The organism is Paraburkholderia sp. BCC1885, from assembly GCF_900996235.1.
Lineage (GTDB): Bacteria > Pseudomonadota > Gammaproteobacteria > Burkholderiales > Burkholderiaceae > Paraburkholderia.
In genome coordinates, this window is sequence record NZ_CAAJGM010000208.1 from 397,963 (window position 1) to 454,489 (window position 56,527).

At 64.2% G+C, this 56,527-nt stretch carries 51 protein-coding genes, 1 pseudogene and 1 riboswitch (2 of these 53 running past the window's edge); of the genes and pseudogenes, 21 read left to right on the forward strand and 31 right to left on the reverse strand.

What is annotated here, in order from left to right:
- Positions 1-140, forward strand: the 3' end of a protein-coding gene (locus FQ755_RS20355) for an NADPH-dependent 2,4-dienoyl-CoA reductase (protein WP_144156590.1). Its footprint begins 1,891 nt before the window's first position; only the last 140 of its 2,031 coding nucleotides appear in the window; its start codon lies beyond the left edge, outside the window; its stop codon occupies positions 138-140.
- Between the two features lie 18 nt (positions 141-158).
- Here the strand turns inward: FQ755_RS20355 and FQ755_RS20360 are convergent, their stop codons facing one another.
- Entirely contained in the window at positions 159-1,094 is a 936-nt protein-coding gene (locus FQ755_RS20360) for an EamA family transporter (RefSeq protein WP_144156591.1), read from the reverse strand.
- 175 nt (positions 1,095-1,269) lie between these two features.
- Complete coding sequence (locus FQ755_RS20365) at positions 1,270-1,458, reverse strand: hypothetical protein (RefSeq protein ID WP_144156592.1); 189 nt, start codon at positions 1,456-1,458, stop codon at positions 1,270-1,272.
- A 75-nt stretch (positions 1,459-1,533) separates the two neighbouring features.
- Positions 1,534-1,652: riboswitch (TPP riboswitch) on the forward strand.
- 85 nt (positions 1,653-1,737) lie between these two features.
- On the opposite strand from FQ755_RS20365, the gene thiC reads away from it, so the two are divergent.
- The 4 genes from thiC (at position 1,738) to FQ755_RS20380 (ending at position 7,778) form a co-directional block, all read left to right on the forward strand.
- A complete protein-coding gene (gene thiC / locus FQ755_RS20370) occupies positions 1,738-3,669 on the forward strand; it encodes a phosphomethylpyrimidine synthase ThiC (protein ID WP_144156593.1) in 1,932 nt (643 codons plus the stop codon).
- 210 nt (positions 3,670-3,879) lie between these two features.
- Entirely contained in the window at positions 3,880-4,431 is a 552-nt protein-coding gene (locus tag FQ755_RS37535; protein WP_186308608.1) for a hypothetical protein, read from the forward strand.
- A 475-nt stretch (positions 4,432-4,906) separates the two neighbouring features.
- Positions 4,907-6,505: an L-lactate permease gene (locus FQ755_RS20375; protein WP_144156594.1), complete on the forward strand. Its 1,599-nt coding sequence runs from the start codon at positions 4,907-4,909 to the stop codon at positions 6,503-6,505.
- 337 nt (positions 6,506-6,842) lie between these two features.
- A complete protein-coding gene (locus FQ755_RS20380) occupies positions 6,843-7,778 on the forward strand; it encodes a DMT family transporter (protein ID WP_144156595.1) in 936 nt (311 codons plus the stop codon).
- Positions 7,779-8,224: 446 nt separating this feature from the next.
- Here FQ755_RS20380 and FQ755_RS37540 read toward each other — a convergent pair whose 3' ends face one another.
- Positions 8,225-8,371, reverse strand: a complete 147-nt coding sequence (locus FQ755_RS37540) for a hypothetical protein (protein ID WP_186308609.1) — start codon at positions 8,369-8,371, stop codon at positions 8,225-8,227.
- A gap of 255 nt (positions 8,372-8,626) precedes the next feature.
- Positions 8,627-9,862: an outer membrane protein assembly factor BamC gene (gene bamC / locus FQ755_RS20385; protein ID WP_144156596.1), complete on the reverse strand. Its 1,236-nt coding sequence runs from the start codon at positions 9,860-9,862 to the stop codon at positions 8,627-8,629.
- A gap of 441 nt (positions 9,863-10,303) precedes the next feature.
- On the opposite strand from bamC, the gene FQ755_RS20390 reads away from it, so the two are divergent.
- Positions 10,304-10,780, forward strand: coding sequence for a DUF2844 domain-containing protein (locus FQ755_RS20390; protein ID WP_144156597.1), 477 nt, complete (start codon positions 10,304-10,306; stop codon positions 10,778-10,780).
- A 12-nt stretch (positions 10,781-10,792) separates the two neighbouring features.
- Positions 10,793-12,067 (forward strand): DUF3443 domain-containing protein, encoded by a 1,275-nt coding sequence (locus FQ755_RS20395; protein ID WP_144156598.1) that lies wholly within the window; start codon positions 10,793-10,795, stop codon positions 12,065-12,067.
- Between the two features lie 306 nt (positions 12,068-12,373).
- Here FQ755_RS20395 and FQ755_RS20400 read toward each other — a convergent pair whose 3' ends face one another.
- Positions 12,374-12,955, reverse strand: a complete 582-nt coding sequence (locus FQ755_RS20400) for a hypothetical protein (RefSeq protein ID WP_144156599.1) — start codon at positions 12,953-12,955, stop codon at positions 12,374-12,376.
- Positions 12,956-13,145: 190 nt separating this feature from the next.
- On the opposite strand from FQ755_RS20400, the gene FQ755_RS20405 reads away from it, so the two are divergent.
- Positions 13,146-13,757: a cadmium resistance transporter gene (locus FQ755_RS20405; protein ID WP_144156600.1), complete on the forward strand. Its 612-nt coding sequence runs from the start codon at positions 13,146-13,148 to the stop codon at positions 13,755-13,757.
- A 101-nt stretch (positions 13,758-13,858) separates the two neighbouring features.
- Here the strand turns inward: FQ755_RS20405 and FQ755_RS20410 are convergent, their stop codons facing one another.
- Entirely contained in the window at positions 13,859-14,176 is a 318-nt protein-coding gene (locus FQ755_RS20410; protein WP_144156601.1) for a hypothetical protein, read from the reverse strand.
- Between the two features lie 317 nt (positions 14,177-14,493).
- The gene (locus FQ755_RS20415) at positions 14,494-15,825 is read right to left on the reverse strand and encodes an LLM class flavin-dependent oxidoreductase (protein ID WP_144156602.1); all 1,332 of its coding nucleotides are present in this window, start codon (positions 15,823-15,825) and stop codon (positions 14,494-14,496) included.
- Between the two features lie 297 nt (positions 15,826-16,122).
- Here FQ755_RS20415 and FQ755_RS20420 point away from each other — a divergent pair, with 297 nt between their 5' ends.
- The 4 genes from FQ755_RS20420 to FQ755_RS20435 all read left to right on the forward strand — a co-directional run bounded on the left by FQ755_RS20420 (position 16,123) and on the right by FQ755_RS20435 (position 19,874).
- Complete coding sequence (locus FQ755_RS20420; RefSeq protein ID WP_144156603.1) at positions 16,123-16,971, forward strand: class I SAM-dependent methyltransferase; 849 nt, start codon at positions 16,123-16,125, stop codon at positions 16,969-16,971.
- Positions 16,972-17,170: 199 nt separating this feature from the next.
- Positions 17,171-18,172 carry an aliphatic sulfonate ABC transporter substrate-binding protein gene (locus tag FQ755_RS20425; RefSeq protein WP_144156604.1) on the forward strand — a complete coding sequence of 334 codons (1,002 nt, stop codon included), beginning with the start codon at positions 17,171-17,173 and terminating at the stop codon, positions 18,170-18,172.
- 8 nt (positions 18,173-18,180) lie between these two features.
- Entirely contained in the window at positions 18,181-19,125 is a 945-nt protein-coding gene (locus tag FQ755_RS20430; protein WP_144156605.1) for an ABC transporter permease, read from the forward strand.
- The gene (locus FQ755_RS20435; RefSeq protein ID WP_144156606.1) at positions 19,122-19,874 is read left to right on the forward strand and encodes an ABC transporter ATP-binding protein; all 753 of its coding nucleotides are present in this window, start codon (positions 19,122-19,124) and stop codon (positions 19,872-19,874) included. The genes FQ755_RS20430 and FQ755_RS20435 overlap by 4 nt, the downstream gene beginning before the upstream one ends.
- A gap of 105 nt (positions 19,875-19,979) precedes the next feature.
- Here FQ755_RS20435 and FQ755_RS20440 read toward each other — a convergent pair whose 3' ends face one another.
- The 9 genes from FQ755_RS20440 to FQ755_RS20480 form a co-directional block, all read right to left on the reverse strand.
- Entirely contained in the window at positions 19,980-20,747 is a 768-nt protein-coding gene (locus tag FQ755_RS20440; RefSeq protein ID WP_144156607.1) for an amino acid ABC transporter ATP-binding protein, read from the reverse strand.
- Positions 20,744-21,424 (reverse strand): amino acid ABC transporter permease, encoded by a 681-nt coding sequence (locus FQ755_RS20445; RefSeq protein WP_144156608.1) that lies wholly within the window; start codon positions 21,422-21,424, stop codon positions 20,744-20,746. Before FQ755_RS20445 ends, FQ755_RS20440 begins: the two co-directional genes overlap by 4 nt.
- 29 nt (positions 21,425-21,453) lie before the next feature.
- Positions 21,454-22,233, reverse strand: coding sequence for an amino acid ABC transporter substrate-binding protein (locus tag FQ755_RS20450; RefSeq protein WP_144156609.1), 780 nt, complete (start codon positions 22,231-22,233; stop codon positions 21,454-21,456).
- Positions 22,234-22,609: 376 nt separating this feature from the next.
- On the reverse strand, positions 22,610-24,004 hold the full coding sequence (locus FQ755_RS20455; RefSeq protein WP_186308610.1) for a dienelactone hydrolase family protein: 1,395 nt from the start codon (positions 24,002-24,004) through the stop codon (positions 22,610-22,612).
- 257 nt (positions 24,005-24,261) lie between these two features.
- Complete coding sequence (hydA, locus tag FQ755_RS20460) at positions 24,262-25,713, reverse strand: dihydropyrimidinase (RefSeq protein ID WP_144156611.1); 1,452 nt, start codon at positions 25,711-25,713, stop codon at positions 24,262-24,264.
- 56 nt (positions 25,714-25,769) lie between these two features.
- Entirely contained in the window at positions 25,770-27,281 is a 1,512-nt protein-coding gene (locus FQ755_RS20465; protein ID WP_144156612.1) for an NCS1 family nucleobase:cation symporter-1, read from the reverse strand.
- Between the two features lie 59 nt (positions 27,282-27,340).
- Positions 27,341-28,645 (reverse strand): NAD-dependent dihydropyrimidine dehydrogenase subunit PreA, encoded by a 1,305-nt coding sequence (gene preA / locus FQ755_RS20470; protein WP_144156613.1) that lies wholly within the window; start codon positions 28,643-28,645, stop codon positions 27,341-27,343.
- 47 nt (positions 28,646-28,692) lie between these two features.
- Positions 28,693-30,039, reverse strand: coding sequence for an NAD(P)-dependent oxidoreductase (locus FQ755_RS20475; RefSeq protein WP_144156614.1), 1,347 nt, complete (start codon positions 30,037-30,039; stop codon positions 28,693-28,695).
- 115 nt (positions 30,040-30,154) lie between these two features.
- Positions 30,155-31,435 carry a Zn-dependent hydrolase gene (locus FQ755_RS20480; protein WP_144156615.1) on the reverse strand — a complete coding sequence of 427 codons (1,281 nt, stop codon included), beginning with the start codon at positions 31,433-31,435 and terminating at the stop codon, positions 30,155-30,157.
- A 318-nt stretch (positions 31,436-31,753) separates the two neighbouring features.
- On the opposite strand from FQ755_RS20480, the pseudogene FQ755_RS20485 reads away from it, so the two are divergent.
- The 3 genes and pseudogenes from FQ755_RS20485 (at position 31,754) to FQ755_RS20495 (ending at position 35,429) form a co-directional block, all read left to right on the forward strand.
- Positions 31,754-32,483, forward strand: a pseudogene (locus tag FQ755_RS20485) (TetR family transcriptional regulator C-terminal domain-containing protein).
- 366 nt (positions 32,484-32,849) lie between these two features.
- A complete protein-coding gene (locus tag FQ755_RS20490; RefSeq protein WP_260858732.1) occupies positions 32,850-33,203 on the forward strand; it encodes a hypothetical protein in 354 nt (117 codons plus the stop codon).
- A gap of 81 nt (positions 33,204-33,284) precedes the next feature.
- On the forward strand, positions 33,285-35,429 hold the full coding sequence (locus FQ755_RS20495; RefSeq protein ID WP_144156617.1) for a phosphocholine-specific phospholipase C: 2,145 nt from the start codon (positions 33,285-33,287) through the stop codon (positions 35,427-35,429).
- Between the two features lie 88 nt (positions 35,430-35,517).
- Here FQ755_RS20495 and FQ755_RS20500 read toward each other — a convergent pair whose 3' ends face one another.
- The 7 genes from FQ755_RS20500 to FQ755_RS20530 are packed head-to-tail and all read right to left on the reverse strand — an operon-like array spanning position 35,518 to position 41,353.
- Positions 35,518-36,819: an MSMEG_0569 family flavin-dependent oxidoreductase gene (locus FQ755_RS20500; protein ID WP_144156618.1), complete on the reverse strand. Its 1,302-nt coding sequence runs from the start codon at positions 36,817-36,819 to the stop codon at positions 35,518-35,520.
- 23 nt (positions 36,820-36,842) lie between these two features.
- The gene (locus FQ755_RS20505; protein WP_144156619.1) at positions 36,843-37,127 is read right to left on the reverse strand and encodes an MSMEG_0570 family nitrogen starvation response protein; all 285 of its coding nucleotides are present in this window, start codon (positions 37,125-37,127) and stop codon (positions 36,843-36,845) included.
- Between the two features lie 33 nt (positions 37,128-37,160).
- Positions 37,161-38,135 (reverse strand): sll0787 family AIR synthase-like protein, encoded by a 975-nt coding sequence (locus FQ755_RS20510; RefSeq protein WP_144156620.1) that lies wholly within the window; start codon positions 38,133-38,135, stop codon positions 37,161-37,163.
- Positions 38,132-38,716, reverse strand: coding sequence for an MSMEG_0567/Sll0786 family nitrogen starvation N-acetyltransferase (locus FQ755_RS20515; RefSeq protein ID WP_144156621.1), 585 nt, complete (start codon positions 38,714-38,716; stop codon positions 38,132-38,134). The genes FQ755_RS20510 and FQ755_RS20515 overlap by 4 nt, the downstream gene beginning before the upstream one ends.
- Before the next feature lie 2 nt (positions 38,717-38,718).
- Positions 38,719-39,789 carry an MSMEG_0568 family radical SAM protein gene (locus tag FQ755_RS20520; protein ID WP_144157079.1) on the reverse strand — a complete coding sequence of 357 codons (1,071 nt, stop codon included), beginning with the start codon at positions 39,787-39,789 and terminating at the stop codon, positions 38,719-38,721.
- Positions 39,782-40,852, reverse strand: a complete 1,071-nt coding sequence (locus FQ755_RS20525; RefSeq protein WP_144156622.1) for a Nit6803 family nitrilase — start codon at positions 40,850-40,852, stop codon at positions 39,782-39,784. Before FQ755_RS20525 ends, FQ755_RS20520 begins: the two co-directional genes overlap by 8 nt.
- 18 nt (positions 40,853-40,870) lie before the next feature.
- Positions 40,871-41,353 carry an MSMEG_0572/Sll0783 family nitrogen starvation response protein gene (locus FQ755_RS20530; protein WP_144156623.1) on the reverse strand — a complete coding sequence of 161 codons (483 nt, stop codon included), beginning with the start codon at positions 41,351-41,353 and terminating at the stop codon, positions 40,871-40,873.
- A gap of 411 nt (positions 41,354-41,764) precedes the next feature.
- On the opposite strand from FQ755_RS20530, the gene FQ755_RS20535 reads away from it, so the two are divergent.
- Positions 41,765-43,156, forward strand: a complete 1,392-nt coding sequence (locus FQ755_RS20535; RefSeq protein WP_144156624.1) for a PLP-dependent aminotransferase family protein — start codon at positions 41,765-41,767, stop codon at positions 43,154-43,156.
- A gap of 459 nt (positions 43,157-43,615) precedes the next feature.
- A complete protein-coding gene (locus FQ755_RS20540; RefSeq protein ID WP_144156625.1) occupies positions 43,616-45,196 on the forward strand; it encodes a methyl-accepting chemotaxis protein in 1,581 nt (526 codons plus the stop codon).
- Between the two features lie 47 nt (positions 45,197-45,243).
- On the opposite strand, the gene FQ755_RS20545 is transcribed toward FQ755_RS20540, so the two are convergent.
- The 4 genes from FQ755_RS20545 to FQ755_RS20560 all read right to left on the reverse strand — a co-directional run bounded on the left by FQ755_RS20545 (position 45,244) and on the right by FQ755_RS20560 (position 48,644).
- Positions 45,244-45,624, reverse strand: coding sequence for a DUF5594 family protein (locus tag FQ755_RS20545; RefSeq protein ID WP_144156626.1), 381 nt, complete (start codon positions 45,622-45,624; stop codon positions 45,244-45,246).
- A gap of 125 nt (positions 45,625-45,749) precedes the next feature.
- On the reverse strand, positions 45,750-46,991 hold the full coding sequence (locus FQ755_RS20550; RefSeq protein WP_144156627.1) for an alpha/beta hydrolase family protein: 1,242 nt from the start codon (positions 46,989-46,991) through the stop codon (positions 45,750-45,752).
- A gap of 111 nt (positions 46,992-47,102) precedes the next feature.
- Positions 47,103-48,272: a porin gene (locus tag FQ755_RS20555; RefSeq protein ID WP_144156628.1), complete on the reverse strand. Its 1,170-nt coding sequence runs from the start codon at positions 48,270-48,272 to the stop codon at positions 47,103-47,105.
- Positions 48,273-48,428: 156 nt separating this feature from the next.
- On the reverse strand, positions 48,429-48,644 hold the full coding sequence (locus FQ755_RS20560) for a hypothetical protein (protein ID WP_144156629.1): 216 nt from the start codon (positions 48,642-48,644) through the stop codon (positions 48,429-48,431).
- On the opposite strand from FQ755_RS20560, the gene FQ755_RS20565 reads away from it, so the two are divergent.
- From FQ755_RS20565 to FQ755_RS20580, 4 genes are read left to right on the forward strand one after another with little or no spacing between them, the layout of a single operon-like run.
- Entirely contained in the window at positions 48,643-50,784 is a 2,142-nt protein-coding gene (locus FQ755_RS20565) for an FUSC family protein (RefSeq protein ID WP_144156630.1), read from the forward strand. The two genes, FQ755_RS20560 and FQ755_RS20565, sit on opposite strands and share 2 nt — an antisense overlap.
- A 34-nt stretch (positions 50,785-50,818) precedes the next feature.
- The gene (locus FQ755_RS20570) at positions 50,819-51,028 is read left to right on the forward strand and encodes a DUF1656 domain-containing protein (RefSeq protein WP_144156631.1); all 210 of its coding nucleotides are present in this window, start codon (positions 50,819-50,821) and stop codon (positions 51,026-51,028) included.
- Complete coding sequence (locus tag FQ755_RS20575; RefSeq protein WP_144156632.1) at positions 51,025-52,110, forward strand: efflux RND transporter periplasmic adaptor subunit; 1,086 nt, start codon at positions 51,025-51,027, stop codon at positions 52,108-52,110. Before FQ755_RS20570 ends, FQ755_RS20575 begins: the two co-directional genes overlap by 4 nt.
- Positions 52,107-53,597, forward strand: coding sequence for an efflux transporter outer membrane subunit (locus FQ755_RS20580; RefSeq protein WP_144156633.1), 1,491 nt, complete (start codon positions 52,107-52,109; stop codon positions 53,595-53,597). Before FQ755_RS20575 ends, FQ755_RS20580 begins: the two co-directional genes overlap by 4 nt.
- On the opposite strand, the gene FQ755_RS20585 is transcribed toward FQ755_RS20580, so the two are convergent.
- From FQ755_RS20585 to FQ755_RS20600, 4 genes are all read right to left on the reverse strand, one after another.
- On the reverse strand, positions 53,591-54,034 hold the full coding sequence (locus tag FQ755_RS20585; RefSeq protein WP_144156634.1) for a PRC-barrel domain-containing protein: 444 nt from the start codon (positions 54,032-54,034) through the stop codon (positions 53,591-53,593). The genes FQ755_RS20580 and FQ755_RS20585 overlap by 7 nt on opposite strands.
- Before the next feature lie 14 nt (positions 54,035-54,048).
- Positions 54,049-54,282, reverse strand: coding sequence for a hypothetical protein (locus tag FQ755_RS38755; RefSeq protein WP_409937531.1), 234 nt, complete (start codon positions 54,280-54,282; stop codon positions 54,049-54,051).
- 153 nt (positions 54,283-54,435) lie between these two features.
- Positions 54,436-56,157, reverse strand: a complete 1,722-nt coding sequence (gene poxB / locus FQ755_RS20595) for a ubiquinone-dependent pyruvate dehydrogenase (RefSeq protein ID WP_144156635.1) — start codon at positions 56,155-56,157, stop codon at positions 54,436-54,438.
- Positions 56,158-56,476: 319 nt separating this feature from the next.
- Positions 56,477-56,527, reverse strand: the 3' portion of a protein-coding gene (locus FQ755_RS20600) for a transglutaminase domain-containing protein (RefSeq protein WP_144156636.1). Its footprint extends 786 nt past the window's final position; only the last 51 of its 837 coding nucleotides appear in the window; the start codon falls outside the window, past its right edge; its stop codon occupies positions 56,477-56,479.

Here is a 56,527-nt window from a genome sequence, read left to right on the forward strand (position 1 = left end):
ATTCGTTGCGCGACCTGCAGCCCGCCGCGCCATCCGCAGACGGTGCGCGTTATCACGTGATCGGCGGCGCGGCGCTCGCCACCGAACTGGATGCGAAGCGCGCGATCCGCGAAGGCGCGGAACTGGCCGCGCGTCTTTAGCGGCGAACGGCGCGGCTCTCAGGCGAGGCCGCGCCGCCGATAGTCGAACCAGAACGACAAGCCGACGCTCGCCAGAATCACGACCGTCGCAATCACCGTCGCGCTCGTCACCGGTTCGCCGAGCAGCAGCGCGCCGAGCGCGACCGCCACCACCGGATTCACGTACATGCAACTGCTGGCGATGATCGGGCTGGTATGGCGGATCAGATAGCCATACGCGACATACGCGGCCATGGTGCCGACCAGCATCAGATAGAGAAACGCCAGCACCGGCAGGACGTGCATCTCAGCCATGCGCTCGCCCGAGACCCAGGCGACCACCGTCGAGATGGCGCCGCCCAGACCAATCTGCAACGCGGTGGAAAGAAACAGGTCCGACGGCAGCTTCAGGCGCCCGGCAAGATGAGCGCCGCCGGCCCAGAACAGCGCGCCGCACAGAATCGCGAGGCTGCCGCCGGCCGAACCGCTCGCCCCGCTGCCGTGGCTCAGAATCACAATCCCGACCAGACCAAGGCCCACCGCGAACCATTCGCCACGCCCGATCTTGCGCCCCGCGACCGCCGCGATCACGGTGGCAAATAGCGGCACGGTGGCCACCATCACGGCGGCGGTGCCGGTGCCGACGGTGCGCATCCCATAGGCCAGCATGCCGCTCGACAAGCCGACCAGCATCGTGCCGACGAGACCCGCGTTGCGGATTTCGGCGGCGCTCGGCCAGACCGGAGCGCGGCGCGCGGCAAATACGAACAGTCCCACGCCGGCAAACAGGTTGCGCAAACCGGACATCAAGAGCGGCGGGAACGAGCCGAGCGCCACGTGCACGGCCAGATAGGTGGAACCCCACACGAGATAGACGACGCCCAGCGCGAGCGCGATCCGGCCATTGCGCGATTGCGGCAGGCGCAGAGGAAAGCTGTCGGGAAAGCGACGAGGGAAGCGGAATGGCGATGACATGCGTTCAGGCCGCCCCTGCCGATCGGGGCGCCGCGCCCCCGCTGCGGACCCTCAGGCCGGAGGGCGGGTGCCGCATCGGGGATGCGGCCTGGCGGGCAAGGCTGAAAGACATGGCGGTAGAACAGGAAGAAAGACGAAGGACGGCAAATTCAAGGCCATCGGGGCGCCCGGGCCGTCACGCCGATGCAGCACCGCGCAAGCCGGCGCCCATGCCGGTGCGCCGACCGTTCAGCGCACCGCGAGCATTATGCAGGAATGCCGCGCGGCGGCCGTGAAAGAATCGTAAATTGTGTATCCGCCTGGCAACCAGACCGGCAATCAGCCCGGCGCCCCGCCCAGCAATCAGGCCAATGGAAATGATCATCGCCCGCGCCGGCTGCGCCTTGCTCTCATTTTGAGACAGGTTGCCAAGCACCGCGTGGCCGGTGTATCGTGTGCGCTGCTAACGCGGGGGTCCTGCGTCGCACGGGGGGTGGAGGTCCGTGCTGCGTGGGTGAGAAATACCCTTTGAACCTGATCTGGATAATGCCAGCGCAGGGAAGCGTACGGAATTCGCCACGCAGCACCGCCTCATCCTCTAGCGAATTCCGACAACTTCCATCTCGTCTTCCGCTTTAGCTTTTCCCCACATTAGGAGAGAAGCATGAACGCCAATCCAAAATTCCTTTCCGCCGACGCTCATGTCGATGCGGCCGCCGTCGCCCCGCTGCCGAATTCCCGCAAGATCTACGTCACCGGCTCGCGCGACGACATCCGCGTGCCGATGCGCGAAATCAGCCAGTCGGATACACCGGACAGCTTCGGCGGCGAAAAGAATCCGCCGGTGTTTGTCTACGATACGTCGGGTCCGTATTCCGATCCCGACGCCACCATCGACATTCGCGCCGGCCTGCCGGCGTTGCGCCAGGCCTGGATCGAAGAGCGCGGCGACACCGAAGCGCTGAGCGGCCTGTCGAGCGACTTCAGCCGCGAACGCGCCGCCGACACGGCCACCGCCGATCTGCGCTTCCAGGGTCTGCATCGCACGCCGCGCCGCGCCAAGGCCGGCGCCAACGTTTCGCAGATGCACTACGCGCGCAAAGGCATCATCACGCCGGAAATGGAGTACATCGCGATCCGCGAAAACCAGCAGCGCGCCGCGTATCTGGAATCGCTCAAGACGAGCGGACCGAACGGCGAAAAGCTCGCCGCGATGATGGGCCGTCAGCATCCGGGCCAGGCATTCGGCGCGAGCGCCTTCGGTCCGAACGGTCTCACCGAAATCACGCCGGAATTCGTGCGCGACGAAGTGGCCCGCGGCCGCGCGATCATCCCGAACAACATCAATCACCCGGAAAGCGAGCCGATGATCATCGGCCGTAACTTCCTCGTGAAGGTGAATGCGAACATCGGCAACTCGGCGGTGACGTCTTCCATTGGCGAAGAAGTCGACAAGATGACGTGGGCGATCCGCTGGGGCGGCGACACGGTGATGGATCTCTCCACCGGCAAGCATATCCACGAAACGCGCGAGTGGATCATCCGCAATTCGCCGGTGCCGATCGGCACGGTGCCGATTTACCAGGCGCTGGAAAAGGTCAACGGCAAGGCCGAAGACCTGACCTGGGAAATTTTCCGCGACACGTTGATCGAGCAGGCCGAACAAGGCGTCGATTACTTCACGATCCACGCGGGCGTGCGTCTGCAATACGTGCCGCTCACGGCCAAGCGCATGACGGGCATCGTCTCGCGCGGCGGCTCGATCATGGCGAAGTGGTGTCTCGCGCATCACAAGGAAAGTTTCCTGTACGAGCACTTCGAGGACATCTGCGAAATCATGAAGGCCTATGACGTGGCCTTCTCGCTTGGCGACGGCCTGCGTCCCGGCTCGATCTACGACGCCAACGACGAAGCGCAGCTCGGCGAACTGAAGACGCTCGGCGAGCTCACGCAAATCGCGTGGAAACACGACGTGCAGACGATGATCGAAGGCCCCGGCCACGTGCCGATGCAACTGATCAAGGAAAACATGGACCTGCAACTGGAATGGTGCGACGAAGCGCCGTTCTACACGCTCGGACCGTTGACCACCGACATCGCCCCCGGCTACGACCACATCACGTCAGGCATTGGCGCGGCGATGATCGGCTGGTTCGGCACGGCGATGCTCTGCTACGTGACGCCGAAGGAACACCTGGGCCTGCCGAACAAGGACGACGTCAAGACCGGCATCATCACCTACAAGCTCGCGGCCCACGCGGCGGATCTGGCGAAGGGCCACCCGGGCGCGCAGGTGCGCGACAACGCGCTGTCGAAAGCACGCTTCGAGTTCCGCTGGGAGGACCAGTTCAACCTCGGTCTCGACCCGGACAAGGCGCGCGAATTCCACGACGAAACGCTGCCGAAGGACTCGGCCAAGGTCGCGCACTTCTGCTCGATGTGCGGCCCGCACTTCTGTTCGATGAAGATCACCCAGGACGTGCGCGAGTTCGCCGCCCAGCAAGGCGTCACCGACGACGAAGCCTTGAAGAAAGGCATGGAAGTAAAGTCGATCGAGTTCATGAAGAAGGGCGCCGAGATCTATCAGCGGCAGTAATCGCCGGGAGGCGGACCGGCAGGCAGACGGCCGGCCTTGCTGAAATACACGGTAACGACTTTGCAACCTGACCCGCGACGGCTCGGCGTAAGCTAGCAAGATCAGCTGGGAAGATGATGCCGTTTTGCGCATGCCGGGGGCGGTTTCGGGCACCCGGCTTGCGCACCATTCACATCAACCGTCGCGGCATCCGGACGTCAGGAGCATGTCATGCGTTTTATTTCGGCTACCAGCCGCCTCGCCGCCGCGGCTGCGGTGCTCGCCCTTGCAGGCTGCTATTACCCTTACGGCTACTATCCGTATGGCGCGAACGGCTACTACCCCACCGGGCAGGGTCCGGCCACGCAAAACGCGGTGCCGGTCACGGCAAGCGGCGAACCGGAGCCGGCGTTGAATGACCACAGCCGGATTCCGGCTCCGCCGCCGCCATCGGTGACGGCTTCGGGGTCTTACGTGGTGCCGTCGGCGTCCGCATCGTATGCGCCCACCCAGCAGAGTTATGCGCCGGCTCCGGCTGCCGCACCGGCTTATTCATCGGCCTATCCGGTCTATCCCGCCACTTATCCGGCTTACTATCCCGCGTACCCTGCGGCCTATCCGGCCTACTACGGCTACGGTTATGGTTACGGCTATCCCGCTTACTACGGCCCGTCGGTCTCGGTCGGCTTTGCCGGGTTCTGGGGCGGCGGTTGCTGCTGGGGCGGTGGTTGGCACGGCGGCTGGGGTGGCGGCTGGCATGGCGGCGGCGGTCACTGGCACTGAGGTTTTCGCAATTAACTTTTTGCTTTAGTACCCGACGATAGATGGCGGCAGGCGGTCTGCGAGTGATCCAGGCCACCCTCCCGACCGCGACGCCGCACCGCCGGAGCGCCGCACCACCATGTCGCCGGCGATCTCCACGGTCGCGCCGCCATCGCCTTGCGCTTCTCCCCATTCCTGCATTAACTCCTGCATTAATAGTCGCCCTGACTGCCGCGCCATGCGCGCGCCACCTGCGCGTCAGCGGACCGTCACCTGGCCGCCATTTGCGTCGCGGTTTGACCTCACTCCCGTAGTTTCCCGTCTTGACTGCGCCAGCGCGGGCTCTATGCTGCAAACGGTATGTGCACTATCTGTTTAAATACGCGATACGGTGCTGTACCCACACGCAGCGACACCGCCATCCGTCCTGATCATCTGACGCGTCACGCAAAACGCAACCGGTCGCGCCGACACGAACAACAAAGAAGGAGACGTGATGTTTCACCAACTGTTGACCCCCATCGGCAATTCGCTATTGCCGTCGTTTCTGGTTGCCGCGCTGCCGATCCTGGTCGTGCTGGTGCTGCTCGGCTGGGCCCGGCGTCCCGCCTGGCAGGCCTCGCTCGCCGGACTGATCGTCGGGCTGCTGGTGGCGATCTTCGGCTGGCAGTTTCCGGTCGGACTCGCCCTGAACACCGTGGTCGCGGGCGCGGTGTTCGCGCTCTGGCCGATCATGTGGATCGTGGTCGCCGCGATCCTGCTGTACAACATCGCGCAGCGCTCGGGGCGCTTCGCGGCGTTCCGCATGTGGATGATCGACAATCTGCCGAACGACCGGCGCATCGTGCTCGTCGTGATCGGCTTTTCGTTCGGCGCACTGCTTGAGGGCATCTCCGGTTTCGGCACGCCGGTCGCCATCACCAGCTCGCTGCTGATCCTGCTCGGCTTCCCGACGCTCGAAGCCCTCACCTTCACGCTGATCTTCGATACCGCGCCGGTCGCCTTCGGCGCGCTCGGCGTGCCGATCACCGTGCTGGCCGCGGTCACGCACCTGCCGGCCGATTCGCTCGCCAAGATGGTCGGCCGCCAGTTGCCGTTCTTCGCCTTCCTGCTGCCGTTCTACGTGATCGCCGTGTACGCGGGCTTTCGCAATATGCTGCGCATCTGGCCGGTGCTGTTCGTCGCCGGCGGCAGCTTCGCGGCCACCCAGTTCGTGGCGTCGAACTACGTCAACTACAGCCTGACCGACGTGCTCTCGTCGCTGGTCTCGCTGATCGTGACGGTGTCGTTCCTGAAGGTCTGGAAACCGGCGCCGGATCCGAAGTTCGCGGTCAACATCGACCGCATCGGCGAAGTGCGCGGCAAGATCAGCGGGGCGCAGGGCTGGTATCCGTGGATCATCGTTTCGGCGGTCGTGATCATCTGGACCGTCGCCAAGGTATTCACCATCGGCGACGTCAAGGTGCCGTGGCCGGGTCTCGACAAGGCCGTCTACATCACGCTCTACCACACGCCTTACGGCGCCATCTGGGACTTCCAGCCGCTCGCCACGGGCACGGCCATTCTGGTCGCGGCCATCATCACCGCCTTTCTCGTGCGCATTTCGCTGCGTGAATTCGGCGCGGCCATCGTCGATACCTGGGTGCAGACGCGCATCGCCATTCTGACGGTGGCCACCATCGTCGGGCTGGCCTATCTGATGAACTACTCGGGCCTGACCTACACGCTGGGTCTCGGTGTGGCGTCGGTGGGAGCCTTCTTCCCGCTGGTATCGGCCTTCCTCGGCTGGATCGCGGTGTTCCTGTCCGGCAGCGACACCTCGGGCAACGCCCTGTTCGGCAACCTGCAGGTGGTGGCGGCCAATCAGCTGACCCTGAATCCGGTTCTGATGGCGGCGACCAACTCGTCGGGCGGCGTGATGGGCAAGATGATCTCGCCGCAGAACATCTCGACGGGCGTCGCCACCACCGAGCTGAAAGGCAAGGAAGGCGTCGTGTTCGCGAAAACCTTCAAGCACTCGCTGGTTCTGACGATCGTGCTCGGGATTCTCGTATGGCTGCAGCAGAACTTCCTGCAATGGATGATTCCGCACTGACGGGGATCTGAAGCCGACCCGGCGACCGCCTGCCTGCTTGCTTGCGGTCGTTTAGGTCAAAAAAAGGAGCACGCCTGCGGGCGTGCTTTTTTTCGCCTTCTTGGCTTGCCCGGCCTTTGCCTTATCGGTTGGCCCGTACCCGCGTCTCTGTCAATTTTTCTCACATAGCCGTGAGAATTGATCGTTTTACGGCAGTCGCCGCGCGCCCTACGCTTGAGCCGGAAGAATCTGCCCTAGCAAGGCGATCTTGCTGTTTCATTCCATCCTGAAATATTCGCGACATCCCGCTGCTACCATTTCCTGGCGTCTCGACTCAACCGCGCGCGGCGTGCTCTTCATGAATTCCAAAAACATCTTTCAGCTTCTCGTGCTTGCCGCCCTATGGGGCGCATCGTTCCTGTTTATCCGCATCGGCGTGACCGACTTCGGAGTCGCGCCGTTGATGGCGCTGCGCGTCGGCATCGGCGCGCTGTTTCTCGCAATCGTGCTGTTCGCGCGGCGCCCGGTACGCCAATCGCTCGCGATCCTGCGCAGCCGTGCGCTGCCGCTGCTGGTGGTCGGCATCCTGAACTCGGCGGCGCCGTTCTGCCTGTTTGCCTACGCGGAATTGACGCTGTCGGCGGGGGTCACCTCGGTGATCAACGCGAGCGCGCCGCTGTGGGGCGCGCTGGTCGCCTACCTGTGGCTCAAGGATCGCCTGAGCGCGCTGCGCAGCGCGGGCCTCGTGATCGGCTTCCTCGGCGTCTCGCTGCTCGTCTGGGATCAGATCGCCGCGCCCCATGCCGGCAGCGCCACGCCCCTGAGCGCCGCGCTGGCCGCCGTCGCCGCGCTCGGCGCGACGCTGCTCTACGGCGTGGCCGCCAACTACACGAAGCGGCACCTGACCGGCGTCGATGCGCTTACTGTCGCCACCGGCACCATGCTCGGCGCCACGCTCGTCCTGATCGTGCCGGCGGTGATCTACTGGCCCGCCACGCCTATTTCGCTGCATGCGTGGGGCGCGTTGCTCGCGCTGGGCGTCGCCTGCACGGGCATCGCCTACATGCTGTACTTCCATCTGATCGCCACCATCGGCCCGGCGCGCGCCATCACGGTGACGTTCGTGATCCCCATCTTCGGCATTTTGTGGGGCGCGCTGTTCCTCGGCGAAAGCGTCTCGCCGGGCATGCTCGAAGGCTGCGTGGTGATCCTGATCGGCACCGCGCTCGCGGTTGGGGTGGTCAAACGGATTCCGTGGTCCGGCCCACGGCGGCCGACCCGCGCCGACACCTGAAGCGCCGCGCGCCGGATCCTTGCGTTGACGGCCATGCGCCCAAAAAAATAGCCCGCGCTCCATTGGAGCGCGGGCGAAACCGTCGCCCTACGAGGATAGGCGACGGGGCCACTGGGGCCGCGCGTCACGCGCGCAGGCCGTCATCGGGCAAAGCACCGGTTCGTTGCTGCGCCGGCGCTTGAAATCATCGTGTTGCGGGACGGGCCTGCCGTGTGTGTGTCGCAGCCTTACCAGCCGGCTGCGACGCGGGCATCGGTCCCCATGAGGTAATAAAAGCAGCTTGCGTGCCAACCTGAAACCCGTCTGTCACACAGATATAAGTCTTTGATTTTTATATTTATTTCTCAGACTTCAGGTTGAATGACAAGGTGGGAGGCGATGCGTTACGCCGTAACGTCACGTTACGCGCGGCCCCCACACAGGGGACAGGGGCCGCGCCCGGCTCATCAGCGCAACCAGCGGCGACGCGGCGCCGGATGGCGCGCACGCAGGGGCGCGCGTCCTGAGTCCTGCGACGACAGCGCCGCGCCGCACACGAGCGCGAGAACGAGCAGGCTCGCTGCCCACATCCAGTAGGGAATGACGTCGAACATGGCTGGTCTCCTTGGTCATGGTTTGCCCAGACAAGCAAACTCCATGCGAAGCGCATTGCCATCGACGGTGACGACGCTCAGGCCTGCTTCGTAGGTGACGCTGGCCCGGGTCCGAAGCCCCATCTCAAGGACTAGGACTTCCTACAGCGAGCCTGCGGCCGTTTGCAGCCCCTCCGGCGCCCCTCTTTTCGCCGGGCATAAAAAAACCCGCCTGAAAACATCCCAGGCGGGTTTTTACAAGAACCGGACAGCGGATCAGCGCAACTGATCGACCACGAGGCTCATGATTTCCTTGGCGGGCGCCGAGGTGTCGACATTGCCCTTTTCGTCCACCACCGCGACGCGGGTCTGATCCGGCGTCACCGCCCGCACGTTGACGAGATACTTCTTGGCGACCTTTTCGGTCTTACCGTGGATCACCTGGCTCCAGAAGCCCTGCTCAGCCGAAGTCATGTCTTTCGGATCCACGTAGCGGATCGCGTACAGGCCGAGCGTGCGGTCGCGGCCGTCGACCGTGAAGTTGCTGCGGTCGAGCGCGAGGCCCACGCGCAGCCAGGCGCGGTCATACGGCTCGCCGAGCGTGAGTTCCGTGGCCGTGTACTGCGCCGTGGTGGTCGACGTCGCGGCTGCCGCCCCCTGCTGATCCGGCGTGGCCGGCTGGGTCGACATGGCGACGTTTTCAGCCGCTGCCCTCGCGGCGGCGGAATTCGCCCCCGCGCCCGGCGCCGACTGCGTGCCGGCCGGCGACAGTGCCGTGCTCTGCGTGCTGGTGGCGGCGGCACGCGAATCGGCCGCGGCCAGCGATGCCATCAGGCGCTTCAGGTATTCCGTCTCGAGGCCCGGATCATTCGGCTTGGGCTGCCAGGTGCTGGAGTCGTTGTTGGTGCCGGTGAGGGCTTCGCGCATGCCCTTCTGGCTGATGAACACGTAGGTGCCGCCGTTCGGCGCCGCTTCGAGGCGGGTGCGGTACTTGTTGCGTTCCGACGCCACGTAGGAATTGCCCATCGCCTTCGACAGCGTGTCGCGGATCAGGCCGTCGTTGATCGACGCGTGGGTTTCGTTCCAGTCCGTCTCCATGACGCCCTTGTCGCGCTGGTCCACCACCAGCAGGAAGCCCTGTTCCTGCCAGAAACGGCGAATCTGCGCCCAGGCCTGATCCGGCGTCTTGCCGTCGATCACCAGCCAGCTCTCGGTGCCGTCGCGCTGGATATGCATGCCCTGCACTGCCGGGACCACGGTGAGGTCCGAAACCGGCGCCTGTGCCTGCACCTGCTTGAGGGTGGACAACGAGGTCTCACCGCCCTGGGGCGGAAGCGAACGCTGATCGGCCGTCTCCTCGATCAGGTTCGGCGGCACGGCCAGTGAAACCTGCTTGGATTTGGAGTCGCTCTTGTAGTCAATCTGGGTCGGCGACGAGGTACCGCAGCCGGCGACCAGCCCGCCTGCCATCAGCAATACTGCATACCGCTTGGTAAGACGAAGATCAGTCATGTTCAGGGAATCCTTCCGCTACGCCACGGCAAGTTTCCGTGGATCAACCCGTTATTTTACCGATCCCGGACGCTCATGTGCAAAAAGCCGGTTTGACGGCCACTTTATGAGGTCGCCGGGTCGCGTTTAGCCCTCGGTTTGAAGCCTCGGCACAGGGCTTGAGGACGCGCTGAAACCGTCCCGTTCCTGCAAGAAAACCTGCGTCAAAAACATTCAAGCAGTGCGTGGCGCGGACACGATTTAACATTTCACAACATTCCCCACATCAATGTCAGATCATCCTGACGGGGACACCATGTCATTGTTTTGAAAGGTAATTCCAGACCCAGCTACCGTTCTTTTTGATATTCCAAAAAAGGCCGTTCTACCCCGCCAGCATTGATCAGGAAACCTGAGTGATATCTTGAATTGGTCATCCCGAAAAGAACGAAGAGGTCGGCCATGAAGATTCCGAGGAGCATCCCCCTGTCTGTTTTTGGAGGCGTCGCGTTGTCGGCGACGCTGACCCTGTCACTTCCCGCAACCGACGCCCGCGCGGCGCTCGGCGACACCACCGCCGCCGTGGCGGGGTCCGCCAACGCCGCGCCGGTCGCGCTGCTCAACGGCGCGGTGCAGATGCGCACCCAGGTCGACGCGGGCGGCACGACGATCCACGAATACGCGTCGAGCACCGGCCAGATCTTCGCCTACACCTGGCAGGGGCCGACCATGCCCGACCTGCCGGCATTGCTCGGCGCCTACAACGCCTCCTACCGGACCGGCGCGGCGGCCACCGCCGCGAGCCAGGACCTGCACGAGTCGCGCGTCGCCCAGTCCGACGTGATCGTCGAGTCGGGCGGCCAGATGCGCAGCTACGTGGGCCGCGCCTGGCTGCCGGCCGCGCTGCCCGCCGGCGTCACTTCCGCCGATCTGCCCTGAAGGAGCCCCATCATGCCAACCCGCACGATCTTCCTGCTCCTGCTTTGCAGCTCGCTGGCCAGCTTCCTCGCCGCATGTGGCGGCGGCGGTGGAGGCGGTTCCGGATCCACCGCTTCCATCGGCTCGCCCGCCCCAGCCTCCGCACCGGCGGCGCCCTCCGGCCCGGCTAGCGCGCCGGCCGCCAGCACGCCGGCGACGGTTCCCCAATCCAGCACGCCGAATGTCCAGCCGATCGCCGTCACCACGGCGCCCGGCCAGACCCGCAATATGCTGACCACGAGCGTCACGATCTGCACGCCCGGCACCAGCAACTGCGCGACCATCGACAACATTCAGGTCGACACCGGCTCGCAGGGCCTGCGCGTGCTGGCCTCGGCCGTGCCGGCCAGCCTGCAACTGGCGGCATTACCGTCCGGCAGCGGCACGGCCGGCGAGTGCGCCGTGTTTGGCGGCGGCTATACCTGGGGAGCGGTGCGCAGCGCGGATGTGCGCATGGCTGGCCAGCTTGCCGCGTCGCTGCCCATCCAGTTGATCGCCGACCCCAGCGTCCCCACCGTGCCGACCGACTGCGCCGGTTCGGGCCTCGCCATGCAGACCAACGCGACCTTGCGCAGCAACGGCATCCTCGGCGTCGGCCTGTTCTCGGCGGACTGCGGCGGCGGCTGCGTCAATTCGGCTCTGCCGCGCTGGTACTACAGTTGCACGGCAGGCGGCGCCTGCCAGGGAAGCACGCAGCCGCTCGCCCAGCAGGTGACGAATCCGGTGGGCGCCTTCCCGCTCGACAACAACGGCGTCGTCATCGACCTGCCGGCGATCGCCGCCGGTGGCGCGGCGTCGGTCACGGGGTCGCTGATTTTCGGCATCGGCACCCAGGCCAACAACGTACTGGGCGGCGCCACGGTGCTGCGGGCCAACGCCGCGAGCGGCTACGTGAGCACGGTCAGCGGCGGCCAGACCTACTCGCAAAGCTATCTGGACAGCGGCTCGAATGCGCTGTTCATCGCCAATGCCGGCCTGTCCCAATGCGGCCTGTGGTACTGCCCGGCCACGCCGGTATCGGCCACGGCGAGCATCGCCGGAATCGACGGCACAGCCTCCACCGTCGCCTATTCGGTCGGCAATGCGACGACGCTTCTCGCCACCACGAATAACGCCTTCGACAATCTCGCCGGCGTCACCGGCAGCAGCTTCGGCTGGGGCCTGCCGTTTTTCTACGGCCGGCGCATTTACACCGCAATCGAGGCGCGCCTGACCTCGGCGGGCAACGGTCCGTACTACGCGTTCTGAGCGTCAAGCACTTCGCTTCGCCTTCCGCTCGCTTCGGCGCCGGAAGGCTGAAGCCTGCCCGGTCGCCGCTCGGGCCCGGTCAGATTCCCGAGCGCGATTTCAGCATCGCGTTGTCAGGGCGTTAATCAGTACAAGGATTATCTGGCGCGCGTCGACGGATGGGATGTGTTCCTGAGCCCGTTCGCGTTGGGCGATACTCGAGCGCGCCGGCATCTGCGCCAAGGGCGGCGGGCGTGCCGGGCGCCTGACCATCAGTGATGAACTCCCGCCGCTGGATACCGCGCGTGCCGCTATAAGGCTGCGGCTTTATTCTGCGGTTCCGCTGGCGGCGCTGTCGGTCTGCACGAGTTCCTTGGGCGCGAGCCAGCGGAACGATGCCAGATCCAGGCCAGTGAACGTGCACTCTGCGGCCACGGCCTTCACCAGTTTCTTGGGTTTGATGGGTTTGCCGCTAGCCAGCGTCGCGGAGGCGCCCGATGCGGCAGCCAGCGCCGTGGCGGGTGCGGAAGCTGTGGTCGCGGCGGATGCCGCGCCCGGTGCGGATGCAAGCTGCGTCGCAGATCCTGCCCTGGCTCCCGATGCCGCCGTCACCTTGGCAGCCGCAGGCGCTCCCGCCACCTTCGGCGCCGAAGCCGCCGCTTCCGCGGCGGTCTGCATCCGCGAGAGTGAAGCCTCGACCACGACCCGCGTGCCGTCGATGCCCGTGCCGCGGTGGTCGATGGAGAGCTTGCCGGCGGTTGCGTCGATCAACTGCTCGGGCGGCACGTCGGCCAGCTTGCTGCGCATCATCTGTTCGCACGCGTCGGTGTTCTTGTAGACGGCCGTACATCCTGCCAGCAGAACGGCGGCGAGGGTAGCGCATGCGAGAGACAGGGTGCGGATCTTCATTGATATTCCGATTTTCAGGCTGTCGGCATTGTAGCGTAAGGGCCGCGCGGCAGGCGTCGCCGCGCCGGGGCGCGAAAGCGCCGCGCTGCTGGCAGAATGGCGGCTCGCTTCTCTAGAAACGCCGGGCCGCGCCGGATCTTGCCGATGGCCTGCCCGGTCCGCCATTCCGTGCCGTACCCGGACCGTCCGCATGCTCAGTCTCGTCGTCCTTGCCATTGGCGCGTTCGCCGCCACCAATATCGACAACCTGTTTGTCCTGCTGGCGTTCGTCGCCGAAGCGCGCGGCTCGAAACGACGGGTCATCGCCGGTCAGTACGCGGGTTCGCTGGTGCTGATCGCAATCGCGATCGGTCTCGCCGAGATGTTGCGCAGCCTGCCGCCCGGCTATGTCGGCGTGCTGGGGATGCTGCCGATCGGCGTCGGCCTCGTCAAGGCGTGGACGCGCTTTGGATTTGGCTCGCGAGCGGCGGGCGACACGGCGTCGGACGCCTCTGCGGCCACGCCGGCGGGATCGTCATGGCTGACCGTGGCCGGCGTCGCCATCGCCAACGGCTCGGACAATCTCGCCGTGTATGTGCCGCTTTATGCGGGACATACACGCCTCGATTGCGTGGCGATCTCGTGCGTGTTCGTCGTGCTGATCGGCCTATGGTGCCGCGGCGCCATCTGGCTGGTCGGACATCCCTTGCTGGGCGCGCCGATCCGCCGCTACGGCACCGCCTTGCTGCCGTTCATTCTGCTCGTGATCGGCGTCTCGGTGATCGTGCAGAACGATACACTGCGCGTGCTGTTCGGGATCTGAGAGGATCGGGGAGTGTCTGCGAGCCGCCGCCGTTTTGCCCACGCCGGCGTGCTCGAACCAGCGTGTTCAAATTTAGTTGCGCCAGCTAATCGCGTTTCCGCTCAGTTCGCCGGGGCCTGCTGCACCGAGCCATGCACGCCGGCCAACGGCGCGCCGTAACCGCCCGCCTCGGCATTGTTCGGCAAGCCGTTGGCAAGCTGCGCGCGCGGGTCAACCGGGTTGAGATTCATCTCCCCGGCTTGCTGATTGCCATGCGACGGATATTCGCTACCGAGCGGCGCATTCGGCATCAACTGCCGTCCGTTTTGCGGCGCGTTGACGTCGTCCTGCGGCGAGAGACCCTGGGCGCCCGCGTGGGCGGCGACGCCAAATGCGGCCGCGCACAGAACGGCCTGCAAGAGTTTCGATGTTAGCTTCATGATGCCTCCGGAAAAGTCACTGAGTTACTGCCACTGAGTTACTGCGTCACTCAAGAAGGTCGCGCATGATTCGCGCCTGATCGAACGGAATTCAAGGTTCGTTGCAACCCGCTTCGTTCAAGCCTTACTTACCAGCATAGCCGAGCCAAACCGCGCTTGCCGGGTATCAAGGCACCGCTTGTCAAACTTATACGCAGCATCTGCCCGAACGGTTTCAGATAACCTAACCCGACGGACCCATTGCGTTACCAAAGCGGCGCATTTACGTGCGTTTCATGCTCGTTTCAGGGGCGATATCCGAGCACCCACAGCCAACATCAACGCGGGAAAAAGCGGTTCTCCGGCCGCGGCAAACCCAGGTTTTCGCGCAAGGTCGTGCCTTCATATTCGCGGCGGAAAATGCCTCTGCGCTGCAGTTCCGGAATCACCTTGTCGACAAAATCGTCGAGGCCGCCCGGCAGATGCGAGAACATCACGTTAAAGCCGTCTGACCCTTCGCCGACAAGCCACGCCTCCATCTGATCGGCGATCATGCCGGGCGTGCCCACCATCTCCAGTCCCGAATAGCCACCCATGCGCTGCGCCAGTTGACGAATCGTCAGCTTGTCGCGCTCGGCCCACTCCACCACGCGCTGCCGGCTGGTGCGGCTCGCATTGCTTTCGGGGATCTCAGGCAGCGGACCATCGGGATCGAAGCCCGAGACATCGTGCCCAAGCGCGATGGAAAGCGAGGCAATGCCGCTGTCGTAATGCACGAAAGTGTCCAGACGTGCGCGCTTTTCGAGCGCCTCGTCGAGTGTGTCGCCTACCACCACGAAGGCGGCGGGCAGGATCTTCATATGGTCGCGTGGCCGTCCGAGTTTCTCCATGCGGCCTTTCACGTCAGCGTAAAAACGCTGGCCCTGCTCGAGCGTGGTTTGCGCGGTGAACACGGCCTCGGCGGTTTCGGCGGCAATCTGCCGTCCCGCTTCCGACGATCCGGCCTGCACGATCACGGGCCAGCCCTGCACCGGCCGCGCGATGTTGAGCGGTCCGCGCACCGAATAATATTGGCCCTTGTGATCGAGCACATGCAGCTTGTCCGGATCGAAGAAAATGCCGGATTCGACGTCGCGAATTAGCGCGTCATCGGCCCAGCTATCCCAGAGGCCAGTGACGACATCGAAGAATTCTCGGGCGCGGCGATATCGTTCGTCGTGCTCAACATGTTCTTCGAGACCGAAGTTGAGCGCCGCGTCGGGATTCGACGTCGTCACCAGATTCCAGCCGGCACGTCCCCCGCTAATATGATCGAGCGAGGCGAAACGGCGCGCCACGTGATACGGCGCATCGAATGTCGTGGATGCCGTCGCGATCAGGCCCAACCGTTCAGTCACGGCCGCAAGGGCCGGCAGCAAGGTCATCGGTTCGAATGAGGTCACCGTATGGCTGCGCTTTAGCGCCGCGATCGGCATGTTGAGCACGGCGAGATGATCGGCCATGAAGAAGGCGTCGAAGCGGCCGCGTTCGAGCGTCTGCGCAAAACGCTTCATGTGCGCGAAGTTGAAATTGGCATCCGGGTAAGCGCCCGGATAGCGCCAGGCGCCGGTGTGAATCGTCACCGGCCGCATGAAGGCGCCGAGACGCAACTGCCGTGGTTGAGCTGACATAAAAGCGATCTCCGCGTGATTCGATAAGCGCGTATCACCCTACGGGCGATGCGGGATTGTGGGGCTTGCATGACCCGGTGTGCGACGCCGTGCGTGGCATGTACGCAGGGAACTCGCGAAATAACATACGCTGAATCCGCCGCGCCTGCAGACTGCATGCACTGACTAGCGTGTAAAGCCCGCGTGCAAAGCGCGCCGCAAACGCTTATCGTTAGGCCTGTTGCCGTTTTGCCCATACGTTTTGCTCACAACGTTGCCCATAATCATCCCGGCTCACTCGAACCCACATCAGGCGCCATGACTCACCACTCACCTCCGATGCTTCGCACGCTGCGTTTCACACTTGCCGGACTTACCGCCGCCCTGCTTCTCGCGGCCTGCGCCACGCCGCCATCCGGCCCGGACTCGCTCGCCGCCGCGGTCGCCGGCCCGCAGCGCAGCGACGCCGCAAAGGCGCGCGACATCTACCGCCATCCGCAAGGCACACTGCAATTCTTCGAAATCGCGCCGACGCAAACGGTGCTGGAAATCGCCCCGGGCGGCGGCTGGTACACGGATATCCTCGCGCCGTACCTGCACGATCAAGGCTCGCTGTATGAGGCCGAATACGAAAGCCCGTCGCCCGCTGCGGCCGCCGAAGAAAAGGCCGGCGACGCCGCTTTCGCGCGCAAGCTCGCGGCGAGCCCGGCCATTTACGGCAAGGTCGTCGTCGGCACGCTGCAGGCGGGGCAGTTCAACGGCTTCGCGGCCGACGGCAACGTCGATCGCGTCTTCACGTTCCGCAATATCCATAACTGGATCAAGGACGGCCAGCTCGACGCCAACCTGCGCGCGTTCTACCGCGCGCTCAAACCGGGCGGCCTGCTCGGCGTCGAAGAACATCGCGCGGCGCCCGGTACGTCGCTGCAGCAGATGATCGACAGCGGCTATGTGACCGAAGCCTATGTGATCGAGCATGCGCGCGCCGCGGGTTTCCAGCTTGCCGGCAGCAGCGAGATCAACAGCAATCCGCGCGACACCAAGGACTACCCGCATGGCGTGTGGTCGCTGCCGCCCACCTACGAAGGCGGCAGCGTCGACAAGGCGCGCTTTGCCGCCATCGGCGAATCGGATCGCATGACCTTGAGGTTCGTGAAACCCAACTGAGTCCCGTTGCTGATCTAGGCCGTCAATATGACGTCCTGAATGACGCAATAACGCCGACAAACGCCGCCCCCGCCCCGGCTCGCATGCAATATCGCTGGCGCGGGTTTCCTTGTGATCTTTCGTTAGTTCGCGCGGGAGGCGTCTTTCTTTACATTAACCGGTCTACTCCAACCCACCTCTGGATCCTGGGAGACCAACCATGAAGCGGTTCTTCAATCGTGCGCTGGGCCGGCTCGCCGTGCTGGCGGCGGGCCTCGCAACGATGGCGGCGATGGTGTCCGCGCATGCCGCGACACCGCCGGAGATTCGCCTCGACTATGCGTATTACTCGCCGGAAAGCCTCGTCATCAAGCGCTTTGGCTGGCTGGAAGACGAGTTCAGGCCGGACCATACGCAGATCAAATGGGTCTTGAGTCTCGGCAGCAATCGCGCGCTGGAGTACCTGAATAGCGGCGCTATCGACATGGGCTCGACCGCCGGCCTTGCCGCCGTACTCGGCAAGGCGAACGGCAATCCGATCAAAACGGTGTACATCTTTTCGCGCCCCGAATGGACCGCGCTGGTGGTGCGCAAAGATTCGCCCATCAAATCGCTTGCCGACCTCAAAGGCAAGAAAATCGCCGCCACCAAGGGCACCGACCCGTTCCTTTTCACCTTGCGGGCATTGCATACGGTGGGCCTCACGCGCGACGACGTCGAACTCGTGAACCTGCAGCATCCCGATGGCCGCACGGCGCTCGCCAATAGCCAGGTAGACGCATGGGCCGGGCTCGACCCGCATATGGCCGCCGCGCAGATCGACGATGGCGACCGCCTGCTGTACCGCAACGTCGACTTCAACACCTATGGCTTCCTGGACGCACGCGAAGCGTTTCTCCAGCAATATCCGCAGACGGTGGCGCGCGTGCTGAAAGTGTATGAAAAGGCGCGCGTATGGATCGTCGCGCATCCGGACGATGCCGCGCAGATCGTCGCCGAAGAGTCGAAAGTCTCGTTGCCGGTGGCCAGGCTGCAATTGCAACGCAACGACTTCAGCCAGCCCGTGCCCGGCGCGCAGCAGATCGCGGCGCTCAAGGCGGCCGCGCCGATTCTGGTTCAGGAGCAACTGGTCAAGCCCGGCACCGATTTGCCGCAGGTGATCGATGCGCTGGTCGACACCCAGGTCGCGCAGCCCGTCGTGACGGCCGCAAGAACTCAGTGAGTGAACTGATGGCCTCCGTTCATGAGGACTCTTTATCATTCGACGCAGACGGCACAGCACATCACGCGTCGCTGGTAGCCCACGCCCCGCAGGCGCATGGCGCCGGCCATGTCAATGCTGATGCCAATGCCGCCGCGCCGGTATCGAAGCCGCGCCCAGGCGGCCTGCGCCGCTGGCATCTCGCCGGCCTCGTGCTGCCCGTTGCATTGCTGGCGTTACTCGAAGTGCTGGTGCGCACCAATGTCGTGCCGGATCATCTGTTGCCCGCGCCGAGCACGATCGCGCAAACGCTCTGGCAAATGGGCGCCGCCCGTCTCGGACGTCATATCGCCGCCAGCACACTGCGGGTGCTGGCCGGTTTCGGCATTGGCGCCGCGCTGGCGCTGATACTCGGTGCCGCAATGGGCCTGAGCCGTCGCCTCGACGCCCTGCTCGAACCTTGTTTTCAGGCACTGCGCTCGATTCCATCGCTCGCGTGGGTGCCCGTACTGCTGCTATGGATGGGCATTGACGAGGCGCCGAAAATCACCCTGATCGCAATAGGCGCCTTTTTTCCGGTGCATTTGAGCGTGGTGGCCGGGATTCGCGGCGTCGATCGCAAGCTGGTCGAACTCGGCGCGATCTATCGGCTGAAACCAGCCGAGCTGTTTACGCGCATCCTCTTGCCTGCCGCCTTGCCGCAGATTTTCACCGGCCTGCGTACCGGCCTCAGCCTTGCATGGATGTTCATGGTCGCCGCCGAACTGATTGCCGCCACGCGCGGCCTCGGCTACATGCTGAGCGACGGCCGCGAAACCGGCCGCCCCGATCTGGTATTCGGCGCCATCATTCTGCTTGCTGTGCTCGGCAAACTAAGCGACGGCGCGATGCGCTGGCTGGAAAACAGCGTGCTGGGTTGGCGCGACGCCTTCGACGCATTCAGCGACCAGACGCGCGCAGGAGAGCAGCCATGAGCACGCCCTCCTCTCAATCGACGCTGCTCGATGTGCGCGTCGAGGCCAAACATTACGAAGCCCGCACCGTGCTCGATCATCTGTCGTTACGGATAGCGCCAGGCGAGATCGTGAGCCTGGTGGGACCGAGCGGTTGCGGCAAGAGCACGCTGCTGCGGATCATTGCCGGGCTCGACCGCCGCTATCAGGGTGAAGTGCGGGTGAACGGCGTGCCTCAGCAAGGGCCGTCGCCACAGATCGGCGTGATCTTTCAGGAGCCGCGTCTTTTGCCCTGGCTCACCGTGGCCGATAACGTCGGCTTCGAAGCGGGCCGTGGTGGCGGGCGCGATCCGCGCGTGGCCCATCTGCTTGCCGAAGTGGGGCTTGAGGGCCACGAGCATGCGCTGCCCAAGGCGCTCTCAGGCGGCATGGCGCAGCGTGTCGCCATCGCGCGAGGCCTTTTCTCGCAACCGGATCTGCTTTTGCTCGACGAGCCATTTAGCGCCGTCGACGCCATGACGCGCATGCGCCTGCAAGCCCTGCTGCTTTCGCTGACGCATGCGCATGGCACGGCTGCCCTGCTCGTCACGCACGATATCGACGAAGCGTTGTATCTGAGTGATCGCGTCCTGCTGATGGCGGCGGCGCCGGGACGCATCGACCGCGAATATCGCGTGGCGCGCCCACGGCCGCGGGACCGGCGCGATCCGGTGCTGGCTGATTTGCGGGCGCAAGTGCTCGAAAGGCTCGACGCGTTCGAAGCGGTGTGAAACGAGGCGATCGGCCACCGGCGGCTGCGGACGATTAACTCCGCGTCCATGCCTTATCACTGGCAGTCGCCCGCGCGCGTCGGCACTACGCGCGAACCATCAGGCTCATTGGGTCCACGCCTGCGGCAAAGTCTGCGTCAGCGTCGACACAAACTGTGCGGTCTCCGCCTGCCGAGGCTGCGTAAATATCTGCCGCGACTCGCCCGCTTCCACCACCACGCCGTTATTCAGAAACACCACATCGCGCGCAATCGACGCCGCCAGCCGCAGATCGTGCGTCGCCATCAGCATCGTCATGCCTTCTTTGGCGAGCTGCTTCAGCACTTCCACCACTTCCGCCGCCAAACCCGGGTCCAGCGCCGAGGTCGGCTCGTCGCACAACAGTACCTCAGGCGACGGCGCCAGCGCCCGCGCAATCGCGACCCGTTGCTGCTGTCCGCCCGAAAGCGTCGCCGGCCACGCATCGGCTTTTTGCGCGATGCCGACCTTCGTCAGCAATTCATGCGCGCGCTCGCGAGCCCGCGCCTTGTCCCATTTCTGTACGGTCAGGAGTCCTTCCATTACGTTCTGGATCACCGTCAGATGCGGAAACAACTGGAAATTCTGAAACACCATGCCGGTGCGGCGTCGGATGGCCAGCACCGCGTCACGCGCCGGCTTGCGCTCGCGGCTAAATTCGAGCCGCTGTTCGCCGAGTTGCAGCGAACCGCCCTCGGGAATTTCGAGCAGGTTCACACAGCGCAGCAGCGTACTCTTGCCGCTGCCGGACGGGCCGATCAAGGCCGTGACGTTGCCCGAAGCCAGCGTGAGGTCCACCGCGTTCAGCACACGATGCTCGCCGAAGTACTTCTCGATGCTTTCCAGTTTGATCATCCGTTACCTGCCTGGAAAAGTGCGTGCCGCCCGAAGCGCTTTTCGAGCCGGACCTGTGCCGAGGACAATACCGAGCTGAACACCAGATAGACCAGCGCCGCTTCCGTATAAAGAATCAGCGGTTCATAGGTAACCGAAGCAATCCGTTGCGCCGCCTGAAACACCTCGGGTACGGTGAGCACCGCGGCGAGCGAGGTGTCCTTGACGAGCGAGATAAACGAGTTGGAGAGCGGCGGCAAGGCCACCCGCGCTGCTTGCGGCAGGATTGCGCGGCGCAGCGCTTCGCCACGCGTCATCCCCATCGAATAGGCCGCTTCCCACTGGCCTTTCGGGATCGATTCGATCACACCGCGAATCACCTCGGAGTTGTACGCGCCCACGTTCAGCGAGAAGCCGATGATGGCCGCTGTCAATGGATCGAGCACGATCCCGACGTTTGGCAGTCCGTAGAAGATCACGAATAGCTGCACCAGCAGCGGCGAGCCGCGAATCAGCCAGACGTAGAAACGCACCACCGCCACCGCCCAACGCGGACCGAACAGGCGAATCAGCGCGGCGGCGAACGCCAGCGCAAGACCCAGCGCAAAAGAAGCGAGCGTAAGCGGCACAGTGAACACCAGCCCCGCATACAGCAGGGGCCACAGCGACTGCGCCATCAGATGCAACCAGGCTGGCATGCTTCAGATCCTTCGGTGGCGTGCGGCGCTTACTGCGAGACGTCCTTGCCGAAATACTTCTGCGAGATCTTTTCGTAGGTGCCGTCGGCCTTGATGTCGGCGAGCGCCTTGTCGATGGCGGCGACCAGTGCCGGGTCGCCCTTGCGCAGCAGCACGGCGGACTTATCGCTGTCGCCGGAATTGTCGATGGCGACGATCTTCACCTGGGCGTCCGGCTTATGCTTCTTGAAGTCGAGGAACGAGAGCGAATCGTTGACGGTCGCGTCGACACGGCCCGAAGTCAGCAGATCGATGGATTCGTTAAAGCCCTGTACGGGTACGACATCCGCGCCATGGTCCTTGGCGATCTTGCCGAAGTTGCTGGTCAGCGTATTGGCCGATTTCTTGCCTTTCAGGTCGTCGAAGGTCTTGATGGTGGTGTTGTCCGCGCGCACGATCAGCGCCGCGTGCGAGGCAATGTACGGACTCGAAAAATCGTATTTGACCTTGCGGGCATCCGTGATGGCCACTTCGTTGATGACCGCGTCATAGCGGTTCACGTCGAGCCCTGCAATCAGCCCGTCCCATTTGCCTTCCACGAATTCCGGCTTGACGCCCAGACGCTTTGCAATCTCAGTGGCAATTTCCACGTCGAAACCGGTCAGCTTGCCGGACTCGTCATGGTAAGTGAACGGTGCATAAGTGCCTTCCGTGCCGACCTTGAAGACGCCGGACGACTTGATCTGCGCGAGTTCGTCGGCGGCGAAGGCGGAGGTCACAGCCGCGGCCTGCAGCAGTGCAATCAGCAGAATGGAACGAATCGATTTCATGAGAAGTGCTCCGCAGGTATTGGTATGGAGATTCGATGCCTGCCCGGCGAGCCGCCCCGGCAGAGTGGGCGGACTGTAGCAAACGGTCTCCCATTCCACAAAGCACGAAGTTTCGGAAGAATATGCCCGCAGGTGATAAGCCCGAACCACGCGGGTTTGCCGCACTGGGGCGATGCCGATAGACCATGACACGCCTCGCGATTACGACACCGCCTGCAACGGCCAAGCCCCTGGAAGAGTTTTCCGTTGGCATCCGGCGATTCGAGCCGAGAGGCCGCTGGTGGATCGCGGTTTGCCGCTGGATCACGTTCACGACGTCCTGCCGCAACTCGGCCGGCGGTTCCGGCAGAAACGCGAGCGCCTGCCCGCAATGGCGCTATTTGCGCACCCACACCACGTCGCGATTTACCGCGTACAGACGGCAATCGGTGTGGCCATTGCCGCACGCCACCAGTGCGTCGTTGATCGGATCGACGCCCTGCCCTGCGCCCCACGCACCATCCGGAGCAATTGCAAACGCGCGCGGATTGCGCTTACCGAGAAATAGTGAGTAGGCCTGACGGCCTTGCGCATTCAGATACGGCACCGCCGCGACATCGGAGAGCGCGGCGAACCTGCTCGCCGGCGGTTGCCCGTCGAGCTTGGGCCACACCACCGTATTGTCGACGGCGTAAAGCTGGCAATACTGGGTCTGTTTCCAGCACTGATCTAACGCGACCTGCCCTGGGTCGAAGCCGCCGGTACTCCACACAGCCGTGGTTGCGCCAATCGCGATGGCGCGCGGCAACGGCGCGGCGAGAAAGTCGCGATAGACCGTATCGCGCTGTTGCGCGTTCAGATACGGCAAGGCCGAGAAGTCGTTGATGTCCGCATAGGCGCTGGTTGCGCGCGCCTGCTGCGGCAGATACTCCGGATCCACCTCCTGGCTCGGCATGCCGATGCTGGCAAGAAACGTGTCGGCGCGCTGCACCCATAGTGGCAGACCGGCAGCCGAGGCCGTCATCGCGTGAGCATCCTTCTGGAATGCGCCATAGTCGACCAGCTCCGCATGGGCGCCCGCGGCGGTGTATTGCCTGAACATGGCCCGCCACGTGGAGGTAGTGAAAATCTGGTCGTTTTCGCCGAAGAACCAGATGGAGTGCAATTTCGTGCGTGCGCCAAGCTGCTGAGCACCGCTAATCAAACTGGCGTCCGGGTTGCGACAATCCGATTCTTTTACGCCGCCCGCAAAACTTATCAGGCCCTTGACGTCGTCCGGGGCCAGCGAGCCGAACACCAGCGTGTTCCAGCCACCCATGCTCTTGCCTGCCATCACGATGTGCGACGCGTCGATACCCGGCTGTTGCTTGACGTAGTCGAGCACCTTGCGAATATCGTGGGACGCATCGAGACCCAGCGCGACGATGTCGCAACCGTGCGGCATCAGTTGTCCGTCCGAGCCGGCGTAGCCGCGCATCATCGGCATGGCGACCGCATAACCGCGCGAAAGGAAATAGTAGGGAATGAAGTTATCGCCGACGCGCGGCGCGTCCGCAGGAATCGGCGACGCGCCGTGATTGACGAGCACGAGCGGAAACGGGCCGCCACGCGACGGCATGAACAGCGTCACCTTGAGGCGCACCGGCGGCACGGCGGAGACCGGCACGTCGAGCACCCGTTCGTTGAGCGGCGCGGGTGGCGCGGCCTCGGGCGGAATCGCCGAATCGGCGCGGCTCGTGCGCGTCAGCAGGCTTAGCGTCAAGCCGAGAAGAAGCACGACGATTCGCAGCATCGATCTCGGCATAGGCGGGCTGGGTGGGTGGCACGAAATGGAATGCAAAGGCATGAAAAGAAGGCACGACCGGCTTGCCTTCGTTTAACGGCAGGCGCGCGAGAAACTGAAGATCTGCGCGAGCGCTAGCGGTGCATGGTTATATTTCTGTAAGCACGCTGCGTGGATGTCGATATGCCGGCGTTGCCGGGAAGAGCCTCTTCTGGTGAAACGACCCGGCCCGTCCAGATGAACTGGCTGGCCGAGTTCCCCGTTCCTTACCGTTCCACCGCGTGCGGTTCCTTGAGCTTGTTGGCCACCCGAATCGCATCGAAGTAAGCGGAGTTCGGTGGCCGCTTCAGATATTGCCCCGCACCGCGCACCGCGCGCAGATCGCCGTCCGTCCAGGCGAGCGCGCCCCGTGTCAGCGTATGAGTGGCCACGCCCTGCACCGTCATGCCTTCGAACACATTGAAGTCCACTTTCTGGTGATGGGTCTTGACCGAGATGGTTTTGGTTGCAGCCGGGTCCCACACGACGATGTCCGCATCCGCACCCACCTGTATCGCGCCTTTGCGTGGATACAGGTTGAAAATCTGCGCGGCGTTGGTCGACGTAATGCGCACGAACTCATTAGGCGTGAGACGCCCCGAATTCACGCCGTGATGCCAGAGCACCGACATGCGGTCTTCGACGCCGCCGCAGCCGTTTGGAATCTTCGTGAAGTCCTCGCGGCCCATGGCCTTCTGCGATGCGCAGAACACGCAGTGGTCGGTCGCGGTGGTATGCAGTTGCCCCGCTTGCAGCCCGCTCCATAGCGCCTCGCGATGCTCGGCGGAACGAAACGGCGGGCTCATCACATGCGCCGCCGCGCGCGTCCAGTCGGGGTCGCGATAGACGGCTTCGTCGATCACCAGATGGCCCGGCAACACTTCACCGAATACTCGCAGACCTTCGCTGCGCGCCCGCGCGATTGCATCAGCGGCATCTTTCGACGACACGTGCACGATATAAACCGGCACGCCCAGCACCTGCGCAATGCGGATCGCGCGATTCGCGGCCTCGCCTTCCACCTCAGGTGGACGCGACAACGGATGCGCCTCCGGCCCGGTGATGCCGCGCGCCAGTAACTGACGTTGCAACTGAAACACCAGTTCGCCGTTTTCCGCATGCACCGTGGGCAATGCGCCCAGTTCGAGCGAACGCGCAAAGCTGTTCACCAGCACTTCGTCGTCGGCCATGATGGCGTTTTTGTAGGCCATGAAGTGCTTGAAGCTCGACACGCCGTGCTCATGCACGAGCGTGCCCATGTCGCGATGCACCGATTCGTCCCACCATGTCACCGCCACGTGAAAGCCGTAGTCGGACGAGGCTTTCTCCGCCCAGCCGCGCCACGCCTGAAATGCTTCCATCAGCGCTTGACGCGGGCTCGGAATTACGAAATCGATAATGCTCGTGGTGCCGCCCGAGAGACCTGCGGCGGTGCCCGTATAGAAGTCGTCGCTGGCCGTGGTGCCCATGAAGGGCAGTTCCATGTGCGTATGCGGATCGATGCCGCCTGGCATCACATACTGCCCGTGGGCGTCGACGATCGAAGCGCCTGCGGGCGCCTCGAGGTCCGGGCCGATCTGCAGGATCGTGCCGCCGTCCTGCGGGTCCGCACACAACACGTCTGCCCGCCAGTTACGGTCCGCGTCGATTACCGTGCCGCCGCGAATCAGGGTCGTCATCTGGTTGCCTCCTCGTTGACTGCCACGTGTTCGTTGTCACTGCTGCGCGGCGCCTCTCAGGCACTCGCCACTCGCGCACTCGGGCCCTTGCTCAGCTTCATCCACGCGCTATACACAATGGATGCAAGCGCCAGGCCCACGAACCATGCATACGTGTAGAGCGTATTGAAGAATGCCGGCACATTCGGAAACGCAGCAGGGAACGCGGTATGCAGAAAGCCCGGCAGATTCGGCAGCACGCCCACCAGCAGCGCCACCACCGCGCCGATATTCCAGCCGCCCGTGTAACTGTACTCGCCGTTTTCATCGAACAGTTCGCGCGTATCGAGCCGCGTGCCGCGAATCAGAAAGTAGTCGACCATCAGGATGCCGGCAACAGGACCCAGCAGCGCCGAATAACCTACCAGCCACGTGAAGATATAGCCCTGCGTGGTGGCCAGAATCTTCCACGGCATCATGACAATGGCGATGGTCGCGGTAATCATGCCGCCCGCGCGATACGAAATCCCCTTCGGCCACAGGCTCGAAAAATCGTAAGCCGGGCCGACAAGATTCGCCGCGAGGTTGCAGCACATCGTGTCGAGCGTGAGGATCACCAGTGCGACGCCTACGCCGATGCCGGTCATACGGCTGGTCAGATCGATAGGATCCCAAATTGCTTTGCCGTAGATCACCACGGTCGCCGACGTCACCACCACGGAGATCACCGAAAGCAGTGCCATAGGCGCCGGCAAGCCAATCGACTGACCGACGATCTGATCGCGCTGCGAACGGGCAAAGCGCGTGAAGTCGGGAATGTTCAGCGCAAGCGTGGCCCAGAAACCGACCATGGCGGTCAGGCTCGGCCAGAAGGTCAGCCAGAACAGTCCTTCCTTCTTGCCGCCGGTCACGAACTGCGACGGCGCCGCCAGCATCGAACCGATTCCACCCGCCTTCGACGTCGCCCACCAGACGAGCGCAAGGCACATCACCACCTTGACCGGCGCGGACCAGCTTTCCAGCCAACGAATCGAATCGGTGCCGTGCAGGATGAAATAGATCTGCAAGGCCCAGAACACGAGAAAGCACGCCAGTTGCCCGAGCGAGATATCGAGGAACGGCAAGGCGTCGCCGTGCAGCGCGTTGCCGGTGAGGATGTTGAGCAAGGTGTAGATCGCGCTGCCGCCAAGCCAGGTCTGGATGCCATACCAGCCGCACGCCACGATGGCCCGCAACATGGCCGGCAGTTTTGCGCCCTGCGTGCCGAACGACGAACGCACCAGCACCGCATACGGAATACCGTGCCTCGCGCCCGCATGGCCGATCAGCAGCATCGGCACCAGCACGATCAGGTTGCCCAGCAGCACGGTCACCACCGCCTGCCACGGCGACATGCCCTGCTCCGTCAGCCCCGCTGCCAGCATGTATGAAGCGATATTCATGACCATGCCCACCCACAGCGCCGCGAAGTGATACCACTTCCACGTGCGCTGCGCGGCGTCAGTCGGAGCCAGGTCGTCGTTATAGAGACTGCTCCCCTGCGCGCCGGCCGCCAGTTGCGGATCGCCGCCTTGCACTGTCTGTTTCATTGAATGATCTCCGATTTGTCGACTCAGTCGTTCTGACCCGCGCGTCTTCTAAGAATGCGTCAGGCCGCTGTTGCAGTCACCGGCGTTTCGGCTTGCTCGCTTACCTCCACGCGCGACGGGTTGTTCGGATGCGTCGTCCAGTTGGCGTATTCGCCGGCGTCGACGCGCTCCATCGTGATGCACTGCTCGACCGGACAGACGTGCATGCACAAATTGCAGCCGACGCATTCGGAGTCAACCACTTCAAAATGCCGCACGCCATCTTTTTCGCGCATGATGGCCTGATGCGCGGTGTCTTCGCAGGCGATATGGCACAGGCCGCACTGAATGCACTTGTCCTGATCGATGCGCGCCTTGATGTCGTACTTGAGATTGAGGTACTTCCAGTCGGTGACGTTGGGTACGGCACGGCCGCGGATGGCGTCGAGCGTGGCGTAGCCTTTTTCGTCCATCCAGTTGGAGAGGCCATCGGCCAGATCGGAGACGATGCGAAAACCGTAGTGCATTGCCGCGGTACAGACCTGCACGCTGCCCGCGCCCAGCACGATGAATTCCGCCGCGTCGCGCCAGGAGGAAATGCCGCCGATGCCTGAAATCGGCAAGCCGGGAGTTTCGACGTCTCGGGCGATTTCGGCCACCATGTTCAGCGCGATGGGCTTCACGGCCGGCCCGCAATAACCGCCATGCGTACCCTTGCCGTCGACGATCGGCAGGGGCGCCATCACGTCCAGATCCACACCGACGATCGAGTTGATCGTATTGATCAGCGACACGCCGTCCGCGCCGCCTTTGTACGCGGCGCGCGAACCCATGCGGATATCGCTGATGTTCGGCGTGAGCTTCACGAGGCACGGCAGCTTCGTGCCCTCCTTGACCCAGCGCGTCACCATCTCCACATATTCGGGCACCTGTCCCACCGCCGCGCCCATGCCGCGCTCGCTCATGCCGTGCGGGCAGCCGAAATTCAGTTCGACCGCATCGGCGCCGGTGTCTTCCACAAGCGGCAGGATCCATTTCCAGTCGCGTTCGTTGCACGGCACCATCAGCGAGACGATCAGCGCGCGATCCGGCCAGTCGCGCTTGACCTGGGCAATCTCGCGCAGGTTGACGTCGAGCGGGCGGTCGGTGATCAGCTCGATATTATTCAGGCCTGCTATGCGTTGGCCGTTCCATTGCACCGCGCCGTAGCGCGAACTGACGTTGACCACGTGCGGGTCGAGCCCGAGGGTTTTCCATACCACGCCGCCCCATCCAGCCTCGAAGGCGCGATTGACGTTATAGGCTTTGTCGGTCGGCGGCGCAGAAGCGAGCCAGAAAGGATTCGGCGAAGTGATGCCGGCAATCGTACAGCGCAGATCGGCCATGTTCGGCTCCGTGGGAACTCGGTTTTATCGTGGTGTCGCGCTGCCGGCTAGGCGGCCTTGATGGCGGCGCGCGCGAAATGAGCGTCGATGGCGGCGGCGGCCAGTTTGCCGTCCTGCACCGCCTGCACCGTCAGGTCGATGCCGCCCGTCGCCGCACAATCGCCACCGGCCCAGACATCCGGCAATGACGTCTGCCCGTTTGTGTCGACCGCAATCCGGCCGCCGTCGAGCGTCAGCAGCGCATGCTCCACGCCCACGGCGACCAACGTCTGGCCAATTGCCTTCAGCACCATGTCCGCGTCAATAACGAAACGCTCCGCGCCCTCGTCGGAGACGCGTTCGAATTCGACACCCGTCACATGCCCGTCGCTACCGGCAAGGCGCACCGGCTTCGCATGCGTGACCAGGGTCACGCCCTGGCTCTGCGCGAACTCGCGTTCGGCCCACGTCGCGCTCATGGTCTCCACGCCGCGCCGGTAGACCATCGTCACGGTCGTTGCGCCCAGCTTGCGGCTTTGCACGGCGGCATCCACCGCCGTATTGCCGCCGCCGATCACGACGACCCGCCGTCCCACCGCCACCGTTGCGAGGTCGCTCGCCTGCCGAACCTGTTCGATGAAATCCACCGCATTCAGCACGCCACCGAGTGCTTCGCCTTCGAGCGCCAGGTCCCGCACGCCGGTCAAGCCGAGCGCCAGAAACACCGCGTCATGCTGCTGGCGCAGCGCGTCGAGCGAGACATCGCGCCCAAGCATTACGCCATTGCTGATGTCAATGCCACCCACCGAACACAGCCACGCCACTTCACGCTGCGCAAAATCATCGACGGTCTTATACGCCGCGATGCCGTATTCGTTGAGACCGCCCGCCTTCTCGCGGGCGTCGTAGATCGTCACCCGGTGGCCGGCAAGCGCCAGCCGATGCGCACAGGCGAGCCCCGCCGGCCCCGCGCCGACCACGGCAACGTGACGGCCGGTATCCGCGGCACGCCTGAACAACACCTCGCCACGCGCCATCGCCCAGTCAGTCGCATGACGCTGCAACGCGCCGATCGCCACCGGCTTTTCGTCCTGGTGATTGCGCACGCAAGCACCTTCGCAAAGAATCTCGGTCGGGCAAACTCGCGCGCACATGCCGCCCAGCGGATTGGCGGAAAGAATATCCACCGCAGCGCCCTTCAGATTGCCGTTGCCGATCTTGCGAATGAAGCTGGGAATATCGATCTGCGTGGGGCACGCCTGAATGCACGGCGCGTCGTAGCAGTAGTAACAACGGCTCGCGGCAACCGCTGCGGCGGCTGGATCGAGCAAGGGCGCAATGTCGGCGAATTCGCAGGCAAGCTGCTCGGGGGACAGGCGCCGTGCGGCGACGTCGCCAGTAGGCTTGATAGCCATACACGTTCCTTCTTCAATGTGAGGACGTAGCCGCACCCGCCGGCTGCACTCGCGCGCAGCCGGGACGGCCTGTTTTTGGCAATACGGTCAGGCTGTTTCGTTTATGAAGCCGCGTTTATGAAGCCGGTTCGCAGGCACGCTCCAGCATGGCGTGCAGCAGCACGTTGGCGCCCGCCTCGATCCATTCGAGCGTGGCGTCTTCGATCTCGTTGTGACTGATCCCATCGACGCACGGCACGAACACCATCGAGGTCGGCGCGACTTGCGACAGATAACAGGCATCGTGTCCCGCGCCCGACACCATGTCGCGGTGCGGATAGCCAAAGCGCTCCGCCGCGGCGCGCACCGACTTCACACAGGCCGCGTCGAAAGCGACCGGCGCGTAATAGAAAATCTGTTCGAGCCCGGTTTGCAGACCGATGTCACCGGCAATTCGCTCGACGCCTTCGCGCAGCGCCGCATCCATTTTCGCCAGCACTGCATCGTCAGGATGACGAAAGTCCACCGTGAAGAACACGCGCCCCGGAATCACGTTGCGCGAGTTCGGGTACACCTGCATCATGCCGACCGTCGCGCAGCCAAACGGCGCGTGGTCGAGGCCAATGCGATTGACCAGGTCCACCACCCGTGCCGCGCCGAGCAGCGCATCGCGGCGGCGCGGCATGGGCGTGGGGCCTGCGTGCGCTTCCTGGCCGGTCAAGGTGATTTCGTACCAGCGCTGCCCTTGCGCGTCGGTCACCACGCCAATGGTTTTGTGCTCCGCTTCGAGAATCGGCCCCTGTTCGATATGCAATTCGAACGCGGCATGCAAGGGCCGGCCGCCGCACGGCAGATCGCCCGCGTAGCCGATACGCCTGAGTTCCTCGCCGATGGTCTTGCCGTCCACGTCCTTGCGCGACAAGCCGTATTCGAGCGTGAACACGCCGGCGAACACACCCGAGGCCACCATCGCCGGGGCGAAACGCGAACCTTCCTCGTTAGTCCAGATCACCACTTCGACCGGATGCTCGGTCTCGATGCCGTGATCGTTCAGACTCCGAATGACTTCGAGACCGCCCAGCACGCCGTAGATGCCGTCGAAGCGGCCGCCGGTCGGCTGCGAATCCGCGTGCGAGCCCGTCACCACCGGCAGCGCATCCGGATTGCGCCCGGCACGGCGCATGAAGACGTTGCCCATCTGATCCACCGTGACCGCGCAGCCTGCCTGCTTGGCCCAGCTTACGATCAGGTCGCGCCCTTCCTTGTCGAGATCGGTCAGCGCGAGGCGGCACACGCCGCCTTTAGGAGTGGCGCCGATTTTCGCCATCGTCATCAGGCTGTCCCACAGACGCTTGCCGTCGATCCGGATCGACGTATCGGTCTCACCACGCTTTAAGGCCTCGGATACCGCGTTCATACGTCTCGCTCCTTTCGATGAATCCAGACGCCTTGCGCGCCCGATGGATCTGGTGCATGCGCGGCGGATTGTGGGGCGTTTTCGCACGGCCGCGGTGCATACCCCCGGTCGTTCCCTACGTCCTCGACAGAGGGCTAACCCTAAGGGATTCGCCGCTCATCCAATCCTGTCCGATTGGACAGGTTGTAGTCGATTCACCCCGTCAAATCAATGCCTTTCGCACGCTGCGAGACAGAGCGAGAAACGTGCCATTGCAACGCAGCACGGCGTTTTCACGTGCTGCGATTGTCCGTGTCCTGGCGGGCGCAAACGACTAGAATGAAGCGCGACGCGGCACACACGCCGCGCGAGGCCAACAATGAGACATGACGAAGCAACCGCCGACATCGCCGAAAACGACCCGGCGTCGGCACCTTTGCGGCGGCGCAAGGCGCATATCCGCGAATCGAACGAAGCCCATCTGCTGGCCTGCGCGGAAGCTGTGTTCGCCGAGCGCGGACTCGAAGGCGCCAGCACCGCGATGATCGCCGAGCGCGCCGGCTTGCCGAAAGCCAACCTGCATTACTACTTCCCGACCAAGCTCGCGCTGTATCGCCGCGTGCTCGAAGACCTGTTCGAAGACTGGCATCGCGCGGCGGATACCTTCGAGGGCAGCGACGATCCGGTCGCGGCGATCAGCGGCTACGTCCGCGCGAAAATGGAGTTGTCACGACGCCGCCCGCTCGGCTCGAAAGTGTGGGCCAACGAGATCATCCATGGCGCCGAGCATATGCAGGACATCCTCACGCAACGCGTGAAGCCCTGGCTCGAAAGCCGCGTCACCGTCGTCGAAGACTGGATTGCGCGCGGGCTGCTCGCGCCCGTCAATGCGCAAACGTTGATGTACATGATCTGGGCCACGACGCAGCACTATGCGGATTTCGACGCGCAGATTCTCGCGCTAGGCGGCAAGCGTGCGCTCACACAAAAATCCTTCGACGCATCCACTGAAGAAGTCGTGCAACTGGTGATTCGCGCGTGCGGTGCAGTGTCACCTGGGCGCGGCTGAATAACCGCATCGAAATCGCCACGACGCCATCGCTCTTGCGAAGATGCGTATGGCTATGCGCAATCGATCGGAAAAAATCTCCTCGCGTTTTACCGCCACGGTGGTCCGGCCAGCGGGAAACATTACCGCCGCGTGCGACGCTCGCGGCGCACGCCATGAGCCTGCGTTTCACAAACTGCGCAAACATGCACAAATACAACTTCTTACCCAGCGTTCACAAATCTTACACAGGTAAGTAGTTATGCTTTGGCGGTGATGAGCGAGGGGCCCCACACCTTCGCCTGCTTCCTTCCCACCGTCCAAAGGCCTCTTATGTTCGCCAGGTCTGCGTGTAGCGTTTTGTTCAGCGAGCCGGTAAGCAAACGTTTGACGAAGAAGCCTCGCGCATGGCTGCGCGCGTTGCACGCGAGCGGGTTCGCCGCGTCCTTGAGCGTGTTGTCCCTGTGCCTGTCCTTGTGCTTGTCCCTAAGCGGCTGCGGCAACGACGCCGACAAACCGGCCGCCGCGCCCACCACCACCGCCGAACAGATCAACGCCGCGCCGCCCGCGCCGTGGGCCGTGCCGCAAAACGCATCGACTCAGGCGGGGACGCAAGCTGCGCAAACCGCGCAGGCCGCCTTGCCGCCCAACACCGTCCAGTCACCGCCGCCTCCCGCCGCGCAGGCCGGCGCAGCGGCACCCGACAGTCTTGCAACACCTGTGATTCACACCGTTGATTGAGGTCGTCTGACTCCCCGCGGCGGATTTTTCTGTACCTGTTTGCCGTCGCGCATATTCCTTCTCCGAAGATCGAAGCCCAACATGACATCAAAAAATCGCCGTGATTTTCTGCGCGCAGCCGCCTCGGCTGCCGGTTCCGCAACCGCGTTAGGCATGCTGCCGCTCGGCATCCGCAATGCGCTTGCGCTGCCCGCCAACAACGCCACGGGCAGCATCGAGGACGTCGAGCACATCGTCATCCTGATGCAGGAAAACCGTTCGTTCGACCACTACTTCGGCACGCTGCGCGGCGTGCGCGGTTTCGGCGACACGCGTGCGGTCACGCTGCCGACCGGTAACCCGGTGTGGTATCAGCCGCTCGCCGAAGGGGTCGCTGCGGATGCAGCCTACGTGCTGCCGTTCCGTCCGAGCGCGCCGAACCTCGGCCTGCAGTTCCTGCAGGATCTGGCGCACGACTGGGACACGACCCACACTGCATGGAACGGCGGTCTCTACGACCAGTGGGTGCCGGCCAAGGGCACCACGACGATGGCGTACATGACGCGTGAGGACATTCCGTTTCACTACGCACTCGCCGACGCCTTCACGATCTGTGACGCCTACCACTGCTCGATCATGGCCCCGACCGATCCGAACCGCTACTACATGTGGACCGGCTGGGTGGGCAACGACGGCAGCGGCGGCGGTCCGGTGATCGACAACGCCGAACTCGGCTACGGCTGGTCGACCTATCCGGAAGTGCTGCAAAACGCCGGCATTTCGTGGAAGATCTATCAGGACATGGGTACCGGCCTGAACGCCGCCGGCTCGTGGGGCTGGACTTCGAATCCGTACATCGGCAACTACGGCGACAACTCGCTGCTCTACTTCAACCAGTATCGCAACGCGCAACCGGGCAATCCGCTGTACGACAAGGCGCGCATCGGCACCAACGTGTCGGCCGGCGGCACCTACTTCGACATACTGAAGCAGGACATCGCCAACAACACGCTGCCGCAGGTCTCGTGGATCGTCGCCCCGGAAGCCTATTCCGAGCACCCGAACTGGCCCGCCAACTACGGCGCGTGGTACGTCGACCAGGTGCTGCAGATCCTGACGTCGAACCCCGAGGTGTGGAGCAAGACGGTCCTGCTCGTCAACTACGACGAAAACGACGGCTTCTTCGATCACATGGCGCCGCCGTTCGCGCCCAGCACCAGCGCCAATGGCCTGTCGACGGTCGCGCTTACCAACGAAATCTACCTGGGCAACGGCCAGTATCCGGCTGGCGAAAACGTCAATGGTCCGTATGGTCTTGGACCGCGTGTGCCGATGATCGTGGTGTCGCCGTGGTCGAAGGGCGGTTACGTGTGTTCGCAACTGTTCGACCATACGTCGGTGATCCGCTTTATCGAAAAGCGCTTCGGCCGTAGCCACAATCTCGCCGAATCGAACATCACGCCGTGGCGCCAGGCGATTTGCGGCGACCTGACCTCGGCATTCAACTTCGTCAATCCGAACGACGCCGAGCCGGCGTTGCCGAGCACCGCAGGCTACGTGCCGCCGGACCAGTTGCGTCACCCGGACTATGTGCCGTTGCCGCCGCTGGTGCAGGCCGTGCCGAAGCAGGAACCGGGCGTGCGTCCCGCGCGTGCCTTGCCCTACGAATTTTTCGTGCGCCTGCAGGACGAGGCTTCGTCGCAAGGCCAGTTGTCGATGAGCTTCGTCAATAGCGGCCAGGCCGGTGCGGCGTTCCTCGTGTATGCAACGGGCAGCACAGCCACGCCGCGCAGCTACACGGTCGAAGCCGGCAAGCGTCTGCAGGATAAGCTGCCGGTCAACGCCAACGGCACCTACGACTACACCGTGTTCGGCGCGAACGGCTATCTGCGCCGCTTCGCCGGCAAGCCGGCGGTCGCCTCGAACTGGTGGAGTCATTCGGAAGTGGCCCGTCCGGAAGTGGCGGAAGGTTACGACGTCGCCAACGGCAACCTGCAGTTGCGTCTCGAGAACCTCGGCACGGCGCGCTGCCAGTTCACCATCACCAATGCGTACGATCCGAGCATGACGCTCACGCGCACAGTGGCAGGCGGCAATAATGAGGAGATCTATCTGGATCTGCGCGCGGCGTATGGCTGGTACGATCTGACCATCACCGTCAACACGGATTCGACCTTCGTGCGCCGTCTCGCCGGCCACGTCGAAACGGGCCGTAGCAGCATGAGCGATCCGGCGCTGGGCAGCTAAGCCCTCACGCCCGGAGTGTATGCAGGCTGAACGGGCCGCGCTGTCTGGTGCGGCCCGTTTGCTTTTTAGCAGTGCACTGCTGCTCCGCTCATGCCGCCATGGATGCACAGGCCGCCGCGCGCTCGCGCTGTCTGGCCAGAATCGCCTGCACGACGTAATCCGCGTCGCGCGCAATGCCTGAGAAGCGCCCAGAGCCCCAGGTGTGCAGCCACGGCAGACCGATGAAATACAGGCCGTCTATCGGCGTGACGCCACGCTGGTGTGCCGGATAGCCTCGTCCATTGAACACCGGTGCATCGATCCAGCTAAAGTCGGGCGTGAAGCCGATGCACCAGATAATCGCCGCAATGCCGCTGTCTGCGAGCGCCAGCGTCGTGCGCTCGTGCGGCGGTTGCCAGACGGGCTCATAGACGGCGCCAGGCGGTGCATCGATGCCGTTCTTCGCAATGAAGCCGTCGATGCTGGCATTGATGCGGTTATACGTATCGTCCGCATCGTCGAGATTGGCGGCAAGGTTCGGCGCGAACCGCAGCGCGCCATCGCGCAGGTCCACAAGCCGGCCGTATAACTCCATGCCTTCGGCGGCGAAGCGGCGCAGGTCGATATCGCGGCCGCCGTCACGTCCGGTGACATAGTGGTTGGTATTGTCACGCACGCCCTCGCGCAACGGATGCTTCTCCACCGGCATATCGTAGTACTGCATATCCGCAAGCCAATCCACCACATCGCGCCCGCGATAAAAACGCGCGCAGCGCGGCGCCTCGCCGACCGCCAGGATTACTTTGCGGCCAGCCAGATGCAGATCTTCCGCGATCTGCGCGCCGGATTGTCCCGACCCCACCACCAGCACCGCGCCCTCGGGCAGCGCCTGCGGATTGCGATATTCCGACGACTGCATCTGCACGATCTGCGCGGGCAACCGCTCGGCCATGCGCGGCACGATGGGCGTGTGATATCCGCCCGAGGCCACGACCACGTGATCCGCCGTGAAGTCGCCCTGGCTGGTGGCCACGGCATAGACGCCGTCGTCGCGCCGCTTCACGCGCGTGACCTGGGTATGCTCGAGGAGCGGCGCATCCACCATCGCAATGAAGCCGTCGAGGTAAGCGAGAATCTCGTCCTTCTTCATGAAGCCGTGCGGATCGTCGCCCGCGTAGGGATAACCTGGTAACGCGCATTGCCAGTTCGGCGTGACGAGACAAAAAGCATCCCAACGCTGCTGGCGCCAGGTGTGCGTCACCGTCTGCTTTTCGAGCACGAGGTGATCCACACCGGCCTGCTTCAGGTAATAACTGACCGACAGACCTGCCTGCCCGCCGCCGACGACGAGCACGCTGTAGTGCCCATGTTCGCCGGCCGCCGAGTCCACGGAGTGCGCTGTATTCGACATGATGCGTCCTTGCAAGAAAAAACTCAGATCAGTTCGATGACTTTCACGGTGGCACCCGCCTGTTCACGAAAGCGCTCGGCCTCACGCTCGATCTGCGCAAGCTGATCCAGCGCCGCCGAGCATGCGAAGCCATATTTCTGCCGCACGCGTTCGGAGGCGATGTTGAGCGCCTCGCGCGAACGTTGCACAAAGTCGTCGAGCGGGTAAGCCTGACCCGGCGTAAAGAAATCGCTCACCACCTGCGACGGCGAATAGCAGTTCGCTTCGTCGCCATCGGGCCATTGAATCCGAAAGTGCATGACAGGCATGGAGAGTTCCTCTGTATTCCGCGAATTGCGCACCTAAGGCGCGGGGACGATAAACGACTCGCCGCCAAAGTCCCACAACAGTTCGGATTCCTCATCACGATGCACAACCACTTTGCGCGAGTCGTCCACCGTGCCGATTACCGCGCAGGCCAGCGAGCGTGCCGCGAACAGCGCCTGCACCTGTTCGACGTGCGCCTCGCGCACCGACAGCAGATACCCAAAGCTCGGAAACGCCGTCACCCAGCGTGCGAGCGGCACGTCAACGGGCCTCGGAATCGCGTCCAGATCGATTCGCGCGCCCGCCTGCGAGCACTCCAGCAGCATCATCGCCGTGCCGAGCGTGCCGGCCATGCTGATGTCCTTGGCGGCATCGCACAGGCCGCTTTCCGCCAGTTGCGGCAACAGTTCGAGATCGCCGCGCAGACGCGCGGCAGGCGCGCCGACCGAGGCGTTCCAGAACGGATACGGCTCTTCGAAGCGGCCGCGCAAATCGACCGCCATCAGCAAACGGTCGCCGGGGCGCGCGGCGAAACTCGACAACAACGCGCTGGCGCGTCCCACAATCGACACCGCCAGTTGCCCATGATCGCTGCGCGCATTGGTGTGGCCACCGACAATCGGCACGCCGTACACCATCGACGCCGCCGCCATCCCCGCCAACACTTCCTGCGCCGCTTCGAGACCATTGCTCCATAGCGCATCCACGACAGCCAGCGGGCGGCCGCCCATCGCGTAGATATCGCTGACGTTGACCATCACGCTGCTATAGCCGGCGAACCACGGCATCGCCTGCACGAAATCGCTCACCATGCCTTCGATGGCGAACAGCAGGTAGCCGTCGCCATCGCGCAAGGCGGCGCAATCGTCGCCGACTGCAACGGCCTGGCCGAGATCGTTCGCACCGCCAGGCAAACGCTGCGCGAGCGAGCTCACCACCCCGGCAATATCCGTCTTATGACGAAAGCCGCGGCTTTCGCGCAAGCTCGCGACCAGATCCGAGACGCTCATGAGCCGCTCCGCGCCTGCGTGACGAAACCGCTACGCGGCGCCGCGCATGGCGGATAGTGATCGAGCTGCGCCTGCATCAGATGATGCGAGCGGCCATGCATCATCTCCTGCTCAAGGGCATCCCAGTGCAGCGCGCGAAACAGCGGCACGTTCTGGCTCTGCACATGCGCGAGAAACGTCTTGCAACCCAGCGCATGCGCGCTCGTCACCGCGAGGCGAATCAGCGTTGCGCCAATCTTGCCGTGGCGGCGAAACGCCGCGTGTACCGCGAGCCGCGAGCCATGCCACACGCCCGGCGCTTCCTCGTGGATACGCACGGTGCCGACCACCTGCTCGGGTATCCCGGCAATACAGCTCACCGCCACCAGTTGCTGCGCGCGGTCGTCGATCTCGTCGCGATCATCGCCCATGAAAATGCCCTGCTCGATGCAGAACACCGCGCGCCGCAATTTATAGGCTTCCTCCGCTTCCCACGGCAGCGTGGTCCATTTGATGCGGTATTCGATCGGTGTATAAAACGCCGGCAATGCCGGTGTCATTTCGAATGATTCCGCTACTCCCGCGATCGCTTCACCGAACATGATCACACCTCGTATGAAGACAACGACGAGCACGCGCCGCACTTGCCGCAACCGGCCTTGATATCGCTCGAGCGCAGATTCGCCGCCGAGAGCATCGCGCCAAGCGGCTGCAAAACCGACTTCATGAATTCCGGCGTCGGCGCCGGATGATCTTCGAGCGGCGTGCCGCTAATCGGTACGAACGGCACGACGAACGGATATACGCCGAGTTCGATCAGTTCGCGTGAAATGTCCAGGATCGCTGCGGCGCTATCGCCGAGACCCGCGAGAATGTAGGTGCTGACCTGGCCGCGTCCGAATACCGCCACCGCGGCCTTGAACGCTTCCATGTAACGCGTGAGCGGGACGCTCGACTTGCCGGGCATGATGCGTTCGCGCAAGGCGGGCGTGACGACTTCGAGATGCATGCCGAGCGTATCGATGCCGCTCGCCTTCATACGCGCGAACCAGCGATCGTCGTCGGGTGGTTCGCACTGCGCCTGGATCGGCAAATCGACCGCAGCGCGAATCGCAAACGCGCTTTCGCACAAAATCTGCGCGCCGCGATCGCTGGTGGGCGGCGTACCCGTCGTCAGCACCATATGCTTGACGCCGTCGAGCAACACTGCGGCGCGCGCCACTTCAGCAAGCTGCTCGGGCGTCTTGCGGGCGATGGTGCGTCCCGCCGCCAGCGACTGGCCGATCGCGCAGAACTTGCAGGTCTTGCGGCGGCTCTCGTAGCGGATGCAGGTTTGCAGCACCGTGGTCGCCAGCACATCCGCGCTGTGCAGCGTGGCGATATGCGAGTACGGCACGCCGTCGAGCGTCTGCATGCCGTAAAAACGCGGCGCCTTTGGAAAGCTGATCTTCGCAATCGGGATCGTGCCGCGCAGCAGCGCGCTGGTGCCGCCCGCATCGGCCGGCGCCGCGACGAACGGCGAATGCCACGCCGTGTTGGTATGCACCGGCACCATGATGGTCACGCCGTCCACCGTCACCGCCTTGTGGTCCGACGGCCCTGCGCCGCCGCGCCGGCTAGCGACGCCCGTACCCGGATCGGCGAGCCGCAGGCCCACCGACTGCAACTCAGTCATCAATTGCCGGCTCGCGGCTGGCAAGGTCTCGTTGGAGTTCATCGCGGCATCCCACGGTTGGGTTGAAATCAGGGCTACTAATCGAGCCGCTAATCGGGTTGCTATCAGGGCCGTTATAGGCGCCAAACGACGCCATCGGCGACACCGTCGCTGCCGGCCGTTCGTTGATCGCGAGGCTCAGCAGTTCCGGGCGCGCGTAGTGGCCGACCGAATCCATCATGCGTTTGCGCTTGGTGATCAGCGCCATATCCAGATCCGCGATCACCATGCCCTCGCCTTCGCGCAACGGCGCCGCCAGATGCTGGCCTTCGGGCGAAACGATGGCCGTATTGCAGCCGCCGCGCAGCGCCTTCTGCAGCTTCGGGTCGGTGGTGATCGAGGCAATCTGCGCCTCGGTCAGCCAACCGGTTGCGTTGACGACGAAGCAGCCCGACTCCAGCGCGTGATGACGGATCGTGACTTCGATCTGCTCGGCGAAGATCGGCCCCACCAGCGAGCCGGGAAACTGGCTGCAGTGAATCTCTTCATGCTGCGTCATCAGCGCATACCTGGCGAGCGGGTTGTAGTGTTCCCAGCAGGCGAGCGCGCCCACTCGCGCCACGCCCGTCTGCACGACCTTCAAACCGGCGGCGTCGCCTTGCCCCCAGATCATCCGTTCGTGAAAGGTCGGCGTGATCTTGCGGCGCTTGAGCAGCAACTGGCCGTCCACGTCGAAAATCAGTTGCGTGTTGTAGAGGCTGCCGTAATCGCGCTCGTTGACGCCGAGCACGACCACCATGCGGTGCAGACGGGCGCGTTCGGCGACCGCCTGCGTCACGGGCCCCGGCACCACCACCGCTTCTTCATAAAGCCGCATGTGATCGGCGCCGGAGGCCACCGGCGGGCGCACGAACGAAAAGTACGGGTAATACGGCACGAAGGTCTCGGGAAACACGATCAGTTGCACGCCCTCGCGGGCGGCCTGGTCGATAGCTTCGCAGACCTTGTCGAGGGTGCCGTCGCTGCGCTCGAAGTCCGGTGAAATCTGGACCGCGGCGGCACGAACAATGCGTTTTTCAGACATGGTGAGGGCCGCCTGTGCTCAGACCGTCCAGGTATGGATGACCAATGCGTTGTCTTTGCGATGCAGAAGCTGGATGTCCAGCACGTCGAGCGGGCTGATCGGGCGAATGCCTTCGATGAGCGAGGCCTCGCCGTGTCCGTAGAGCGCCTGCAGGGCGAAGCGGCACGCATAGACCTTGCCGCCTTCCTCCATGAACTTCGTCAACTGCTTGTTGAAATTCAGGTGGCCGGGAAACGCTTCGTCGCCGAGGGTCGGAAAGCCGCGCTGCAAACCTAGCGTGACGCCTGGACCGTACAGGAGTACTGAGGTTTCGAATCCCTTGCGTTGCAAACGGGTGGCCTGCAGCATATTGACGAAACCAATCGAGCCTTCGAACGCCACCGTATGAAACGTGACGAGCGCCTTTTCGCCGGGTTCGGCCTTCACATCCTCGAAGACCTTCTCTTCGTAGTCGACAAGGTAATCGCCTTTCTTATGCAGCGGTATGTTGACGGCTGGCATGGCACTCTCCAAGATGGTTTGCATGAACAGGAAGTAACGCGTGGCAGCGGCAAGTCCGCTTGAGTTTTGCACCGTTGCCCGCCGCTACCTCTAATGCAACGGCCGTGCCACTGATCGACGTGGCCGATGCGATCACTTTCCAATCAAATCCGCGATCATTCGTTAAGCGCCCCGAAATATTTTTTGGCCCGAAGGTTGCATACAGCCAAGCCCGTCAGTGGGAGCGGCCCGACCCGCATCAATCGCACCAGCCAGGTGCGAAACGATGGGTGTCCATGCCCGGCAGCGGTGCAGTCATTCACCACATACGATCAATCCGATCATTGCATGCGATCACTTTCGGCGGCCTCGCAATACATGTCTGACGCATCAACGAAGCTCCTTTAACCGTCATCTATCCGCGCGAAAACGATGAGTAGCCCGACACATCACTGGATCAAACGCCTCGCTGAAATTCGCAAGCCGGCGTACCTTGCGATTCCCGATCTGATCGAAGAGGACCTGGCCAACGGGCGCCTGCGGCCACGCGACCGCCTGCCCGGCCTGCGCGATCTGGCGGACGAACTGGCGCTCAACTACACCACGGTGGCGCGAGCCTATGCGGAGGCAAAGAAACGCGGTCTGCTGGATTCGCGCGCCGGCAGCGGCACTTTCGTGCGCGGGCGGACGGCCACGCTGCCGCTCTCAGGCGGCAGCAGCATCGAAATGACGATGAATACCCCGCCCGAGCCGGCCGATTACGCGGCGCGGCTGCGGGAATCGGCGGCGCGTTTGATGGCGGGCAGCGACCCGTATCAACTGCTGCGCTATCAGGATTTCGGCGGCACGCCTGCGGATAAGGCGGCCGGCACCGAATGGCTCAAACGGCGCCTGCCGAACTGCGCGGCGGACAATGTGCTGGTGTGCCCCGGCATTCACAGCGCGCTGGTCGCGCTGGTTTCGCAACTGGCGCGGCCGGGCGCGATGATCTGCCTCGACACGCTCGCCTATCCCGGCATCAAGGCGATTGCCGCACAACTGGGTGTGCGTTTGCAGGCCCTCGCACGCGACGACGAAGGCCCGCTTGCGCATGCATTCGAGGCGCTTTGCAAGACCGACAAGCCGAGCGCGTTCTACTGCAATCCGACGCTGCAAAATCCGAGCACGCTGACGCTGACGCACAAACGTCGCGAAGCGCTCGCGGACGTCGCGCTGCGCTACAGCGTGCCGATCATCGAGGACGACGCCTATGCAATGCTGCCACTGCAGGCGCCGGATGCGCTGGCGAGCCTTGCACCGGAGTTGACCTACTACGTCACGGGGTTGTCCAAGAGTCTCGGCGCAGGTTTGCGGGTCGCCTATCTGCAGGCGCCGACTCCGCGCCAGACGCAGCGCCTCGCGGGCGCGCTGCGCGCAACCACGGTGATGGCAAGTCCATTTACGGTGTCGCTCGCCACGCAATGGATAAACGAAGGCACCGCGCAGGACATGCTCAACGCCATTCGCAGCGAAGCGCAGGCGCGTCAGGCGATTGCGGCGCGCGTGCTCGGCGAAGCGGCTTACGACTCGCATCCAGATGGCTTTCATCTATGGCTGCCGATTCCGGGCGTCGGTGGCTGGAGCGCCTCCGAACTGGCGCTGCAATTACGCAATCAGGGCATTGCCGCCGTGGCCGCCGCCGCGTTTTCCACCGACGGTAATCCGCCGAATGCCTTGCGCGTTTGCCTCGGCGGCTCGAAGAATCGTGAAGAATGCGAGGAGGCGTTGCGCATCATCGCCGAGACGCTGGAGCATCCTCATCATCTGCATTCGGCAATCATGTGAGGCAACCCGTGATGTGATTCATGGGTCGCGTGATGCGGCGAAAGGTAACCTCTCGCTATCTTCAGACAAATAGCATGAGCCGACCACTTCGTCGCATTACTATCAAGGCACGCAACACTTCACGCGTTTTCCTCCTTAGAGCTGAATCATCCCGAACGTCCCGTCTAAAAAAAACTTCCCGCCCGTAAAATGCCTTGCCACAGGCCCTCAAACCTCTTTGCGTAATACGCGGGAAGCCAGCCGCACGCAGGCTTCGCTCAAGTCCGTCCTCATGCCGCCGTATACCCGGACAAGACGCGTCTCGTCAGCTTTTCGAATAATCATCATGGTCCTTGCGGGCTTGCGGCACACCGCACCGTGCCTTAAAGTCGCGCGGGACTTCAAGCGGCACGCGCCGCCGCGCCGATGTCACAAGCGCCGGCGACAGGTGGCGGGCCGCATCACGTATCGGGAGTAGCTGTGTCGTTTTATCGAAATCTGAAAATTGCCGTCAAGCTGGCTTTGCTTGGCGCCGTGCTGCTGGCGGCCACCATGATCGTCGGTCTGGAAGGATGGCACGCGCTGTCCAAGACTCACACGCTGGAAACGGAGTCGGCGCAAACGCTCGAACAATACAGCCGTGCAGCCGACACCGCGCGGGTCGCGCAGGTCGAATTCAAGAAGCAGGTCCAGGAATGGAAAGACCTGCTGTTGCGCAGCAGCGATGCCGCCGCGCTCGCCACTCACCAGCAGGCTTTTCTCGCGCAGAGCGACAAGACCAGCGCGGCCTTGCAGAAACTGCGCAGCCAGTTGAGCGCGCTGGGCGTCAACCTCGACGGCGTCGACAACGCGCTCGCCACGCATGCTTCGCTGCAAACGAGCTACCTCGATGCACTGAAGCATTTCGATGTCGCGGATTCGAACAGCCCGCACGTCGTCGATGCCCTCGTCAAAGGCATCGATCGTCCGCCGACCGCCGCAATCGACGCGATCGTCGCTTCCGTCATGGAGCAGGCGCAGGCTTCGGACGAGCGCATCCAGCAGACCTCCGAGCAGGCGTATCGCCTCGCCTGCACGCTGCTGGCGGTGGTCGTGCTGGCCGCGCTGGTGCTCGGCGGCGCCGCGATCGGCATTCTCAGCCGCAGCATCACCGGACCGGTGCGGCAGGCGGTGGGCGTGGCGCAAGCCGTCGCGGCGGGCGACCTGCGCGCCGACGTCGAAGTGACAAGCACGGACGAAACCGGCCAGTTGCTGGTGGCCTTGAACGACATGAATCATCGCCTGCGCCATATCGTCAGCGAAATTCGCGAAGGCGCCACGACGATTTCCTCGGCTACGCAACAGATCGCGGCCGGCAATCTCGACCTGTCGGCCCGCACCGAACAGCAAGCCGCGTCGCTCGAAGAAACCGCCGCGTCGATGCAGCATTTCACCGACTCCGTGCAACTGAACGCCACCCACGCCCGCAATGCGACGGCGCTCGCGCAAACCGCCGCGCAGGCCGCGCGTGACGGCGGCACCGTGATGAACGATGCCGTGCGCACCATGGAGCAGATCAACGCGGCGTCGAAGCGCATCGTGGATATCATCGCGGTGGTCGAGGCGATTTCCGCGCAGACTAACATCCTCGCGCTCAATGCCGCTGTCGAAGCCGCGCGCGCCGGCACCCAGGGGCGCGGTTTCGCGGTGGTAGCAAGCGAAGTGCGCAGTCTCGCGCAGCGCTCGGCGGACGCGGCACGCGAAATCAAGGAACTGATCCGCGCCTCGGTCACGACGATCGAGTCCGGCACGCAACTGATTCATCGCGCGAGCCAGACGATGGATGGCGTGGTGGAAAGCGCCGGCAGTGTCACCCGTATCGTCGAGGCGATTGCCACGGCCACCGTCGATCAGGCCACCGGCATTGCCGAAGTGAACGACGCCGTCAACCAGATGGACCAGGTCACGCAGAGCAATGCCGCGCTGGTCGAACAGGCTGCGGCGGCCGCCGACGCCGTGCAGAGCCGCGCCTCGGGTCTGGTGCAGAGTGTGAGCTTCTTCAGGCTGGGCGCGACAGCCTGAAAAAACCATGAGGCAGCGAAAAGCCGCCTACGACTGATTGAGCGCCGCTACGACTCGAAGTCGAGGCCACCGAGCAGCATGTCGATTTCGGCCTGCGTATGCGAACGGAAATCGATCTCACGCGCGTTGTGCCAGGCGTCGAGCTTGCGCGGCAGTGCCTGCAGATAACGTGAAAAGCGCGCTTCGCCGCCTTCCTCCATCAAGTCTTCGATCTCGTCGCTGTCCCAGGTGAGATACACATTGAGCGGATGCGGATAATGACGCAGCGCTTCGATGGGCGCGGCCCATATGCGCACGCGGGTGGGATGGCCATGCCCTTGCGAGGGTTGCACTTCGGCATGGACGCCGGTATCGAACAGGCCGGCAATGGTCGCGGCAATACGCGGGGCGAATTCGTGGTCGAACCTGGCTACGGTCTCCGGATTCATGCGGGTCTCCATCGCGATCTGCGAATCATCGTAGCACGAGCTTTTCGCTTGATGCGGCGGCAGCGGTTTTTTATCATCCACGGCAGCTGAGAGGGCGTTGGCCGCGCCCTCTTGACCACCACACGCTATTCGGCCAGATGCTGCCCCTCAGCATAGACCTTGCATCCCGACCACTTCTCATTGCAGCGTTCCAACGCATGCTGCGCCGCGTCCTGCGGCGAACGTTCGATGAGAGTAAGCGTGCAGTGGCCGCCTTCGGCCGTCACGAAGGCCTTGCCTTCATTGCGCGAGGCACCGTATGCATCGAACAGATTCTGGCAGCCCTGATTCAGGCCGGCCGGCGTGGTCAAAGCCGCGGGCGGCGGCAAATTAATCACCACCGCCGTCGGCAGATTCAGGCTCTTCAGGAACGGCTCGACCGTCGGCCACCAGGCCTGCTCGGGCGCATCGTAGAGCAGTTCGTGGCCGTCGTCGCGAAACGGCGGCAGCACCGCGAGTTGCGCCGGAGCGCCGTGCGAGGTGTAAGCGCTCAACATCTGATGCGCCAGAGCCGGGCTGAAGTAGTGGTCGTTCTCCGACCACACCCATTGGCTCGGCACCTTCGCGCTCACGCCATATTGCGCGACGGCGGCAATCAGTTCATCCGCTTCGCACACGTAGTCGGGACGGCTCGAACCGCGGCCGCCGGCAAAGTCCAGCACGCCCACCACGCCTTGTGGATTACGCGCCGCCGCTGCGAGCGTCGCAAAGCCGCCGGTCGATTTGCCGAGCAGGATCACGTGCTGGGCGTCCACCCAGGGTTGTGCGCGCAACGATTCCAGCGCGCCGAGCAGATCGTCGGCGGAGGCTTTGCCGGCGCCAGGATAATCCTCGTTGCGGCACGAGCCGAGGCCTTCCGCATACGGACCCTCCGAGCGACCGAAGCCGCGCCGCAGCACGATCACCGAGGCATAGCCCCGCTGCGCGAAGGCCACCGCTGCGGTGAGCAGCAACTCCGGCGCACGATCCGCCACGCCGTTGCCGTGACCGCGCGGCGTACCGGGCGTCATCAGCACGAGCGGCCAGCGGCCCGGACGGTCGGGCCGGATCACCAATGCTTCGAGTGTCGGCCTGGCGCCGTCCGGCAGGCTGATCTGCAAGCCGATCCGCTCTCGCACGAGGCCGGGCAGCAGGGTTGCGTCGGCGGCTGAGGTGACGCCGGGCGCGGCTTGCGCTGCGGCCATCGGTTGCGTCTGTGCTTGTGCATGGAGCGGCGCAAGCAGCGTCGGGAGCAACAGCAGCATGGAGATGCGCAGACGTTGCGCGGTCCCCCGGGAAAACCTGGCGCGACGCGGCAAAGGGATGTCGTGGGCAGTCTGGTCTTGCATCGTTGTATTGCCTCTGCGGGTTGCGGGTCACGAGCCGATGCCGGACATCGTCCGCGCGGTCTGGCCGCCAGTTTAGCCGCATGGCACGTCCAAACGGTCCTATCACGTCGATCAGAACCGGTGACGAATCCCGAGCACCGCCACGTCCTGCGAATTGCTGCCCGAATTCACGCCGAAGTCGCCGATCGACGCTTGCGCGCCAACCGCCGCGCCGCTCGCGTTCAAGGTCGTGCCGCTCGCCTTCTGATAGCCGAACAGCGCATACAGATCCGTGCGCTTGGACAACAGATAGTCGGCCCCAAGGTTGACCTGGTTATAGTGCGCCGAAGCCGGTCCGGTCAGGGACGTGTAGTTGTAGCCGACACCCGCACGCACGGCCGGCGTGAACTGATAGTTGAAGAACACCGAGCCGTTGTTGAACTTCGCTGTCTCGTGGAAAGCGGAGAACGCGTCGCTGCCATACTGTGTGTTCGAGTAGGCGAGACCGATGGTCGCCGCGCCGATCGCATACTGCGCGCCCACCTTGGCGACCTGGATGGAATTGGCGCTGGCGAAGCCCGAATTGATCACCGTATTGAACAAGGAGTCCGAACTGCTGGTCCACGTGCGCAAGCCGTTCGTCAGCGTGTTGCCGCCGTTGGCGAAGAAGTAGCCGGCGCCGAGCGAGAACGGCCCATTCGCGTAAGCGGCGCCCAGGCTCCAGGTGCATCCGCTGCCGCTCGAACCGGCCACACCGCCGAGACCATACAGCGCTTCGAACTGGAAGCCCGCGAAAATCGGGCTCACGTATTTGACCGAGTTGTTGACGCGCAAGCTGTTGTCGTAGTTGTCGAGATCGCCAGGCGTGCCGAACACGCCGCCGAAGTAGTTGTCCTCAGTCAGGCCCTGTACCAGGTCGACGATCGGATCGTACTGGCGCCCGAGCGTCACCGTGCCCCACGCGTCGCCGGCCAGGCCGACCACCGCCTTGCGGCCGAATTCGCGGCTGCCCTGGCCGAGCGCGCCGGTGCCGACGTTAAAGCCGTTTTCCAGTTGAAACACCGCCGCGAGGCCGCCGCCCAGGTCTTCCGTACCCTTGAGGCCCCAGCGGCTGCCGGAGATGTTGCCGCTCGCGAACTTGATCAGCGTGGACTGGTTCTGGCCGCTGCCGCTCTGGGCGTTGTGCACGTAAGCTACGCCCGTGTCGATGATGCCGTACAGCGTTACGCTGCTTTGCGCAAAAGCGCCGCTGGACAGAAGCACGCCGGCCGGAATAGCCAGCAGGGAAAGGCGCTTTTTCATTGTTTGTTTTCCGTAATCGTAGTTTTGTTTTGACGACCGGGGAGAACGATAAAAGAAGCACCCAATGGCGAGAACAAACCATTTCTTCGATCGATATGAACTCGGCGTTTCGCTGGAATTGCGTTTAAATGCAAACGTCGCACGAGAGGGACAGACTCATTTATCATGCAGGCTTGATGCAAGCTGCACGCGCGCGCCGCTGCCGATGGGCGCGCCGATCAAGCCGGGCGTAACCGACCGGCGCCTCTTTTCTTCAGCCGAGCCGATGCACATCATGCCGAAACCTGCCGCCCCGCACGCCGGCATCCGCCGTCCCCGTGAAAGCGCCAGGGCAGCGCGGCGGCGGGCCCGCGTCGTCGCGTAGCGCGCCATGGTCTACCCTTCACTGCGCGACTGGCTCTTCTCGGTCAAGACCTTTGCGGCGGCCATGCTCGCCCTCTACCTCGGCCTCGCGTTCCAGCTGCCGCGCCCGTACTGGGCCATGGCGACGGTCTACATCGTGTCGAATCCGTTCGTCGGCGCGACCCGTTCGAAGGCGCTATACCGGGCGCTCGGCACGGCGCTCGGTGCGTCGGCGGCGATCTTTCTGGTGCCGCCGTTCGTCGAGTCGCCGTACCTGTTCAGCGTGGTGGTGGCGCTGTGGACCGGCACCCTGCTCTATCTGGCCATCTCCGATCGCACCGCGCGCAGCTACGTGTTTTTGCTAGCCGGCTATACGATGCCGCTGATCGCGTTGCCGGCCGTGTTCAATCCGGCCAGCGTGTTCGATCTCGGCATCACCCGCACCGAGGAGATTCTGCTCGGCATCGTCTGCGCCAGCGTGGTGGGCGGCGTGGTGTTTCCGAATCGCCTCGCCCCGGCCATCATCGAACGCACCGACGGCTGGTTCCGCGACGCTGTGTTCTACGCCAGCGAAACACTCTCCGGCCGCATCGCCGGCGCGGCGATTTCGGCCAGCCGCCAGCGGCTCGCCGCTACCGCCAATGGGCTCGAACTGCTGCTAAGCCAGCTCGCCTACGACAACACGCGCCCCGACATCCTCACCAACGCCCATGCCCTGCGCGGCCGCATGGAGTTGCTGCTGCCCATCATGTCGTCGCTGGCCGATCCGCTGGTGGCCCTGCTCGGCGGCCAGCGCGAACGCCCCGCCGGACTCGAGCCGCTGCTCGCCGAGGTCGTCAAATGGTTCAACACGCCCCTGCGCCCGGCGAGCGAAGGCACCCCGCCCGACCTCGAAGCCGACCGCCTGCGCGCGCGCATCGCGGCATTGGAGCCGACGCCCGCCGCGCTCGCCGGGTGGGACGGCGCGCTGCTCTCGAATGCCCTGTGGCGCCTGAAGCAACTGGTGGATCTGTGGCAGGACTGCCGTGCGCTGCGCAGCATCATCACGGGCGCGGACGGCGTCTGGGAGCCGCGCTTTCGTCACTGGCGGGTCGGCGGCACGGAGCGCTATTTCGACCGCGGCATCATGCTGTTTTCGACCGGCTCGGCGGTCGGCGCCATCGTGCTCGCCTGCGCGCTGTGGATCAGTTCGGGCTGGAACGACGGCGCCGGCGCGGTGACGCTTGCCGCAATCGCCTGCTGCTTCTTCGCGGCGCTCGACGAACCCGCGCCGCAAGTGTTCAAGTTCTTCACCTCGACCGCCGCCAGCGTCGCGCTGGCGGGACTGTATCTGTTCGTCGTGCTGCCCAACGTGCACGATTTCCCGATGCTGGTGATCCTGTTCGCGGGACCGTTCATTCTCGTAGGCACGCTGATTCCACGGCCGCAGTTCAATCTTGCCACCATGCTGGTCGCGGTCAACACGGCGACGTTCATCAGCATTCAGGACGCCTACGACGCCGATTTTTTTGTTTTCCTGAACAGTAACCTCGCGGGTCTCGCGGGCCTGCTGTACGCCTACCTGTGGACCCGGGCGACCCGGCCGTTCGGCGCCGAGCTGGCCGCGGCGCGCCTGCTGCGGGCGAGCTGGGCAGACGTCGTGCTGAGCGCCTCGAAGAACCCGATCGAGGACCAGCGCAATCTCGCCGCGCGTATGCTCGACCGTCTGATGCAACTGATCCCGCGCCTCGCCGCCACCGACGACAGCTTCCATCCGTCCATCGAAAGTTTCCGCGACCTGCGCATCGCCTTCAACGCCATCGATCTGCGCCGCCTGCGCCCGAAGCTCAGCGGCGACGCGACCGCTGCAATCGACGGCGTGCTCGACGGCATCCGCGCACACTTCGAAAGCTGTCTCGCGCGCCGCGGACGCCAGCCGGTGCCTGACAACCTGATGTCCATCATCGACACGGCGCTTGCGCGCGTCACGGCACTGGGGCTGGGGCTGCCTGACGGGGCAAATGCGGCCGCCGCGGCTGCCTCCACCGGCCCAACTAACCGCCCGGCGCTCCCCGCGCGGCAATTGCGCGACGCGCTGCATGCGCTGGTAGGCTTGCGCCTGTCGCTGTTTCCGGCCACGATTGCTGCGGCGGCGCCGCCCGCTGCACCTCAACAGGAATCTGCTTCATGATCGGCTCATTGACTTCACCGCACGGTTGCAGGCCATGATCGGCGAAATCGATATCTTCGGCGTGTTCGTGCCGTCCGTGCTCGTGCTGATGCTGGTCGCCTATCTGATCAACCTCGTCATCCGCACGGCGCTGACACGCACCGGCTTTTACCGCTTCGTCTGGCACCGCTCCATTTTCGATCTCAGCATCTACGTGCTGGTGCTGGGTCTTGTCGTCATCGTTTCGCACCGGCTCATAACGTGAAAAAAACCTGGTTCTCCATTGGTCAGATCGTGCTGACCCTGATCGTCGTCGTGATCGCGGGCATCGTGCTATGGAAGATGGTCAATTACTACATGTTCACTCCGTGGACCCGCGACGGCCGCATCCGCGCCGACATCATCCAGGTCGCGCCAGACGTGTCCGGCCTCATCACCGAAGTCGATGTGGTCGACAACCAGCAGGTGAAGCAAGGCCAGACGCTGTTCCTGATCGACCAGGCCCGCTACGCGCTCGCGCTGCGGCAAGCCGAGGCAACCGTGCAGCAACGGCGCGCCACGCTCGATCAGGCGCGCCGCGAAGACGTGCGCAATCATCAACTGGGCGATCTGGTGGCGCGCGAAGTGTCGGAAGAAAGCCGCTCGCGTGTCGAAACCGACGAGGCGGCGCTGGCGGATTCGCTGGTGGCCGTGGATACCGCGCGTCTCAATCTGCAACGCACCCGCATCGTCAGTCCGGTCGACGGTTACCTGAACGACCGCGCGCCGCGTACCGGCGAATACGCCGCGTCGGGCCGCGCGGTGGTCTCGGTGGTGGACATGCATTCGTTCCGCGTGGACGGCTACTTCGAGGAGACCAAGCTGAGCGGCATCGATATCGGCCAGGCCGTGGACATCAAGATCATGGGCGAGCCGGCGGCGCTGCGCGGGCACGTGGCGAGCATCGTCTCCGCCATCGAGGACCGCGACCGCGCCGAGGGCAGCAATCTGCTGCCGAACGTGAATCCGGCTTTTAGCTGGGTGCGCCTCGCGCAACGCATTCCGGTACGCGTCGCGCTGGACGACATACCGAAGGACTTCCGCATGATCGCGGGACGCACGGCCACGGTGTCGGTGCGCGGGCTGGCGCCTTCGCTCGGCACGCATGCCACGGGGGATCGTGCGGCCCCGGGTGGGGCGGCTGCCTCGGCGACAGCACCTGCCTCAGTTGCTTCGCCTGCGTCTGCTGGACAGAGCCGCCCGGCGGCTGCGGATCAGGCAGCGTCGGTTCAGGCGGCCGCCGTGCAAACCGCGCCGCGCGCCGCCGCGCCAGCCGCAATGCAACCTGCCGCGAGCGCCGCAAAATGAAGCTGCCGCGCGCCCTCTTCTCCCTGCCGGCGGTGACGCCGGCACCACGGTCGCCACTGCTACCGCTGCTACCGCTCGTGCTCGCCCTCGCGGCCTGCACGGTCGGGCCGAACTACTCGCTGCCGAGGAACGCGGTGGTCAACGCGCCGTTCGCCGATGCCCCATTGCCCGATATCGACGGCCAGCACGTCTCGCAGGATCCGGTGCCGCCCGACTGGTGGCATCTCTATGACGACCCTGTGCTCGAACAACTCGTCAGCGAGGCGCTGAAGTCCAACACCGATCTGCGCGTCGCCGCCGCCAACCTCGCGCGTTCGCAGGAAGCCCTCGGCGTAGCCGAAGCGCAAGGCGGCTTCTCCGGCGGCGCGGACGTCGGGTTCGCGCGGGCCCAGGAGTCCGGCCAGCAGTACCTGATCTTCAGCAAGATTCCGGTGTCCAACGAAGGCGATGCGGGCATCCGCGTCTCTTATGAATTCGATCTGTTCGGCAAGCTGCGCCGCGGCGTCGAAGCCGCCAATGCCGAAAGCGAAGCCACCCAGGCGGCCAGCGATCTGGCACGTATCACCGTGGTGGCGAGCGTGGTGCGCGCCTACATCGAGAACTGCTCGGCGGCGGAAGAACTGAAGATCGCGCAACAGTCGCTCGCGCTGCAGAAGGAACGCGTGGACGTCTCGCGCCGTCTGCGCGACGCCGGACGCGGCAATACGCCGGATGTGACGAGCGGCCAGACCCAGGTCGAATCGCTGACGGCCGATATCCCGCGTTACACGGCGCGGCGCAAGATCGCCCAGTATCAATTGGCGATGCTGCTCGCGCGCGGGCCGTCCGAGCTCCCTGCGGCAGTGCTCGCGTGTAATACCGTGCCACAGATCAGGCGGCCGCTGCCGGTCGGCGACGGCGCGGCCATGCTCAAACGCCGGCCCGACGTGCGCGAAGCCGAGCGCCAATTGGCGGCCTCGACGGCGCGCATCGGCGTCGCCACCGGCGCGCTGTATCCCAGCGTGAGTTTCGGCGCCTCGACGGGGACGGTCGGCCTTGCCGAAGATCTGGTCACCTCGCAAACCGATTACTGGCGCTTCGGACCCCTGATCAGTTGGACCTTTCCCACCAACGGCGCACGCGGCCGCGTGCGCGAGGCGCAGGATGCGAGCACAGCGGCGCTCGCCCACTTCGACGGCGTAGTACTCAACGCGTTGCGCGAGACGCAGACCAATCTCGCCACCTACGTGGCCGACTACACGCGTGCCGAAGCGCTGCGCGCGGCGCTCAAATCATCCAGCCAGTCGGCTGACGAAACCCACCGGCTGTATGTGGCCGGCCGCGATTCATTCATCGCGGATCTGGATGCGACCCGCACGCTGACCTCGGTCCGCTCGCAGGTGGCGGCGGCCGAGGGACAGGTCGCGCTCGATCAGGCGAACCTGTTCCTCGCGCTCGGCGGCGGCTGGGAAAGCGCGCCGGCCCATCAGGCGCAACCGTCTCAGTGATGCTCCGCGAATTCCGAGCGCGCTATCGGCGTCGTCGCCACGTGCGCGTACTGGAAGGCCGGCATTGCCTTGATCGCGTCGCGCGTGCCGCCCGGCAGCGTCAGCTTGCCTTTCACGAAGTCGAGCTGTTCGATCGGCACCGCCACGTCATGCTGCGAAACGCCCGCGAACTGATGCGCGGCGATGATCGCAAACGAAGCGGATTTGTCCGGCGCAATGATGATGTCGTGCACCACGCCGATCTGCTCGCCGTTGTCGTTGACCACCGGCTTGCCGATGATCGACTTCTTCACGCTCCAGCCGCGCACGATCAGATCGGACTCCGAAACGCTAATGCCGATCGGCTGCGAACCCGCCACCTGGGCGCGCGCCTGCAGGCACGCAACACTCAGCGTGGAACTGAGCAAGAGAGTCATCACAAGCCTTGATTTTTTCATGATCGTTCTTCCTGTCAGAGAGAAGCTGCATTGACACCGGCGCCGCCGGCCGCCCGGGCCGCCGCTGTGGATGAGAGGACCGGCTCGCGGCCGAAGCACCGCAAGCCGGTGACGCGCTTCGTGCCATGACGGCCCACGTAGTGCGAAATTTCGCCACCGCCGGTGGAGTGGCCCACCAGCACGGCGTCGTTCAGATCGAGCGAGTCGATCACGGCGGCGCGATCGTCGGCATAGGTATACGGAAACACCCTGCCAAACGGAGAAAGAACAAAATCTGCGGGCAGCGACGGCACTTGCGCCCATGCTGGACTGCTCGTGCAGAATGCGCCCGTCAAATGCTCAGGTTATTGCGCCATCGGATGAAGCGCGGCTTGACGGGCCGCATTGCGGTAGTGATGCGTTCAGCGCAGGTTGGTCCTCGCCAGCTCGACGATCTCGTCGCCGCGCCCGCTCAGAATCGCCCGCATCATGTACAGGCTGAAGCCCTTGGCCTGCGCCAGCTCGATCGTCGGCGGCATGGCCAGTTCGTGCTTCGATGTGACCACATCCACGAGGGCCGGCCCCGGATGCGCGAACGCCTCGCGCAGCGCCGCCTCCACGCCCTCGGATTCCTCGACGCGAATGCCGAAGATGCCGGCGCCCCTGGCAATCGCGGCGAAATCGGTCTTGCTCAGGTCCACATTGGTATCGAGGAAACCGCCGGCTTTCAGCTCCATCGAAACGAACCCTAGCAGGCTATTGTTAAAGACCACTACCTTGATCGGCAGATCCAGTTGCCGCGCCGTGAGCAGGTCGCCCAGCAGCATCGACAAGCCGCCGTCGCCCGAAAGCGACACCACCTGGCGCTGCGGATGAGCAGCCTGCGCGCCGAGCGCCTGCGGCATGGCATTGGCCATCGAGCCGTGATTGAACGAGCCGTGCAGTTGGCGCTTGCCGTTCATGGTCAGATAGCGCGCGGCCCATAAGGTGGGCGTGCCGACGTCGGCGGTAAAGACGGCGTCTTCACCGGCCACCTGATCGATCATGCGCGCCAGATATTGCGGATGAATCGGCCGGCCCGGACCGGCGGGCGTGGCGAGATCGTCGAGTCCTTTGCGCGCCGAGGCGTAGTGCTTGCGCGCGTTGTCGACGAAACGGCGCTCGCTCTTGCGGGTGATTTTCGGCAGCAACGCGGCGACGGTCTCCTTGATGGTGCCGACGAGTCCCAGCGCGAGCGGCGCCCGTTTGCCCAGTTGCGAGCCCTTGTGGTCGATCTGCACGATCTTCGCTTCGGGCGGATAGAACGGCCGGTACGGGAAATCGCAGCCGAGCAGCAGCAGCGTCTCGCACGACATCATCGCGTGATAGCCCGAGCTAAAACCGATGAGACCGGTCATGCCCACATCATAAGGATTGTCGTATTCGATAAACGGCTTGCCGCGCAGCGCGTGGACAATCGGCGCACCGAGCGTGTCGGCCAGCGCGACCACTTCGTCATGCGCGCCCGCGACGCCGCTGCCGCACATGATGGTCACCGCTTCGCAGCCGTTCAGCATGGCGGCGAGGCGTTCGAGGTCGGCGTCGGCCGGCACGATGGTGTGCGGCGAGCTATGGCTCCACGCCGGTGTATCGGCGGGTCCTTCGCTAAGCGCGACGTCGCCCGGCAGCACGATGACCGCCACGCCGCGTTCCTCGATGGCGGTACGCATCGCGCGTTGCAGCACGCGCGGAAACTGCGACGCGTTGGAAACCAGTTCCACGAAGTGACTGCACTCCTTGAACAGCTCCTGCGGATGGGTTTCCTGAAAGTAGCCGAGGCCGATTTCCGTAGACGGAATCTGCGCGGCGATAGCGAGCACCGGCTGCTGGTTGCGATGACAATCGAACAGGCCATTGATCAGATGCAGATTGCCTGGGCCGCAACTGCCGGCGCAGACCGCGAGCTTGCCGGTGGACGCCGCGTCGGCGCCCGCGGCGAAGGCCGCCACTTCTTCGTGACGGGTATGCATCCAGCGAATCGAGCCGACCTGATCCAGGCTGTACGCCAGTCCGTTCAGGCTGTCGCCAGTGACGCCCCAAACGCGTTCGACGCCCGCAGCCGCGAGGGTTTGCGCCAGATAGTCCGCGATAGTATGCCGAGCCATACGAGACTCCTTTGACGGCAATGCCGGCCAGTTCCCCGCATGCACATGCAAGATTGGGACGGCGGCGTTGCCAGGAACGATGAAAGGCGGCGCGCAATTGCGCCGAAGAGCGCGGCGGCCTGAATCGGACTCCGTCGAGGAGCCGGCCGCAGCCGCACGATTGAGCTTAGGTTATGCAGATGAAACTTAAAAGTCCCGCAGCGACATTAAGGCCGATTTGCGCTTGCATGCGTCGTGGCAGCGGGACCGAACGGCGGCGCAAGCGGCGACCAGGCGGCGGCGCATGCGAGCACGCCTGCGCCGGCTTTCAGCGCCGACTCTAGCCCTGACTCTGGCTTTGGCTTTGACTTTGACCCTGCACCGGCTGCAC

Excerpts from the sequence above, each read along its gene's own strand:
- FQ755_RS20360 (WP_144156591.1), bottom strand. The coding sequence starts at position 1,094 with ATGTCATCGCCATTCCGCTTCCCTCGTCGCTTTCCCGACAGCTTTCCT.
- FQ755_RS20365 (WP_144156592.1), bottom strand. The coding sequence starts at position 1,458 with ATGATCATTTCCATTGGCCTGATTGCTGGGCGGGGCGCCGGGCTGATT.
- thiC (WP_144156593.1), top strand. The coding sequence starts at position 1,738 with ATGAACGCCAATCCAAAATTCCTTTCCGCCGACGCTCATGTCGATGCG.
- FQ755_RS37535 (WP_186308608.1), top strand. The coding sequence starts at position 3,880 with ATGCGTTTTATTTCGGCTACCAGCCGCCTCGCCGCCGCGGCTGCGGTG.
- FQ755_RS20375 (WP_144156594.1), top strand. The coding sequence starts at position 4,907 with ATGTTTCACCAACTGTTGACCCCCATCGGCAATTCGCTATTGCCGTCG.
- FQ755_RS20380 (WP_144156595.1), top strand. The coding sequence starts at position 6,843 with ATGAATTCCAAAAACATCTTTCAGCTTCTCGTGCTTGCCGCCCTATGG.
- FQ755_RS37540 (WP_186308609.1), bottom strand. The coding sequence starts at position 8,371 with ATGTTCGACGTCATTCCCTACTGGATGTGGGCAGCGAGCCTGCTCGTT.
- bamC (WP_144156596.1), bottom strand. The coding sequence starts at position 9,862 with ATGACTGATCTTCGTCTTACCAAGCGGTATGCAGTATTGCTGATGGCA.
- FQ755_RS20390 (WP_144156597.1), top strand. The coding sequence starts at position 10,304 with ATGAAGATTCCGAGGAGCATCCCCCTGTCTGTTTTTGGAGGCGTCGCG.
- FQ755_RS20395 (WP_144156598.1), top strand. The coding sequence starts at position 10,793 with ATGCCAACCCGCACGATCTTCCTGCTCCTGCTTTGCAGCTCGCTGGCC.
- FQ755_RS20400 (WP_144156599.1), bottom strand. The coding sequence starts at position 12,955 with ATGAAGATCCGCACCCTGTCTCTCGCATGCGCTACCCTCGCCGCCGTT.
- FQ755_RS20405 (WP_144156600.1), top strand. The coding sequence starts at position 13,146 with ATGCTCAGTCTCGTCGTCCTTGCCATTGGCGCGTTCGCCGCCACCAAT.
- FQ755_RS20410 (WP_144156601.1), bottom strand. The coding sequence starts at position 14,176 with ATGAAGCTAACATCGAAACTCTTGCAGGCCGTTCTGTGCGCGGCCGCA.
- FQ755_RS20415 (WP_144156602.1), bottom strand. The coding sequence starts at position 15,825 with ATGTCAGCTCAACCACGGCAGTTGCGTCTCGGCGCCTTCATGCGGCCG.
- FQ755_RS20420 (WP_144156603.1), top strand. The coding sequence starts at position 16,123 with ATGACTCACCACTCACCTCCGATGCTTCGCACGCTGCGTTTCACACTT.
- FQ755_RS20425 (WP_144156604.1), top strand. The coding sequence starts at position 17,171 with ATGAAGCGGTTCTTCAATCGTGCGCTGGGCCGGCTCGCCGTGCTGGCG.
- FQ755_RS20430 (WP_144156605.1), top strand. The coding sequence starts at position 18,181 with ATGGCCTCCGTTCATGAGGACTCTTTATCATTCGACGCAGACGGCACA.
- FQ755_RS20435 (WP_144156606.1), top strand. The coding sequence starts at position 19,122 with ATGAGCACGCCCTCCTCTCAATCGACGCTGCTCGATGTGCGCGTCGAG.
- FQ755_RS20440 (WP_144156607.1), bottom strand. The coding sequence starts at position 20,747 with ATGATCAAACTGGAAAGCATCGAGAAGTACTTCGGCGAGCATCGTGTG.
- FQ755_RS20445 (WP_144156608.1), bottom strand. The coding sequence starts at position 21,424 with ATGCCAGCCTGGTTGCATCTGATGGCGCAGTCGCTGTGGCCCCTGCTG.
- FQ755_RS20450 (WP_144156609.1), bottom strand. The coding sequence starts at position 22,233 with ATGAAATCGATTCGTTCCATTCTGCTGATTGCACTGCTGCAGGCCGCG.
- FQ755_RS20455 (WP_186308610.1), bottom strand. The coding sequence starts at position 24,004 with ATGCTGCGAATCGTCGTGCTTCTTCTCGGCTTGACGCTAAGCCTGCTG.
- hydA (WP_144156611.1), bottom strand. The coding sequence starts at position 25,713 with ATGACGACCCTGATTCGCGGCGGCACGGTAATCGACGCGGACCGTAAC.
- FQ755_RS20465 (WP_144156612.1), bottom strand. The coding sequence starts at position 27,281 with ATGAAACAGACAGTGCAAGGCGGCGATCCGCAACTGGCGGCCGGCGCG.
- preA (WP_144156613.1), bottom strand. The coding sequence starts at position 28,645 with ATGGCCGATCTGCGCTGTACGATTGCCGGCATCACTTCGCCGAATCCT.
- FQ755_RS20475 (WP_144156614.1), bottom strand. The coding sequence starts at position 30,039 with ATGGCTATCAAGCCTACTGGCGACGTCGCCGCACGGCGCCTGTCCCCC.
- FQ755_RS20480 (WP_144156615.1), bottom strand. The coding sequence starts at position 31,435 with ATGAACGCGGTATCCGAGGCCTTAAAGCGTGGTGAGACCGATACGTCG.
- FQ755_RS20495 (WP_144156617.1), top strand. The coding sequence starts at position 33,285 with ATGACATCAAAAAATCGCCGTGATTTTCTGCGCGCAGCCGCCTCGGCT.
- FQ755_RS20500 (WP_144156618.1), bottom strand. The coding sequence starts at position 36,819 with ATGTCGAATACAGCGCACTCCGTGGACTCGGCGGCCGGCGAACATGGG.
- FQ755_RS20505 (WP_144156619.1), bottom strand. The coding sequence starts at position 37,127 with ATGCCTGTCATGCACTTTCGGATTCAATGGCCCGATGGCGACGAAGCG.
- FQ755_RS20510 (WP_144156620.1), bottom strand. The coding sequence starts at position 38,135 with ATGAGCGTCTCGGATCTGGTCGCGAGCTTGCGCGAAAGCCGCGGCTTT.
- FQ755_RS20515 (WP_144156621.1), bottom strand. The coding sequence starts at position 38,716 with ATGTTCGGTGAAGCGATCGCGGGAGTAGCGGAATCATTCGAAATGACA.
- FQ755_RS20520 (WP_144157079.1), bottom strand. The coding sequence starts at position 39,789 with ATGACTGAGTTGCAGTCGGTGGGCCTGCGGCTCGCCGATCCGGGTACG.
- FQ755_RS20525 (WP_144156622.1), bottom strand. The coding sequence starts at position 40,852 with ATGTCTGAAAAACGCATTGTTCGTGCCGCCGCGGTCCAGATTTCACCG.
- FQ755_RS20530 (WP_144156623.1), bottom strand. The coding sequence starts at position 41,353 with ATGCCAGCCGTCAACATACCGCTGCATAAGAAAGGCGATTACCTTGTC.
- FQ755_RS20535 (WP_144156624.1), top strand. The coding sequence starts at position 41,765 with ATGAGTAGCCCGACACATCACTGGATCAAACGCCTCGCTGAAATTCGC.
- FQ755_RS20545 (WP_144156626.1), bottom strand. The coding sequence starts at position 45,624 with ATGAATCCGGAGACCGTAGCCAGGTTCGACCACGAATTCGCCCCGCGT.
- FQ755_RS20550 (WP_144156627.1), bottom strand. The coding sequence starts at position 46,991 with ATGCAAGACCAGACTGCCCACGACATCCCTTTGCCGCGTCGCGCCAGG.
- FQ755_RS20555 (WP_144156628.1), bottom strand. The coding sequence starts at position 48,272 with ATGAAAAAGCGCCTTTCCCTGCTGGCTATTCCGGCCGGCGTGCTTCTG.
- FQ755_RS20565 (WP_144156630.1), top strand. The coding sequence starts at position 48,643 with ATGGTCTACCCTTCACTGCGCGACTGGCTCTTCTCGGTCAAGACCTTT.
- FQ755_RS20560 (WP_144156629.1), bottom strand. The coding sequence starts at position 48,644 with ATGGCGCGCTACGCGACGACGCGGGCCCGCCGCCGCGCTGCCCTGGCG.
- FQ755_RS20570 (WP_144156631.1), top strand. The coding sequence starts at position 50,819 with ATGATCGGCGAAATCGATATCTTCGGCGTGTTCGTGCCGTCCGTGCTC.
- FQ755_RS20580 (WP_144156633.1), top strand. The coding sequence starts at position 52,107 with ATGAAGCTGCCGCGCGCCCTCTTCTCCCTGCCGGCGGTGACGCCGGCA.
- FQ755_RS20585 (WP_144156634.1), bottom strand. The coding sequence starts at position 54,034 with ATGAAAAAATCAAGGCTTGTGATGACTCTCTTGCTCAGTTCCACGCTG.
- poxB (WP_144156635.1), bottom strand. The coding sequence starts at position 56,157 with ATGGCTCGGCATACTATCGCGGACTATCTGGCGCAAACCCTCGCGGCT.